The organism is Ruegeria sp. ANG10 (genome assembly GCF_040705255.1).
Lineage (GTDB): Bacteria > Pseudomonadota > Alphaproteobacteria > Rhodobacterales > Rhodobacteraceae > Ruegeria.
On record NZ_JBFCVU010000008.1, the window covers coordinates 114,236 to 171,303 of the forward strand.

General features: G+C 58.2%; 54 protein-coding genes and 1 riboswitch (2 of these 55 running past the window's edge). Of the genes, 33 read left to right on the forward strand and 21 right to left on the reverse strand.

All coding sequences use genetic code 11. From position 1 onward, the window contains the following. The 3 genes in view from hemW to rph are tightly spaced (each overlapping or abutting the next) and all read right to left on the reverse strand, a layout consistent with a single transcriptional unit that may run on beyond the window. On the reverse strand, positions 1-383 hold the 5' portion of the coding sequence (gene hemW / locus AB1A64_RS16455) for a radical SAM family heme chaperone HemW (RefSeq protein WP_366552408.1). It extends 772 nt beyond the left edge of the window; the window shows 383 of its 1,155 coding nt (coding positions 1-383); its start codon is at positions 381-383; the stop codon falls past the left edge of the window. Next, positions 373-987, reverse strand: a complete 615-nt coding sequence (gene rdgB, locus AB1A64_RS16460; RefSeq protein WP_366552409.1) for an RdgB/HAM1 family non-canonical purine NTP pyrophosphatase — start codon at positions 985-987, stop codon at positions 373-375. Before rdgB ends, hemW begins: the two co-directional genes overlap by 11 nt. Then, a complete protein-coding gene (rph, locus tag AB1A64_RS16465) occupies positions 984-1,697 on the reverse strand; it encodes a ribonuclease PH (RefSeq protein WP_366552410.1) in 714 nt (237 codons plus the stop codon). The genes rdgB and rph overlap by 4 nt, the downstream gene beginning before the upstream one ends. Before the next feature lie 112 nt (positions 1,698-1,809). Between rph and hrcA the strand changes: the two genes are divergently transcribed. Then, positions 1,810-2,874 carry a heat-inducible transcriptional repressor HrcA gene (hrcA, locus tag AB1A64_RS16470; protein WP_366552411.1) on the forward strand — a complete coding sequence of 355 codons (1,065 nt, stop codon included), beginning with the start codon at positions 1,810-1,812 and terminating at the stop codon, positions 2,872-2,874. A gap of 10 nt (positions 2,875-2,884) precedes the next feature. Next, entirely contained in the window at positions 2,885-3,448 is a 564-nt protein-coding gene (locus tag AB1A64_RS16475) for a nucleotide exchange factor GrpE (protein ID WP_170349562.1), read from the forward strand. Between the two features lie 31 nt (positions 3,449-3,479). On the opposite strand, the gene mutS is transcribed toward AB1A64_RS16475, so the two are convergent. Further along, positions 3,480-6,095 (reverse strand): DNA mismatch repair protein MutS, encoded by a 2,616-nt coding sequence (gene mutS, locus AB1A64_RS16480; protein ID WP_366552483.1) that lies wholly within the window; start codon positions 6,093-6,095, stop codon positions 3,480-3,482. A 162-nt stretch (positions 6,096-6,257) separates the two neighbouring features. Here mutS and AB1A64_RS16485 point away from each other — a divergent pair, with 162 nt between their 5' ends. Next, positions 6,258-8,513, forward strand: a complete 2,256-nt coding sequence (locus AB1A64_RS16485) for an NADP-dependent malic enzyme (RefSeq protein WP_366552412.1) — start codon at positions 6,258-6,260, stop codon at positions 8,511-8,513. 3 nt (positions 8,514-8,516) lie between these two features. Next, a complete protein-coding gene (locus tag AB1A64_RS16490; RefSeq protein ID WP_366552413.1) occupies positions 8,517-9,386 on the forward strand; it encodes a ribokinase in 870 nt (289 codons plus the stop codon). On the opposite strand, the gene msrA is transcribed toward AB1A64_RS16490, so the two are convergent. The 4 genes from msrA to AB1A64_RS16510 form a co-directional block, all read right to left on the reverse strand. Further along, positions 9,383-10,054 (reverse strand): peptide-methionine (S)-S-oxide reductase MsrA, encoded by a 672-nt coding sequence (msrA, locus tag AB1A64_RS16495; RefSeq protein ID WP_366552414.1) that lies wholly within the window; start codon positions 10,052-10,054, stop codon positions 9,383-9,385. The two genes, AB1A64_RS16490 and msrA, sit on opposite strands and share 4 nt — an antisense overlap. A gap of 97 nt (positions 10,055-10,151) precedes the next feature. Then, the gene (locus AB1A64_RS16500) at positions 10,152-10,433 is read right to left on the reverse strand and encodes an SCP2 sterol-binding domain-containing protein (RefSeq protein ID WP_366552415.1); all 282 of its coding nucleotides are present in this window, start codon (positions 10,431-10,433) and stop codon (positions 10,152-10,154) included. 79 nt (positions 10,434-10,512) lie between these two features. Then, positions 10,513-10,953 (reverse strand): DUF1810 domain-containing protein, encoded by a 441-nt coding sequence (locus tag AB1A64_RS16505; RefSeq protein ID WP_366552416.1) that lies wholly within the window; start codon positions 10,951-10,953, stop codon positions 10,513-10,515. Further along, positions 10,950-12,176 carry an argininosuccinate synthase gene (locus tag AB1A64_RS16510; RefSeq protein WP_170349568.1) on the reverse strand — a complete coding sequence of 409 codons (1,227 nt, stop codon included), beginning with the start codon at positions 12,174-12,176 and terminating at the stop codon, positions 10,950-10,952. Before AB1A64_RS16510 ends, AB1A64_RS16505 begins: the two co-directional genes overlap by 4 nt. 141 nt (positions 12,177-12,317) lie before the next feature. On the opposite strand from AB1A64_RS16510, the gene AB1A64_RS16515 reads away from it, so the two are divergent. Then, the gene (locus tag AB1A64_RS16515; protein WP_366552417.1) at positions 12,318-13,085 is read left to right on the forward strand and encodes a hypothetical protein; all 768 of its coding nucleotides are present in this window, start codon (positions 12,318-12,320) and stop codon (positions 13,083-13,085) included. Between the two features lie 58 nt (positions 13,086-13,143). After that, positions 13,144-14,370, forward strand: a complete 1,227-nt coding sequence (gene ilvA / locus AB1A64_RS16520; protein ID WP_366552418.1) for a threonine ammonia-lyase IlvA — start codon at positions 13,144-13,146, stop codon at positions 14,368-14,370. On the opposite strand, the gene AB1A64_RS16525 is transcribed toward ilvA, so the two are convergent. Then, positions 14,367-14,696 carry an Hpt domain-containing protein gene (locus AB1A64_RS16525; protein ID WP_366552419.1) on the reverse strand — a complete coding sequence of 110 codons (330 nt, stop codon included), beginning with the start codon at positions 14,694-14,696 and terminating at the stop codon, positions 14,367-14,369. The genes ilvA and AB1A64_RS16525 overlap by 4 nt on opposite strands. A gap of 156 nt (positions 14,697-14,852) precedes the next feature. Here AB1A64_RS16525 and AB1A64_RS16530 point away from each other — a divergent pair, with 156 nt between their 5' ends. After that, positions 14,853-16,124, forward strand: coding sequence for a SpoIIE family protein phosphatase (locus AB1A64_RS16530; RefSeq protein WP_366552420.1), 1,272 nt, complete (start codon positions 14,853-14,855; stop codon positions 16,122-16,124). On the opposite strand, the gene AB1A64_RS16535 is transcribed toward AB1A64_RS16530, so the two are convergent. After that, complete coding sequence (locus tag AB1A64_RS16535; protein ID WP_366552421.1) at positions 16,121-16,567, reverse strand: NUDIX hydrolase; 447 nt, start codon at positions 16,565-16,567, stop codon at positions 16,121-16,123. The two genes, AB1A64_RS16530 and AB1A64_RS16535, sit on opposite strands and share 4 nt — an antisense overlap. Positions 16,568-16,643: 76 nt before the next feature. Between AB1A64_RS16535 and AB1A64_RS16540 the strand changes: the two genes are divergently transcribed. From AB1A64_RS16540 to AB1A64_RS16575, 8 genes are all read left to right on the forward strand, one after another. After that, on the forward strand, positions 16,644-17,621 hold the full coding sequence (locus AB1A64_RS16540) for an Hsp33 family molecular chaperone HslO (RefSeq protein WP_366552422.1): 978 nt from the start codon (positions 16,644-16,646) through the stop codon (positions 17,619-17,621). Further along, positions 17,605-18,210: a CoA pyrophosphatase gene (locus AB1A64_RS16545; RefSeq protein WP_366552423.1), complete on the forward strand. Its 606-nt coding sequence runs from the start codon at positions 17,605-17,607 to the stop codon at positions 18,208-18,210. Before AB1A64_RS16540 ends, AB1A64_RS16545 begins: the two co-directional genes overlap by 17 nt. Further along, on the forward strand, positions 18,207-19,361 hold the full coding sequence (locus AB1A64_RS16550) for a CCA tRNA nucleotidyltransferase (RefSeq protein ID WP_366552424.1): 1,155 nt from the start codon (positions 18,207-18,209) through the stop codon (positions 19,359-19,361). The genes AB1A64_RS16545 and AB1A64_RS16550 overlap by 4 nt, the downstream gene beginning before the upstream one ends. 191 nt (positions 19,362-19,552) lie before the next feature. Next, a complete protein-coding gene (locus AB1A64_RS16555) occupies positions 19,553-21,391 on the forward strand; it encodes an ABC transporter ATP-binding protein (RefSeq protein WP_366552425.1) in 1,839 nt (612 codons plus the stop codon). Further along, positions 21,388-23,220 carry an ABC transporter ATP-binding protein gene (locus AB1A64_RS16560; protein ID WP_366552426.1) on the forward strand — a complete coding sequence of 611 codons (1,833 nt, stop codon included), beginning with the start codon at positions 21,388-21,390 and terminating at the stop codon, positions 23,218-23,220. Before AB1A64_RS16555 ends, AB1A64_RS16560 begins: the two co-directional genes overlap by 4 nt. Positions 23,221-23,276: 56 nt before the next feature. After that, positions 23,277-24,506 (forward strand): class I SAM-dependent RNA methyltransferase, encoded by a 1,230-nt coding sequence (locus AB1A64_RS16565; RefSeq protein WP_366552427.1) that lies wholly within the window; start codon positions 23,277-23,279, stop codon positions 24,504-24,506. 20 nt (positions 24,507-24,526) lie between these two features. Then, positions 24,527-25,312 carry an ion transporter gene (locus tag AB1A64_RS16570; RefSeq protein ID WP_058283402.1) on the forward strand — a complete coding sequence of 262 codons (786 nt, stop codon included), beginning with the start codon at positions 24,527-24,529 and terminating at the stop codon, positions 25,310-25,312. Between the two features lie 56 nt (positions 25,313-25,368). Further along, the gene (locus tag AB1A64_RS16575) at positions 25,369-25,887 is read left to right on the forward strand and encodes a L,D-transpeptidase family protein (RefSeq protein WP_366552428.1); all 519 of its coding nucleotides are present in this window, start codon (positions 25,369-25,371) and stop codon (positions 25,885-25,887) included. Here AB1A64_RS16575 and AB1A64_RS16580 read toward each other — a convergent pair. The 7 genes from AB1A64_RS16580 to cysQ form a co-directional block, all read right to left on the reverse strand. Beyond that, positions 25,871-27,316: a nodulation protein NodH gene (locus AB1A64_RS16580; RefSeq protein ID WP_366552429.1), complete on the reverse strand. Its 1,446-nt coding sequence runs from the start codon at positions 27,314-27,316 to the stop codon at positions 25,871-25,873. The two genes, AB1A64_RS16575 and AB1A64_RS16580, sit on opposite strands and share 17 nt — an antisense overlap. 6 nt (positions 27,317-27,322) lie before the next feature. Next, positions 27,323-29,023, reverse strand: coding sequence for a beta-1,6-N-acetylglucosaminyltransferase (locus AB1A64_RS16585; protein WP_366552430.1), 1,701 nt, complete (start codon positions 29,021-29,023; stop codon positions 27,323-27,325). After that, positions 29,020-30,006, reverse strand: coding sequence for a glycosyltransferase family 2 protein (locus tag AB1A64_RS16590; RefSeq protein WP_366552431.1), 987 nt, complete (start codon positions 30,004-30,006; stop codon positions 29,020-29,022). The genes AB1A64_RS16585 and AB1A64_RS16590 overlap by 4 nt, the downstream gene beginning before the upstream one ends. 166 nt (positions 30,007-30,172) lie before the next feature. Beyond that, positions 30,173-31,210, reverse strand: a complete 1,038-nt coding sequence (locus AB1A64_RS16595; protein WP_366552432.1) for a glycosyltransferase family 2 protein — start codon at positions 31,208-31,210, stop codon at positions 30,173-30,175. A gap of 6 nt (positions 31,211-31,216) precedes the next feature. Next, complete coding sequence (gene galE / locus AB1A64_RS16600) at positions 31,217-32,200, reverse strand: UDP-glucose 4-epimerase GalE (RefSeq protein WP_366552433.1); 984 nt, start codon at positions 32,198-32,200, stop codon at positions 31,217-31,219. A gap of 70 nt (positions 32,201-32,270) precedes the next feature. After that, positions 32,271-33,071, reverse strand: a complete 801-nt coding sequence (locus AB1A64_RS16605; RefSeq protein ID WP_366552434.1) for a manno-octulosonate cytidylyltransferase — start codon at positions 33,069-33,071, stop codon at positions 32,271-32,273. Beyond that, positions 33,071-33,868, reverse strand: a complete 798-nt coding sequence (gene cysQ, locus AB1A64_RS16610) for a 3'(2'),5'-bisphosphate nucleotidase CysQ (RefSeq protein ID WP_366552435.1) — start codon at positions 33,866-33,868, stop codon at positions 33,071-33,073. The genes AB1A64_RS16605 and cysQ overlap by 1 nt, the downstream gene beginning before the upstream one ends. Before the next feature lie 122 nt (positions 33,869-33,990). Here cysQ and AB1A64_RS16615 point away from each other — a divergent pair, with 122 nt between their 5' ends. Beyond that, entirely contained in the window at positions 33,991-34,812 is an 822-nt protein-coding gene (locus tag AB1A64_RS16615; RefSeq protein ID WP_366552436.1) for an ABC transporter permease, read from the forward strand. On the opposite strand, the gene AB1A64_RS16620 is transcribed toward AB1A64_RS16615, so the two are convergent. Continuing rightward, positions 34,809-35,411, reverse strand: a complete 603-nt coding sequence (locus tag AB1A64_RS16620; protein WP_366552437.1) for an alpha-ketoglutarate-dependent dioxygenase AlkB — start codon at positions 35,409-35,411, stop codon at positions 34,809-34,811. The two genes, AB1A64_RS16615 and AB1A64_RS16620, sit on opposite strands and share 4 nt — an antisense overlap. Positions 35,412-35,623: 212 nt before the next feature. Here AB1A64_RS16620 and dnaK point away from each other — a divergent pair, with 212 nt between their 5' ends. The 9 genes from dnaK (at position 35,624) to radC (ending at position 44,179) form a co-directional block, all read left to right on the forward strand. Further along, positions 35,624-37,531 (forward strand): molecular chaperone DnaK, encoded by a 1,908-nt coding sequence (gene dnaK / locus AB1A64_RS16625; protein ID WP_366552438.1) that lies wholly within the window; start codon positions 35,624-35,626, stop codon positions 37,529-37,531. A gap of 74 nt (positions 37,532-37,605) precedes the next feature. Further along, a complete protein-coding gene (gene dnaJ, locus AB1A64_RS16630; RefSeq protein WP_366552439.1) occupies positions 37,606-38,760 on the forward strand; it encodes a molecular chaperone DnaJ in 1,155 nt (384 codons plus the stop codon). Positions 38,761-38,888: 128 nt separating this feature from the next. After that, a riboswitch (TPP riboswitch) is annotated at positions 38,889-38,995 on the forward strand. A gap of 43 nt (positions 38,996-39,038) precedes the next feature. Beyond that, on the forward strand, positions 39,039-39,842 hold the full coding sequence (thiD, locus tag AB1A64_RS16635) for a bifunctional hydroxymethylpyrimidine kinase/phosphomethylpyrimidine kinase (RefSeq protein ID WP_366552440.1): 804 nt from the start codon (positions 39,039-39,041) through the stop codon (positions 39,840-39,842). Continuing rightward, positions 39,839-40,816 carry an FAD-dependent oxidoreductase gene (locus AB1A64_RS16640; protein WP_366552441.1) on the forward strand — a complete coding sequence of 326 codons (978 nt, stop codon included), beginning with the start codon at positions 39,839-39,841 and terminating at the stop codon, positions 40,814-40,816. The genes thiD and AB1A64_RS16640 overlap by 4 nt, the downstream gene beginning before the upstream one ends. Beyond that, positions 40,800-40,994, forward strand: coding sequence for a sulfur carrier protein ThiS (thiS, locus tag AB1A64_RS16645; RefSeq protein ID WP_366552442.1), 195 nt, complete (start codon positions 40,800-40,802; stop codon positions 40,992-40,994). Before AB1A64_RS16640 ends, thiS begins: the two co-directional genes overlap by 17 nt. A 2-nt stretch (positions 40,995-40,996) precedes the next feature. Beyond that, positions 40,997-41,761, forward strand: a complete 765-nt coding sequence (locus tag AB1A64_RS16650) for a thiazole synthase (protein WP_366552443.1) — start codon at positions 40,997-40,999, stop codon at positions 41,759-41,761. Beyond that, on the forward strand, positions 41,758-42,354 hold the full coding sequence (locus tag AB1A64_RS16655; protein ID WP_366552444.1) for a thiamine phosphate synthase: 597 nt from the start codon (positions 41,758-41,760) through the stop codon (positions 42,352-42,354). The genes AB1A64_RS16650 and AB1A64_RS16655 overlap by 4 nt, the downstream gene beginning before the upstream one ends. Next, entirely contained in the window at positions 42,351-43,313 is a 963-nt protein-coding gene (locus AB1A64_RS16660; protein WP_366552445.1) for a HesA/MoeB/ThiF family protein, read from the forward strand. The genes AB1A64_RS16655 and AB1A64_RS16660 overlap by 4 nt, the downstream gene beginning before the upstream one ends. 110 nt (positions 43,314-43,423) lie before the next feature. Beyond that, a complete protein-coding gene (radC, locus tag AB1A64_RS16665; RefSeq protein ID WP_366552446.1) occupies positions 43,424-44,179 on the forward strand; it encodes a DNA repair protein RadC in 756 nt (251 codons plus the stop codon). Between the two features lie 4 nt (positions 44,180-44,183). Here radC and AB1A64_RS16670 read toward each other — a convergent pair whose 3' ends face one another. From AB1A64_RS16670 to secA, 3 genes are all read right to left on the reverse strand, one after another. Further along, positions 44,184-45,740 (reverse strand): phosphate ABC transporter substrate-binding/OmpA family protein, encoded by a 1,557-nt coding sequence (locus AB1A64_RS16670; RefSeq protein ID WP_366552447.1) that lies wholly within the window; start codon positions 45,738-45,740, stop codon positions 44,184-44,186. A 25-nt stretch (positions 45,741-45,765) separates the two neighbouring features. After that, positions 45,766-46,689, reverse strand: coding sequence for a hypothetical protein (locus tag AB1A64_RS16675; protein WP_366552448.1), 924 nt, complete (start codon positions 46,687-46,689; stop codon positions 45,766-45,768). Between the two features lie 100 nt (positions 46,690-46,789). After that, positions 46,790-49,507, reverse strand: a complete 2,718-nt coding sequence (secA, locus tag AB1A64_RS16680; RefSeq protein WP_366552449.1) for a preprotein translocase subunit SecA — start codon at positions 49,505-49,507, stop codon at positions 46,790-46,792. 176 nt (positions 49,508-49,683) lie between these two features. Between secA and AB1A64_RS16685 the strand changes: the two genes are divergently transcribed. From AB1A64_RS16685 to AB1A64_RS16720, 8 genes are all read left to right on the forward strand, one after another. Continuing rightward, on the forward strand, positions 49,684-50,532 hold the full coding sequence (locus AB1A64_RS16685) for a peptidylprolyl isomerase (RefSeq protein ID WP_366552450.1): 849 nt from the start codon (positions 49,684-49,686) through the stop codon (positions 50,530-50,532). A 5-nt stretch (positions 50,533-50,537) separates the two neighbouring features. Then, entirely contained in the window at positions 50,538-51,764 is a 1,227-nt protein-coding gene (argJ, locus tag AB1A64_RS16690) for a bifunctional glutamate N-acetyltransferase/amino-acid acetyltransferase ArgJ (RefSeq protein WP_366552451.1), read from the forward strand. A gap of 55 nt (positions 51,765-51,819) precedes the next feature. Then, positions 51,820-52,218, forward strand: a complete 399-nt coding sequence (mutT, locus tag AB1A64_RS16695) for an 8-oxo-dGTP diphosphatase MutT (protein ID WP_366552452.1) — start codon at positions 51,820-51,822, stop codon at positions 52,216-52,218. 194 nt (positions 52,219-52,412) lie between these two features. Further along, positions 52,413-52,610: a hypothetical protein gene (locus AB1A64_RS16700; protein ID WP_366552453.1), complete on the forward strand. Its 198-nt coding sequence runs from the start codon at positions 52,413-52,415 to the stop codon at positions 52,608-52,610. Positions 52,611-52,999: 389 nt separating this feature from the next. Next, positions 53,000-54,943, forward strand: a complete 1,944-nt coding sequence (locus AB1A64_RS16705) for an AMP-binding protein (RefSeq protein WP_366552484.1) — start codon at positions 53,000-53,002, stop codon at positions 54,941-54,943. Between the two features lie 75 nt (positions 54,944-55,018). Further along, on the forward strand, positions 55,019-55,837 hold the full coding sequence (locus AB1A64_RS16710; RefSeq protein WP_366552454.1) for an ABC transporter ATP-binding protein: 819 nt from the start codon (positions 55,019-55,021) through the stop codon (positions 55,835-55,837). 29 nt (positions 55,838-55,866) lie between these two features. Next, complete coding sequence (locus tag AB1A64_RS16715) at positions 55,867-56,853, forward strand: branched-chain amino acid ABC transporter permease (protein WP_366552455.1); 987 nt, start codon at positions 55,867-55,869, stop codon at positions 56,851-56,853. 3 nt (positions 56,854-56,856) lie between these two features. After that, positions 56,857-57,068: the 5' portion of a hypothetical protein gene (locus AB1A64_RS16720; protein WP_366552456.1), read on the forward strand. Its footprint extends 46 nt past the window's final position; only the first 212 of its 258 coding nucleotides appear in the window; it begins with the start codon at positions 56,857-56,859; the stop codon falls past the right edge of the window.

Consider the following 57,068-nt stretch of genomic DNA (forward strand, 5'->3'; position numbering starts at 1 on the left):
TGAACCCCCATCGAAATCCGATTTACCCCAGCGTCCCGATATGCGGCGAAACGACCGGCTTCGACCGAGCCTGGATTGGCCTCAAGCGTGATTTCCATGTCATTGGCGGGATGCCAGAGGGCACGGGCCTGATCGATAACAGCGGCGACAGTGTCTGGGTCCATTAACGACGGCGTGCCACCACCGAAAAAGATCGTGTTTAAAACTCGCTCAGGCGTTTCGGCAGCCGCGCGGCGCAGCTCATCCAAATAGGCACTAAGCCATTGTTTTTGATCTATATTACGTGAAACATGGCTATTGAAGTCACAATAGGGGCACTTGGCCTCGCAAAAAGGCCAGTGGACATACAGGCCGAAGCCCCCGTTGCGCCAATCATCCGCCAAAGCAGCCCTTCACGAACATTTCCACCGCGCGGCCGCGATGGCTGATCTTGTTCTTTTCCCAGCGATCCATTTCGGCAAAGGTAATGTCATACCCGTCCGGGACAAACATCGGATCATAGCCAAACCCGTCCTTGCCGCGGATGGGCCAGACCAGGTGACCAGGGGCGATGCCTTCGAACACCTCGTCATGCCCATCGGGCCAGGCCAGTACCAAAGTGCATCGGAACTGCGCTGTGCGGGGATGGGCGGCGTTCTTCACCTCTAGCTCATCGTGGGCGCGGGTCATGGCCATCAAGAAATCGCGACCATCACCCGTTTCGGCCCAATCGGCGGTGTAAACACCCGGCGCTCCATCCAGCGCATCAATTGTAATCCCGGAATCGTCCGACAGGGCAGGCAGGCCTGTGGCTTTGGCGGCGGCATGGGCCTTGATCCGGGCATTTCCGACGAACGTGTCCTCGGTCTCTTCCGGTTCGGGCAGGTCCATCTCCGCCGCGCCAACAACGGTCACACCGAAGGGTTCAAGGAGATGTTTCATCTCCTCAAGCTTGCCTTTGTTATGCGTGGCCACCAGCAGCCTGTCGCTGTCGAACTTGCGGGTCATGCGGTTGCGGCTTTCTGGGCTGCGGCCAGCTCGGCCACACCTCTTTCGGCCAGATCCATCAGCTGATCCATCTGCGCGCGGCTAAAGACGGAACCCTCGGCGCTCATCTGTACTTCGATCAGCTTGCCCGAGCCGGTCATGATGAAATTGCCATCCACGCCTGCTTCGCTGTCCTCTGGATAGTCCAGATCCAGCACCGGCTGGCCGGCATAAATACCGCAAGATACCGCTGCAACAGGGTCTACCAGCGGGTCCGAGATCACGTCCCCGGCCTTCATCAACTTGTTCACCGCCAGCCGCAGTGCAACCCAACCACCGGTGATTGACGCACAACGGGTTCCGCCATCGGCTTGGATCACATCACAATCCACAGTGATCTGACGTTCGCCCAGGGCAACCCGGTCAACGCCAGCCCGCAGGGCGCGACCGATCAGGCGCTGGATTTCAACTGTTCGCCCACCTTGCTTGCCCGACGCCGCCTCGCGCCGCATCCGGGTGTTGGTGGCGCGGGGCAGCATACCGTATTCAGCCGTAACCCAGCCCAGACCCGAGCCTTTGATGAAGGGGGGTACGCGATCCTCGATCGTGGCGGTGCACAGTACATGGGTGTCACCCATTTTGATCAGGCAGGAACCTTCGGCATGTTTGGTGAACTCCGTTTCGATTGAAACGGCGCGCATTTCGCTTAAATCTCGTCCTGAGGGTCGCATGAAAAATCCTTTGTTTGCTGGGTTGGGGATAACGCCCTCATGGCTTACGATGCAACCCCGATTGACCTTTCATATGCCTGCGATTTAATGACGGCCCAGCAGGGGACCGCTGATGAGCGAAGCGAGCAAAATTCTGAACGAGATGAACGACCGGTCACGCGAGGTGTTCCGGCTGATCGTCGAAAGCTATCTGGACAGCGGTGAGCCCGTTGGCAGCCGTACCCTGACCCGCACATTGTCGGAAAAAGTCAGCGCTGCCACCGTGCGCAACGTCATGCAGGATCTGGAGTTTCTGGGCTTGCTCGACAGCCCGCATGTCAGTGCGGGACGAATTCCCACGCAGCAAGGCTTGCGTATGTTTGTCGATGGCTTGCTTGAGGTTGGCGATCTGGGCGCCGCTGACCGGCAGAAGCTGGACGAAACATTAGGCTCTAACGCAGGCGATGTGGGCGGAATGCTGGACCGGGTGGGTTCGGCTTTGTCACACGTGACACATGGTGCCTCACTGGTTTTGACCCCCAAGCAAGAATCCGAGATCAAGCATATCGAATTTGTCTCTCTGGCCCATGACCGCGCGTTGGTTGTGCTGGTCTTCGCTGACGGGCACGTTGAAAACCGTCTGTTTACACCGCCACCGGGGCAGACACCCAGTTCGATGCGTGAAGCGGCGAATTTCCTGAACGCGTTGATCGAAGGCCGCACGCTTGGCGAAGTGCGCCGTCAGATGCAGGCGCAGATCGATGCACGCAAGCAAGAGATCGACGTGCTGGCGCGCGAAATGGTCGAAAGCGGTATGGCCGCCTGGGGCGGGGATGGGGGCGACTCGGCCCGTCTGATTGTGCGCGGGCGGGCGAATCTACTGGGTGAACCGGGTGAAGTTGAGGAGCTGGACCGAATCCGCTCCCTGTTTGATGATCTGGAACGCAAACGGGACATTGCGGAATTCCTTGAATTGACCGAAGAAGGCGAGGGTGTGCGCATTTTTATCGGCTCTGAGAACAAACTTTTCTCACTTTCGGGTTCCTCTTTGGTGGTGTCTCCATATATGAACGCTGATCGAAAGATAATTGGTGCGGTCGGGGTCATCGGGCCCACGCGTCTGAATTATGGACGGATCGTGCCGATCGTGGATTATACGGCGCAACTGGTCGGCAAGCTGATATCCGACCGGAGCTAGAGGGTAAGAGATGGCAGAACCCAAGGACGAAGATTTTCTGGACAATATCGCAATGGCTGAAGCTGAAGAGCTGGCTGAAGAAATCGCTGAGTTCAGCGATGAAGCGCTAGAGCTAGATGAGTTGCGCGCAGAGCGCGACGACTACAAGGACAAATTTATGCGTGCGCTGGCGGACGCGGAAAACGCCCGTAAGCGTGGCGACAAAGCGCGGCGCGATGCCGAACAATATGGCGGCTCGAAACTGGCGCGTGATATGCTGCCGGTCTACGACAACATGAAGCGTGCACTCGAAGCTGCGACCGATGAGCAAAAAGAAGTGGCCGCCGGTCTGCTGGAAGGGATCGAGCTGACCATGCGGGCGCTGAAGGATGTGTTCCAAAAGCACGGTATCGAAGTGATTACGCCCGAGGTTGGTGATCGTTTTGATCCGAACGTGCATGAAGCGATGTTCGAAGCGCCGGTTCCTGGAACCCGCGCCGGTGACATCATTCAGGTATCGGCCGAAGGGTTCATGCTGCATGATCGCCTTCTGCGTCCAGCGCAGGTGGGTGTGTCTTCGACTCCTGCAAGCTAAGCGTTTATAAAACCAAGAAATATTGAGGCGGTCAGGATTTGGCCGCCTCTTTCAGTTTATAGATCAGGTCCAGCGCCTCGCGTGGGGTCAGCTCATCAGGCAGCACGTCCTCCAGCATATCCGCGACCGGTGATGCCTCGGGGGCAGGTGGTGGGGGTGGTGGAGCGGCGGAAAACAACGGCAGATCGTCAATCAGCGCCTTTTGCTTGCCGCCTTCCCGTTCGGTTTTTTCCAACTGGTCCAGTACGACGCGGGCTCGATCCACCACCGATGCGGGCAGACCGGCAAGCTGGGCGACCTGCACCCCATAGGATCGGTCGGCGGCCCCCTTGTGGACTTCGTGCAGGAAAATAACCTCACCTTCCCACTCCTTGACTGCCACGGTGGCGTTGTCGACGCCCTCCAGCTTGCCGGCCAGAGCGGTGAGTTCGTGGTAGTGGGTGGCGAACAGCGCGCGGCATTGGTTGGCGGCGTGCAGATGTTCCAGCGTGGCCCAGGCGATGGACAGGCCATCATAAGTAGCCGTGCCACGGCCGATTTCATCGAGGATCACCAGCGCGCGGTCGTCGGCCTGATTCAGGATGGCGGCAGTTTCGACCATTTCCACCATAAAGGTCGAACGGCCCCGGGCCAGATCGTCGGATGCGCCGACGCGGCTGAACAATTGGCTGACCACACCGATATGCGCCTGTTCAGCGGGAACATAACTGCCCATCTGGGCCAGCAGGGCAATCAAGGCATTCTGACGCAGGAAGGTCGATTTACCCGCCATGTTGGGACCAGTCAGCAGCCAGATCGCCGCACCTTGATTAGCGCCGAGATCGCAATCATTGGCAATGAAGGTATCGCCGTTTTGTTGACGCAGCGCGTGCTCTACCACCGGATGGCGTCCACCCTGCACGTGGAAGGCGCGCGACGTGTCGACCTGGGGACGGCACCAATTTTCGCCGCGCGCCAGATCGGCCAAGGCCGAGGTCAAATCCAGCTCGGCGAGCCCTCGGGCGGCTTGGTTGAGACGCGCGGCGAGGGCCAGAATCTCGTCAGAAAGCCTTTGATAGAGCCGCTTCTCTATTTCCAATGCCAAATTACCGGCGTTCAGGATGCGGGTTTCGATCTCGGACAGTTCGACGGTCGTAAAGCGCACCTGATTGGCAGTGGTCTGGCGGTGGATATAGGTCTCAGAAAACGGCGGGTTCAGCATCTTCTCGGCGTGGGTGGCCGTGGTTTCGATGAAGTAGCCCAGCACGTTGTTGTGCTTGATCTTCAGCGAGGCAATGCCGGTGTGTTCTGCGTATTTCTGTTGAAACCCAGCAATAACGGATCGGCCTTCGTCGCGCAGGGTGCGGGCCTCATCCAATTCCGTGTCAAAGCCCGGAGCGATGAAACCGCCGTCGCGCGCCAGAAGGGACGGCTCTGCCACAAGCGCCTCATCCAGCAAAGTCAAAAGATCGTCAAACCCGATCAAGTTCTGCACGGCAGTGGCCAGCAGAACCGGCAAATCCTGCGTCTCGCAGATACCGGCAATAGCAGCCGCCTGGGCCAAACCATTGCGGATCGCGGCCAGATCACGCGGGCCACCCCGTTCCAGCGACAGGCGCGACAGGGCGCGGTCCAGATCAGGGGTTTTGCGCAGGGCATCGCGCAGGTCTGAAGCGGTCAAGCTGTCCTCAGCTGCAAAACTCACAGCATCCAACCGGGCATGGATCACGTCCAGATTGCGCGAGGGGCTGGACAGGCGCTGTTCCAGCAACCGCGCCCCACCCGGCGTGACTGTGCGGTCGACCACCGACAACAGTGAACCGGCCCGACCGCCGGACAAGGACCGGGTCAGTTCCAGATTGCGGCGTGTGGCGGCGTCGATCTGGACAACGCGATCCTCTGATTCCTTCAAAGGGGTCTGCAGCAGGGGCAGTTTGCCCTTCTGCGTGATCTCAAGATAGTCGATCAACGCGCCCATGGCCGATACCTCGGCCCGACCAAAATTTCCAAACGCATCCAAAGCGCCCACGTGAAACAATCCGCAGACACGTTTTTCGGCGGCCGTACTGTCAAAACTGGCGCGGCCGATGGGGGTTAGCGAAATTCCCAAATCACGGACTGGTTCCTGCAAAGCCTGTTCCGATCCGTCGGCAACGATCAGCTCGGACGGGGCAAGTCGTGCCAGTTCGGGGCTCAGCCGCACGGATGTCAAAGGCATTACGTGAAACGCCCCGGTCGAGATATCGGCCCAGGCCAATGCGGCCTCATCCCGCACCTCGGCATAGGCGGCCAGAAAGTTGTGGCGGCGGGCTTCCAAAAGGGCATCTTCGGTCAGTGTGCCGGGTGTCACCAGACGCACGACATCGCGCTTTACTACTGATTTAGAGCCTCTTTTCTTCGCCTCAGCCGGGCTTTCCATCTGTTCGCAGACGGCCACGCGAAAGCCTTTGCGGATCAGGGTCAGCAAATAACCTTCGGCGGAATGAACGGGCACACCGCACATCGGGATATCGGTGCCGTTATGCTTGCCGCGTTTGGTCAGGGCGATGTCCAGCGCCTCGGCGGCGTTGACGGCATCCTCGAAGAACATCTCGTAAAAATCGCCCATGCGGTAGAACAGCAGGGCATCGGCATGGGCCTCTTTGATATCGAGATATTGCGCCATCATCGGCGTGACTGTGGACAAGGCTGACCCCTTTTGGCGTGTTCCGGACGCGACCTTACAAATCCCGCATCTTCTGTAAAAGCCGAAAACTCATTCTCGTTGAGGCGCGCGTTTTCCTGCGCTATGAGGCGACAGCCCAACAGATGTAAAGAAACGACATATCAGATGCCCAAAGCGAAAATTACCGACGAAGAAGCCCTGGCCTTTCACCTGGACCCCACCCCCGGCAAGTGGGAGGTGCAGGCAACCGTTCCCATGACAACCCAGCGTGATCTGTCGCTGGCCTATAGTCCCGGTGTCGCTGTTCCATGTGAAGCAATCGCAGAAAACCCCGAAACGGCCTATGACTACACCAACAAGGGCAATCTGGTCGCCGTAATCTCGAACGGGACGGCGGTTCTGGGGCTTGGCAATCTGGGGGCGTTGGGCTCAAAACCGGTGATGGAGGGGAAATCGGTCCTATTCAAACGGTTTGCCGATGTGAACTCGATCGATATCGAGTTGGACACTGAAGATCCGGATGAATTCTGCCGTGCGGTCAAGCTGATGGGGCCGACCTTTGGCGGCATCAACCTGGAAGACATCAAGGCGCCCGAGTGTTTCATCATCGAACAGCGCCTGAAGGAAGAGATGGACATTCCCGTCTTTCACGATGATCAGCACGGCACCGCGGTGATCTGCGCGGCGGGTCTGCTGAACGCGCTGCATATCTCGGGCAAGAAGATCGAGGATGTGAGGATCGTTCTGAACGGTGCAGGTGCTGCTGGGATCGCCTGTATCGAACTGCTCAAGGCGATGGGCGCGCGGCACGAAAACTGCATCGTCTGTGACACCAAGGGCGTAATCTATCAGGGCCGTACCGAAGGGATGAACCAGTGGAAATCGGCACACGCCATCACCACTGATCTGCGCACGCTGGAAGACGCCATGAACGGCGCGGATGTGTTCCTGGGCGTGTCGGTCAAGGGCGCGGTCACGCAGGATATGGTCGCCAGCATGGCTGACAACCCGGTGATTTTCGCCATGGCCAACCCCGATCCTGAGATCACGCCGGAAGAAGCGCATGAGGTGCGTGTGGATGCCATCGTCGCCACCGGACGCAGCGATTATCCGAACCAGGTCAACAACGTTCTGGGTTTCCCTTATCTGTTCCGCGGTGCGCTGGACATTCATGCCCGCGCCATCAATGACGAGATGAAGATCGCCTGCGCCCATGCGCTGGCCCGTCTGGCACGCGAGGATGTGCCGGATGAGGTTGCGATGGCTTATGGCAAATCGCTGACCTTTGGGCGCGATTACATCATCCCGACGCCGTTTGACCCCCGATTGATTCACCGCATTCCGCCTGCTGTTGCCAAGGCGGGCATGGATACTGGTGCTGCGCGGCGTCCGATTATCGATATGGAGGCTTATGAGCTGAGCCTCAAATCCCGCATGGACCCGACCGCCAGCATTCTGCGCGGTCTGAACGCCCGTGCGCGTCAGGCTCAAAGCCGCATGATCTTTGCCGAGGGCGACGATCCCCGCGTGTTGCGCGCTGCTGTGACCTATCAGCGGTCTGGCTTTGGCAAGGCTTTGGTTGTCGGTCGCCCCGATGACGTGAAACAAAAGCTGGAAGAGGCTGGTCTGGGCGATGCCGTACGCGAATTGGAGGTGGTGAATGCCGCCAACACCACGCATCTCGAGACCTATACCGATTTTCTGTATAACCGACTGCAACGCAAAGGTTTTGATCGCAAGGATATTTACCGCCTGGCGGCGCGCGACCGGCATGTGTTCTCATCCCTGATGTTGGCGCATGGGCATGGTGATGGCCTGGTAACTGGGGCCACGCGCAAATCGGCGCATGTGCTGGACCGGATCAACCACGTGTTTGATGCAGACAAGGCACATGGCGCGGTGGGTGTGACCGCCCTGTTGCACAAGGGCCGGATCGTTCTGATTGGCGACACGCTGGTGCATGAATGGCCGGATGAGAATGACCTGGCCAATATCGCTGAACGCTCGGCCGCCGTGGCCCGTCATATGGGGCTTGAGCCGCGCGTTGCCTTCGTCAGTTTCTCGACCTTTGGGTATCCGGTGTCGGAACGGGCCGAAAAGATGCACCGCGCGCCTGTTGTACTGGATCAGCGCAAGGTGGATTTCGAATACGAAGGCGAGATGACCGTAGACGTTGCTCTGAACGAGGATCAACAGGCAGGCTATCCGTTCCAGCGCCTGACCGGCCCGGCGAATATCCTGATCGTTCCCGCGCGGCATTCGGCGTCGATCTCGACCAAGCTGATGCAGGAAATGGGGGGTGCCACGGTGATTGGCCCGATCCTGTCTGGTGTCGACAAGCCGATCCAGATCTGTTCGACCGGGTCGACGGCGAATGATATACTGAACATGGCCATCCTGGCCTCGTGCGATATTGCGTAAGCCATGACGATCTGGAACCTCGGCTCGATCAACGCAGACATGATCTATGACGTGCCGCACCTGCCCGGGCCGGGAGAGACGCTTTCGGCCAACCGGTTAGACCGGTATCTGGGTGGCAAAGGGGCGAATATGTCCGTGGCCGCTGCCCGGGCCGGGGCGCAAGTGGCCCATATCGGGGCCGTGGGCCCCGACGGACGCTGGGCACTGGATCGTATGACTGAATATGGCGTGGATACGCGCCATATTGCCGAGGTCGAGGTTCCGACCGGACACGCCATTATCGCTGTGGATGCGCAGGGTGAAAACAACATCATCCTGTTCCCCGGCTCGAACCACGCGATCACGCAGGATCAGTTGGGGCAGGCGCTGTCCACGGCCCTGCAGGGTGATGTGTTGGTGATGCAGAACGAAACCAACCTGCAGGTCGAAGCTGCAAAGATGGGGCGCGATCTGGGGCTGACCGTCTGCTATGCAGCCGCACCGTTTCAAGCCGATGCGGTTCAGGCCGTGTTGCCGTATCTGGATTTTCTGATCTTAAATGAGATTGAGGCTGAACAACTACAGCAGGCAACCGAGCAATCCGTTACCGACCTTGAGGTCGAGCATGTGATTGTCACTTTGGGGTCGAAAGGCGCGCGGTATTACCATCGCGGTGCGGCTTCGGACTTTCCGGCGCACAAGGTAAAGGCCGTGGATACTACTGGTGCGGGCGATACCTTTACCGGCTATGTTCTGGCTGGAATGGATCGCGGGATGCTGATGGCACAGGTGATTTCACAAGCAAACCGTGCCGCGGCCCTGATGGTCACGCGGCACGGTACAGCTGATGTTATTCCGGATCTCAAAGAGGTGCGCGAGGCGCGGTTGGATTAAGACCCCGCGAACGGCGCATCGCTGCCCCAAAGCTGCTTGACTCGATCATCACGGCCGCAGGCTTTGCGATAGGCTTTGTACGCGCTGTGCTGGCGTTTTGGGCCAAAGCGGGTCAGGACCAGCTTGTTCCCTTTATAGTAATCCTGGTGATAGGCCTCGGCCGGGTAGAATGCCACTTGCTGCAGGATCGGGGTCACGATCTGTTGCCCCAGCGCGTTCTGAGCATTTGTCTTGGCTTGCTGAGCCAGGGCTTTTTCCCCAGCGTTAGAGACGAAAATGGCCGTGCGATAACTGTCACCTCGATCACAGAACTGACCGCCCGCATCTGTTGGGTCGACCGAGCGGAAGAACATGCTTAGCAGGGTCTCACGGGAAACGCGGGCCGGATCAAAGGTAATTTGAACCGCCTCGTAGTGGCCGGTGCTGCCTTTGGTGACCTGATCATAGGTTGGGTTGGCGGTACTGCCGCCGGTAAAGCCAGATACGGCCCCGGTTACGCCCGGAACGGATTCGAAGTCGGATTCGACGCACCAGAAACAGCCTCCCGCAACCGTCAGGGTTTCAGAGCCGGCAGCGGGCGCAGGGGCGGCGCGCAGCAGGGCGATAAGTGCGATCAGCGAAAACAGAAGCGTAGGTTTGAAATAATCGAGATAGGCGATGCGGGTCATGGCAGGTCTCCTTTTGGGATAAGGCTGCCCTGACTTATGCGTTGGCGCAATCCGCTGACATGGTTTGTCACGGGGTGGTGAGACGAGTTTATCGCCGCTAACCCAGCAGCTGCCCCAGCTTCATCGCCACGCCCATATTGCCCGAAATCTTGAGCTTGCCCAACGCCACACCGGTCATCGGATTCAACTTGCCTGTCAGTAATTTTGTCAAATTGTCCTGCGAAATGCGGATGGTGCAATCGGTGTCGCGGTCCTGTGTGGTGGCCTGATTGTTGGCTAGAACAATCACACCCGCCTCACCGCAATCGAATTTCAGCGAGCCGTCAAAGCTTTTGCCGTTCAGACCTTTTTGAATACCGTCTGCGATGTCCTGAAGCATCCTCATCCCCTTCTCAGTTTACGCATGCGTAAAGAGAAGGGGCGCTCTTATGCAAGGGTGACCCAACTGGACCTTGTCGTCACGACATTTGCAGGATTTGCCGGGTCCGCTCACAGGGTTGCCCGTCATAAAAGGCATCAAGCACAGCCTGAAACTCTGACGGGGCTCCGGGAACAGATGAAAACAACGTCATGGAGGATCGCAGTTTCTTTGCGTCAATCCCACCCAGAATGTCACTGGCATCACGGCCTTTGTGCAGCAACATCAACCCTGCAACCTTAGTCAGGCGCTGGCGAAGGTCCGGATGATCCAGATAAGCTTTGGCCTCATCCAAATCCTCGATCCCGTACAGCTGCGCCATGTGGGACCGGCCAAGTTCGGCCAATTGCGGAAATACAAACCACATCCAGTGGCTGGTTTTCTGCCCTTGTTCCAATTCGCGCAGGACGTCGGACCAGACCGCGTCCTGCGCTTCGATGAACAGATCGAGTTCGTCGTTGATGTCGTCGTCGTCGATCACTTGGACAGGCGCTTGTCTCGCGCCGCCAGTAATTTCAGGCGCAGCGCGTTCAACTGGATAAAGCCTGCCGCGTCTTTTTGGTCATAGGCGCCGGCGTCATCTTCGAAGGTTACATGCTCTTCGGAATACAGCGAATGATCCGACCAGCGGCCCACGGTTGAGGCCAAGCCTTTGTACAGTTTCACGCGGACGGTGCCCGTGACATGTTCCTGAGATTTGTCGATGGCGGCTTGCAGCATTTCCCGCTCGGGGCTGTACCAGAAGCCGTTATAGATCAGTTCGGCATATTGCGGCATCAGCTGATCCTTCAGGTGCATCGCGCCGCGGTCCATGGTGATGGACTCGATCCCGCGGTGCGCTTCCAGCAGGATGGTGCCGCCGGGCGTTTCATAGATGCCGCGCGACTTCATGCCCACGAACCGGCCTTCGACCAGGTCCAGACGGCCAATGCCGTGCTTGCCGCCATATTCGTTCAATTTGGTCAGGATGGTCGCGGGGCTCATCGCCTCGCCATTGATGCTGACCGCATCGCCTTTTTCAAAGCCGATTTCAATGAACTCGGGCTCATTCGGTGCGTCCTCGGGGTGGACGGTGCGCTGATAGACATAATCGGGCGCTTGATCCGCCGGGTCTTCCAGAACCTTGCCTTCGGACGAAGTGTGCAGCAGGTTGGCATCAACCGAGAACGGAGCCTCACCGCGTTTGTCCTTGGCAATCGGGATCTGGTTCGCCTCGGCAAATTCCAGTAGCTTTGTCCGGCTGGTCAGGTCCCACTCACGCCAGGGAGCGATGACCTTGATGTCGGGGTTCAGCGCATAAGCGGCCAGTTCGAACCGCACCTGATCATTGCCCTTGCCGGTTGCACCGTGGGCGACGGCATCGGCACCGGTGGCTTCGGCAATCTCGACCAGACGTTTCGAGATCAACGGACGCGCGATGGAAGTGCCCAGCAGATACAGGCCTTCGTATTGCGCATTGGCGCGGAACATGGGGAAGACGAAGTCGCGGACAAACTCTTCGCGGATGTCCTCGATATAGATGTTTTCGGGCTTGATCCCCAGCAGCTCGGCCTTTTGGCGGGCGGGCTCAAGCTCTTCACCCTGACCCAGATCAGCGGTGAAGGTCACGACCTCACAGCCATACTCGGTCTGCAACCATTTCAGGATGATCGAGGTATCAAGGCCACCGGAATAGGCCAGAACAACTTTCTTGGGCGCGGACATCTGACTTCCCCTTATGCGTAAGACGCTTGGCCCCTAACGGGTTTTGAACGTGGGGGCAAGTTATCTGCGTTGACGCAGGGCGGGAATTAGGGTGAAACGGATGGAACAAGAACAAGGATTGGTTGAGAGGGCAGTTTCAGGATGTTGGGTTGGCAGATTTTTGTGCATTCGGTGCGGATGGTTTTCGGCAATCTTAAGCAGGTTGTACAAATCACCTTTGGTCCCGCTTTGATTGCAACAGCTTTGATCGTTTTGTTGTTCATGGCATCAGGTATTCCGCTTGAAGCTTTTGAGGCAGACGCAAACGGTCTACCACCAGGGGTCACTGCAGGTGGGGTCCTCCTATTCATTTTTGGCCTGTTTGCGGTGATGCTTGTCACCATGTTCTGGATAGCGGTGTCTTGGCACCGGTTTATCCTTCTTGAAGAGTATCCCAGAGGTATTTTTCCTGCGTTCCGCTTCGACCGCATCCTCGCGTACCTCGGACGAGCTATTCTGCTTGGATTGTTGATGGGCATTGCCTGGATCCCAGCGGGTTTGATTCTTGGTGGACTGGTTCAAAGCTCTCCCGTTTTGGCAATTATCTTGATCGTAGCCTATGTGATCTTTTTGGTCGTGTGCTTCTATCGACTTTCGATCATCCTGCCTGCGGCTGCCATTGGCCAGCCAATTACTCTAGGTGAAGCTTGGAACAGCACGGCCGGATCGGTTGGAGCCGTTCTGGTGCTGATTGTTGTGGCATTCCTGTTCCAGTTACTTATTCAGCTCGTCTTCACTGCGTTGGCTATTATTCCAGTCTTGGGGTTATTGCTGTCAGTATTCTTTGGAGTGCTGGTCCTGCCTATGATCAGTGTCAGCCTTTTCACCACCATGTACGGGGTCTTCATCGAAAAACGCGCACTCACCTGAACCACGTACACATATGTATTCCTTGCCCTTTCAACAGTGATGCGGCAGTGAAACTGTCATGACTGATTTCATGACCCGCGCCCGCACCGCCGAACAGGCGATGCGCACTGTCTTTCCCGCAACGCCTCTGCAGCGGAATGCCCATCTGTCCGACCGATTTGGTGCTGAGATTTGGCTCAAGCGGGAAGACCTTAGCCCGGTGCGGTCGTATAAAATCCGTGGCGCGTTCAACGCCATGCGCAAGCAGCAGGGACAAGAGCTGTTTGTCTGCGCCAGCGCGGGCAATCATGCGCAGGGCGTGGCCTATATGTGCAAGCATCTGGGGGTGAAGGGCGTGATCTTCATGCCGGTGACAACGCCGCAGCAGAAAATTCAGAAGACCCGCATCTTTGGTGGCGACAATATCGAGGTTCACCTGACCGGTGACTATTTCGACGACACGCTGGCCGCTGCGCAGGCGTGGTGCGCCCAGCAGGGCGGGCATTTTCTGTCGCCCTTTGATGATGAGGATGTGATAGAAGGGCAGGCGTCTCTGGCTGTCGAGGTTGAGGCCCAGCTGGGTGGCGTCCCTGATCACGTGATCCTGCCGGTTGGCGGGGGCGGCATGTCCTCGGGCGTGGCGACATGGTTCGGGGATCGGACCCATTGCCTGTTTGTCGAGCCCAAAGGCGGGGCCTGTTTGCATGCGGCCATGGCGGCGGGGCATCCGGTGGCGTTGGATCATATCGACAACTTTGTCGATGGGGCAGCGGTCGGGAAGATCGGGGCGAAACCGTTTGAACTGCTCAAGGATCGCCATCTGTCCGACGTGCTGGTCCTGTCCGAAGACCGTATCTGTACCACCATGATCGAAATGCTAAATGTCGAAGGCATCGTGCTTGAGCCCGCAGGCGCCCTGGCGATCGAAGCGGTGACCGATGTGCAGAGCTTTATCCGCGGCAAAACCGTTGTCTGCGTCACCTCGGGCGGCAATTTCGATTTCGAACGTCTGCCCGAGGTCAAAGAACGGGCGCAGCGCTATTCCGGCGTTAAGAAATACTTCATCCTGCGCCTGCCACAGCGCCCCGGTGCGCTGAAAGAGTTTTTGGGCATCCTCGGCCCCGAAGATGATATCGCCCGGTTCGAATATATGAAGAAATCGGCGCGTAACTTCGGCTCGGTCCTGATTGGCATCGAAACTCGCAAGCCCGAGAATTTCGCACGCCTGTTCGCGCATCTGGACGAGGCTGGCTTTACCTATACCGACATCACCGAAGACGAGACCCTGGCGCAGTTCGTGATCTAGGACAGGTTTTCGGATTTATCGGTCAGGAACTCAGCCTTAGACGTGTCATACACCGTCAGGATGGCGGGCAGATCGACGTCACCGGCCTTGCCTGCGGCGGCGTTGCGTTCTGCGTCCTGACACAGCTTGGAAAACCGGTCGAACCCCAGACTCAGCGCGCTGCCTTTAAGGAAATGCATGTTCTGTTCCAGCTCAAGCCGGGCGGTGTCCTGATGCAGCCGGTCGATGGTTTCCTGAACCTCATCCAGAAAGATCTGCACCACCTCTTCGAATTCGCTGGCACCCACCTCATCCCGCAGCTGTCTGACCCTGGACCAGTCGATCATGTTCGGCCTCTCCGCATATATCGCGACCTGACTTGGATAGCCCACGGCAAGTAAAGAGCGGGTTAAGCAATAAGACAAAGACGCCTTCACCGGATGTTAAACCGCCCCGCGCTACGGTCGCTGCGTTCCGTAAAGGTCACAGTGCAGAGGGTTCAGGTGGCAGAGGGCAGTCAGGCAGAGGCCGGGTCCGATCAGGATTTTGGCGCGATCCAAAAGGTGCTGGTCGTCGATGACAGCCGGCTGCAACGTCGTATTCTGGTGGCCTCGCTGAAAAAGTGGGGCTTTGAGGTGCTTGAGGCCGACAATGGCGACTCCGCGATTGAGATGTGCGCCACCGACCCGCCGGATCTGGTTCTCAGCGATTGGGTGATGCCGGGGATGAGTGGGCTGGAATTCTGCCGTGCCTTCCGGGCGCTGGAAAGTGATCAATACAGTTACTTCATCCTGCTGACCTCAAAAAGCGAAAAGCAAGAGGTGGCGCGCGGGCTGGACGCTGGTGCGGACGATTTCCTGATCAAACCGCTTGAGGCGGATGAGCTGCGCGCGCGGATCTCGGCCGGGGCGCGGATCCTGGATATGCAGCGCGAGTTGTCCGAGAAAAACCGCATGATCGAATCCGCGTTAGAGGACCTGCGCGTGGCGCATGATGCCATCGACAAGGACCTGATTCAGGCCCGGAAAATTCAGGAATCCCTGGTCCCCGAACTGACGCGGGATTTCGGAAAATCGCGGGTCAGTATGTTGCTGAAACCCTGCGGGCATATTGGTGGCGATTTGGTGGGGATGTTCTCGCCCGGGGTCAATCGGTTGGGGTTTTACAGCATTGACGTGTCGGGCCACGGCATCACCTCGGCGATGATGACAGCGCGATTGGGCGGGTACTTGTCCAGCAATCACTTCGATCAGAATGTGGCGATGGAAAAACGCTTTGACAAATTCTATGCGCTGCTGCCACCCGAACAGGTGGCTGAGATGCTCAATTGCCGCCTGATGGCCGATGCGGGCGTCGAAGAATACTTTACCATGGTCTATGCCATTGTCGATCTGCGCAACGGGCATCTTAAGATGGTGCAGGCCGGGCATCCGCATCCACTTGTATTGCGCCAAGACGGCAGTGCCGAATTTCTGGGCGAGGGTGGCCTGCCCATCGGTTTGCTGCCCGATGTGTCCTTTCAGCGGATCGAAACCTACCTGCAACCTGGCGATAAATTGATGCTGTATTCTGATGGCTTTACCGAGTGTCGTCTGGCCGGTGGCGGCTTGCTTGAGGAAGAAGGCCTGCAGCAGATGGCCCGCGATTGTGCGCCCGACCGCAGCGGTACCGAGTTTCTGGACGATATGTTCTGGCGCCTGACGCAGGCCATGGCACCGGGCAGCGGCATGGATGATGACGTGTCCGCCGTGTTCTTTGAATATAACGGGGCTTAGAAACTGTTCAGAAGTCGGGTGGCAAAGTGACGGTCCCCCTCGTTGCCAAGCATCTGCACCGCAACGGCAGTTTCCATCCAAAGGGCCTCATGAAACTCTTCGCGGGGCGGCCCCATCCGGCGCACCGGACGGGCGCTGTAGATCATGCAGATTTTCTCGGCCCAGAGGTCATATTCGGGCATAAAGGTGAACCGGCGAAAAGCACCGATCCGCCGCGGGGCGGCGATCAGCCAGCCGGTTTCCTCGAACACTTCGCGATGCAGCGCGGTAATCGGGGATTCGCCCGGATCAATGCCACCGCCCGGCAGCTGCAATTCGGGGTTCAGCCCATCGTCATACCACGTGACCAGCAGGTCTTTTCCTTGCGGCAGCAACGCATAGACACCCGGTCTGCGTGTATATGTACGCCCTTTTTCCGGGGTTTCACCGAACCGTCTGATCATGTATGGCCCCTTCAAACCCAATCTGTTCAACCTATATGGTGCCGGTATGCCAACCCGTGGCGTGTAAGGAAACCCCATGTCTCTTGGAACGAAAATCGCGTGGGACGATACTGTCCTGCCCTTTCAACTTGATGTATCAGATATGCGCGGCCGTGTGGCCCGTCTGGATGGCGTGCTGGACGGCATCCTGAAGCAGCATGACTATCCCGAAAAGGTCGAGGCGCTGGTGGCCGAGATGGCCCTGCTGACCGCGTTGATCGGCCAGACCGTTTCGCTGCGTTGGAAACTGTCGTTGCAGGTGCAGTCCAAGGGCCCGGTGCGCATGATCGCGACCGATTACTTTGCGCCCACGGTCGAGGGTGAGCCGGCCCGCATCCGCGCCTATGCCAGCTATGATCGCGACCGCCTGACCGAGGGCGGGCCGTTTGATCAGGTGGGCGAGGGTTATTTCGCCATCATGATCGACCAGGGTGAAGGCACGCAACCGTATCAGGGGATCACTCCGCTGGCGGGGGGCTCGATCTCTGCCTGCGCCGAGGCGTATTTCGCACAATCCGAGCAGCTGCCGACGCGGTTCTCGCTCAGCTTTGGTAAATCGACCGAGCCGGGCGTCGGTGAACATTGGCGCGCGGGCGGGGTGATGCTGCAGCACATGCCCAAGGCCTCGCCCTTTGTGGCGGACGGACAAGGTGGGGGGCAGATCCTGACCGCCGAAGATCTGGTCGACGGGGAAGAGGGTGAAAACTGGGGCCGCGTCAACATCCTGTTGGATACGGTCGAGGATCTCGAACTGATCGGGCCTTCGGTGGCGCCGACCGACCTGTTGATCCGGCTGTTTCATGAGGAACAGCCGCGGGTCTATGATGCCCAGTCCGTGCAATTCGGCTGCACCTGTTCGGAAGATCGTGTGCGGCAAAGCCTGTCGATCTATTCGGCCAAGGACATCGAAAAGATGACCACGCCCGAAGGCAAGGTGACCGCCGATTGCCAGTTCTGTGGCGCACATTACATACTGGAACCGGGTTCGGTCGGCTTTGATGCGGACGACTCCTGATCCTACGGACCAGCTGCGGGCGGCCCTGCGTCGCCCCGGCCATGGTTCAAGCGATTTCGACCTGAACCCCGAAACCATCCTGCCTGAAGGGCGCAAATTGCGCCCGGCGGGGGTGCTGGTTCCGATCACGGTGTTTGACGAAACGCCGCGGCTGATTTTGACGAAACGATCCTCGGCCCTGAAACACCACCCCGGGCAGATCGCCTTTCCCGGCGGCAAGCAGGATCAAGGTGATGTAGATGTCACCGCCACTGCCCTGCGTGAGGCGCAGGAAGAGATCGGTCTGCCGCCGGACCTCCCCGAGATTCTGGGTCACCTGTCGGCCCATGAAACCGTCACGTCCTTTACCGTAACACCGGTTGTTGCGATCCTGCGCGAACCGTTTCAACTGACCCCCGAACCGGGCGAAGTGGACGAGGTGTTTTCGGTTCCGCTTGCACATGTCCTCAACCCTGCGAATTATATCGTTGAATCGCGCCGCTGGCGTGGTCACAAACGGTATTATTTCACGGTGCCGTTCGGCCCCTATTACATCTGGGGCGCGACGGCCCGAATGTTGCGGGGATTGGCCGCGCGGGTGAGTGAATGACGCAAATTTCTGAGGCCTGGGTTACGGATCCGGCAACGCAAAAGGTCTGTGCGGCGTTGACGGGCGCTGGCGCGCAGGCGTTGTTCGTCGGGGGCTGTGTGCGCAACGCACTGCTGGGCGCGCCGGTCTCGGATATCGACATTGCCACCGATGCGCGCCCCGAACGGGTGATGGAGCTGGCGCAGGCGGCAGGTCTCAAGGCTATTCCCACCGGCATCGACCATGGCACCATTACCGTGGTCAGCGGCGGTGCCCCGCATGAGATCACCACTTTTCGCCGCGACGTGGAAACCGATGGTCGCCGGGCGGTTGTGGCCTTTTCCGACAAGGTGGAAGAGGACGCCGCGCGCCGTGATTTCACCATGAACGCGATCTATGCGCGGCCGGATGGCAGTATTCTCGACCCGCTGAACGGGTTGCCTGACCTGCAATACCGCCGCGTACGTTTTATCGGCACAGCCGAGAACCGCATTCGCGAGGATTACCTGCGATCCCTGCGGTATTTCCGGTTTCACGCCTGGTATGGAGATGCCGAGGCCGGGTTTGATCCGGACGCTCTGGCGGCGATTGCGTCTAATCTGGATGGTTTGGAAAGCCTGTCTCGTGAACGGGTCGGGGCCGAACTTCTGAAACTTATGGGCGCACCCGATCCTGCGCCTTCGGTTGCGGCGATGCGTCAATCTGGTGTTCTGGCCCGGCTGCTGCCAGGGGCAGAGGACCGTGCGTTGGCACCGTTGATAGACCTGGAAGAACAGGCTGGGGCCGCCCCTGAGTCAATTCGGCGTCTGGCCGCAATCGCGACACCGGAAATCGCCAAGACCCTGCGCCTGAGCAAGGCGCAATTACAACGCCTGACCCGCATGCGGGATGAAGCATCGGGCACCGCTAGCGTGGCCGAGTTGGGGTTTCGTTACGGCGAAGAGGGCGGCTTGCACGAAACCTTGCTGCGCTGTGCCTTCCTTGAACAGCCGTGGAGCGAAACCTTGCGCACCGATCTGCACAAAGGGGCAGAGGCTGATTTCCCGATCAGGGCTACTGATTTGATTCCCGATTTCACCGGTCCCGCGCTGGGCAAAAAACTGGCCGAGCTTGAGGCGCGCTGGATTGCATCAGGTTTTGCCCTGACCCGCGATGAATTGCTGAGCATCTGAAACGAAGTCTCAAAAGGGGATGACAAATCAACTTCTTTGTGGTTTCGTGCGCCTGTCACATGAATGGAGGGATGCGAATGTATTACGGGATCTGGTTCGGCTAAAGCCGGAACACTTTAACCCGTAGGGGTGGTGTTCTGGCGCCATCTTTCTTCGCATGACTTATTTTCTGCTCAATCGGAGCACTCTCCATGTTTCGCTATTTCGAAAACCTCGTTGACCCTTTTGAAGACTATACCGAGACCGATACACCGCCCACGCGGCTGTGGCCGTTTATGCTGGATTACTCCCGGCCTTTCATGCGGGTGTTTTTCTGGACCGCGCTGATTTCAGTCATCGTCGCCGCGGTCGAGGTCGGGCTGATCTATTACATGGGTCGCGTGGTGGACCTGTTGTCCGGCCAGCCGGCCGAGGTCTGGCAGACCCACGGCACCGAACTGATTCTGATGGCTGTGTTTGTGCTGCTGTTGCGGCCGATGCTGCATGTGGTCGATGTCCTGCTGCTGAACAACACGATCCTGCCGAACTTTGGCACCATCATACGTTGGCGGGCGCATAAGCACGTGCTGCGCCAATCAGTTGGGTGGTTCGAGAATGATTTCGCGGGCCGCATTGCCAACCGGATCATGCAGACGCCCCCCGCCGCGGGTGAGGCCGTGTTTCAGGTTTTTGACGCAATTTCCTTCTCGCTGGCTTATCTGATCGGGGCGGCGATCCTATTGATGGCGGCCGATCCGCGCCTGTTGTTGCCGCTGCTGATCTGGTTCGCGCTTTATGCGTTGTTGGTGCGCTGGACAGTTGCTCGGGTCGGACCGGCGTCCAAGGCGGCGTCGGATGCGCGCTCGGCGGTGACGGGTCGGGTGGTGGACAGTTATACCAACATCCACTCGGTCAAGATGTTCGCGCATGATGATCAAGAGTTGGACTATGCCCGCGAAGCCATCGCAGAAACCCGTCGCACCTTTCAGGTTGAGATGCGTATCTTCACCATCATGGATGCGGTTCTGGTGACGTTGAACGGCCTACTGATCGTTGGCGTTGTCGGTTGGGCCATTGCCTTGTGGATGCAGGGCAGTGCCACAGTCGGTGTGGTGGCAGCGGCGACAGCGCTGACCCTGCGGCTGAACGCCATGACCGGCTGGATCATGTGGGCGCTGACCAGCTTCTTCCGCCAGCTTGGTGTGGTGGCTGAGGGGATGGAGACAATTGCCCAGCCCATCGACCTGCTGGACACGCCGGACGCGAAACCGTTGCAACTAAGCAAAGGTCAGATCGACATCCGCGACCTGTCGCATCACTACGGTCGTAAAACCGGTGGGCTGGATCATATCAACCTGACCATCCATCCGGGTGAAAAGATTGGTCTGATCGGGCGGTCCGGTGCCGGAAAATCGACCCTAGTGAAGTTGCTTTTGCGGTTTTATGATGTGGAGCAGGGTGCAATTCTGATCGATGACCAGAACATTGCCAACGTCACGCAAGACAGCTTGCGCAGCCATATCGGCATGGTTCAGCAAGACAGCGCGCTGTTGCATCGGTCAGTGCGCGACAATATCCTCTATGGTCGCCCCGAGGCATCCGAGGAACAGATGATCGCCGCCGCCAAACAGGCCGAGGCGCATGAATTCATCCTCGACCTGCAAGATCCGCAGGGACGCACCGGCTATGATGCACATGTGGGGGAACGGGGTGTAAAGCTGAGCGGTGGTCAACGACAGCGGGTGACGCTGGCGCGGGTAATCCTGAAAGACGCACCGATCCTGCTGTTGGATGAGGCGACATCTGCCCTAGATTCCGAGGTCGAAGCGTCGATTCAGGAGACCCTCTACGGTATGATGCAAGGTAAAACCGTGATCGCCATTGCCCATCGGCTGAGCACCATTGCGCAGATGGATCGTATTCTGGTCATGGATGGTGGTCGGATTGTAGAGGAGGGCGGTCATTCCGAATTGCTGGCACATGGGGGACTTTATGCTCAGTTCTGGGCGCGGCAATCTGGGGGCTTCCTGAACCCGGAGGCTGCGGAATGAAGGCTGCCGATCTTATAGATCCGTTCAAAAACTCTGAGACGCCTCCGCCACAAACGTTGGGGGCGTTCATTCGCTGGTGCTTGTCCGGCGCGTGGCCGATGATTTTTGTCGCGGCCAGCTTTTCAGCTATGGCCGGCGCGATGGAGGCTGGGACGGCCTGGATGCTGGGTCTGGTTATCGACATAGCGACCGAAAGCGGACCTCAGGGTTTTTTCAACGCAGATAATCTGTGGGTGATTCTGGGCGTGGTGGCATTTTTCATGTTGCTGCGTCCGGCCCTGTTCGGGCTGTCTTCGGTGACGAACAACTATATCGTCATGCCCAATGTGCCGCCGCTGGTGCTGGCCAAGCTGAATCGCTGGACCCTCGGCCAATCGGTCACTTATTTCGACGATGATTTCGCGGGTCGGATCGCGCAGAAACAGATGCAGACGTCTAACGCATTGGCCTCGGTCGTGTCGGAAACGATCAGTGCGATTGTGTTTGCCTTGGCCTCACTTGCGGGCTCTTTGCTTTTGTTAGGATCTATTCACCCACTGGTGATGCTGCCTTTTGCCGGGTGGCTGGTGGTGTATTTTCTGCTGATCCGCTGGTATCTGCCACGCATTCGCGCCCGGTCTGCGGCGCGAGCTGGCGCGCGCGCGATGGTGTCCGGGCAAGTGGTTGATACCATCACCAATATCAAGACCGTAAAGCTGTTCGCCCATTCCGCGTTTGAGGATCAGGCCGCGCGAAACTCGATGGTCGATCTGCGGGAAAAGATGTTGGCCTTTGGTGCCTTATCCGCCAGCTTCCGCTTTATCCTGATGGTGCTGGCCGGCGTGCTGCCAGTGCTGTTGCTGGGCGCGACGCTGCTTTTGTGGCGGAACGGGGTTGCGACGGCGGGGGATATCGTGGCGGCTGGCGCGGTTTCGATCAGAATTGCGCAGATGACCGGCTGGGTCAGTTTCACGCTGATGGGACTCTACGCGAATGTGGGTGAGGTCGAGAATGGCATGAAGACACTTGCCAAGCGCGACCGGGTCGAGGATGCCGCGCAAGCCACTGACCTGACAGTGACCGAGGGGCGGATAGATTTCGACCATGTCAGCTTTGCCTATGGACGGGATGTGGGCGGTGTGTCCGATGTAAGCATGACCGTGCATCCGGGTGAAAAGCTGGGAATTGTTGGGGCATCTGGCGCTGGGAAATCCACTTTGGTCTCGTTGTTGCTCAGGCTCTATGACGGGGAAAAAGGCGTCATTCGCATTGACGGGCAAGATGTCAGCCAGGTAACGCAGGACAGTTTGCGTGGCCAGATCGGCATGGTCACGCAGGAAACTGCAATGTTCAATCGCTCGGCGCGTGAGAATATCCTTTATGGCCGCCCAAACGCGTCAGAAGACGACATGATTGAAGCGGCAAAGAAAGCCGAAGCGCATGAGTTTATTCTTAGCTTGCAGGATGCCCATGGCCGCACCGGGTATGAAGCGCATCTGGGTGAACGGGGCGTGAAACTCAGTGGTGGACAGCGGCAGCGGATCGCTTTGGCGCGCGCTATCCTCAAGGACGCGCCGATACTTGTATTGGATGAGGCGACCTCGGCGTTGGATTCCGAGGTCGAGGCTTCGATCCAAACCGCGTTGCACCGGGTGATGCAGGGCAAGACGGTCCTGGCGATTGCACATCGCCTGTCCACGCTCAGCGAGATGGACCGGATCATCGTGTTGGATCAGGGGCAGATCGTCGAAACCGGCACCCATAATGCGTTGTTGGAGCAGGGCGGGCTGTACGCGCGGTTCTGGCATCGCCAATCGGGCGGGTTCATTCAGGCCGAAGCCGCCGAATAACGCACAAAGCGCGCTAGGGGGTTTTGTTGCGCGCAAAGCCCCGGTATCAGGCCCCCATGACGCAACAGTTCACCATAAACCGCCTAGGTCATCAGGGCGACGGTATCGCCGACGGCCCGGTTTACGCGCCGCGCACCCTGCCGGGTGAGGTGGTCAGTGGGACCTTGGTGGGTCAATTGCTGACCGATATTCGGGTTGAAACTCCTTCGGATCAGCGGGTGAAAGCGCCCTGTCGGCATTACAAGGCGTGCGGTGGGTGTCAGTTGCAGCATGCCGCAGATGGTTTTGTGGCCGACTGGAAGGTCGAAGTGGTGCGCACTGCACTGGTGGCGCAGGGGCTTGAGACGCAGATGCGCCCGGTCCACACCTCATCTGAACGCTCGCGCCGCCGTGCCACGATCGCCGTGCGTCGGACCAAAAAGGGCACGCTTGCCGGGTTCCATGGCCGCGCGTCTGACACCATCACCGAAATCCCCGATTGTCATCTGCTGGACCCGACTCTGATCGCCGCCATACCGGTGGCCGAGGCGCTGGCGGTTTTGGGCGGGAGCCGCAAGGGCGTTCTGGCCGTGACGCTGACCTTGTCCGAAGGTGGGCTGGATGTTGCCGTCAAAGGTGGTAAACCGCTGGACGGCCCGCTCGAGCTGACCTTGGCGCAGGCGACCGAGAAACATGGGTTGGCGCGACTTAGCTGGGACGGCGAGGTGATCGCCATGCGCCAGGCTCCGATACAACGCTTTGGGGGTGCTGGGGTTGTGCCACCGCCCGGAGCCTTCCTGCAGGCGACAAAAGACGGTGAACAGGCTCTATTAAAGGCGGTTTTGCAAGCGACACAGGGGGCAAAGCGGGTTGTTGACCTGTTTGCAGGCAGTGGAACTTTCTCTTTACCCCTCGCCCAAAATGCCGAGGTTCACGCGGTCGAAGGTGAAGCCGCGATGACGGATGCGCTGGATCAGGGTTGGCGTCGCGCGCAAGGGTTGAAACGGGTCACGACCGAGTCCCGCGACCTGTTCCGCCGCCCGCTGATGCCCGATGAGCTGAAATTATTTGACGCCGTTGTGCTTGACCCGCCCCGCGCCGGGGCCGAGGCACAGATTGTCGAACTGGCTCAGGCGCAGCGCCCGGTGATTGCCTATGTCTCGTGCAACCCCGTTACCTTTGCGCGGGACGCAAAAATGCTTGTTAACGCTGGCTACACCCTTGAATGGGTACAGGTGGTCGACCAATTTCGATGGTCGTCACACACGGAACTTGCCGCGCGGTTTGTATGGGGGCCCGCATCATGAGCAGACAGGAGAGTGTCAATATGGGCTTCAATCAGCGTTTGCTGGCCATCATCGACCATCCCACTTTTGGCCGGTTCATCACTGCGGTCATCATCTTTAACGCTGTGTTGCTGGGGATGGAAACATCGCCCACCCTGATGGAGGCCGCCGGACCCCTGATCGTGACGCTGGACACCATCTGTCTGGCAATTTTCGTGGCCGAGATCGCCATGAAACTGGTGGCGACCGGGCGGCGGTTCTTTCTGAGCGGCTGGAACGTCTTTGACTTTATCGTTGTCGGTATCGCACTGATCCCCAGTGCCGGGGGGCTGTCGGTGCTGCGAGCGTTGCGAATTCTGCGGGTTCTGCGGGTCATTTCGGTCGCGCCGCGCCTGCGGCGTGTGGTCGAAGGCTTTATCTCGGCCCTGCCGGGCATGGCCAGCGTGTTCCTGTTGATGGCGATCCTGTTCTACATCGGCGCCGTGATCTCGACCAAGCTGTTCTCGGCCACTTTCCCGGACTGGTTCGGCGATCTGGGCCTGTCGGCTTATACGCTGTTCCAGATCATGACGTTGGAAAGCTGGTCCATGGGCATCGTCCGCCCGGTGATGGAGGTCTATCCCTATGCCTGGCTGTTCTTCGTTCCATTCATCATGGTCACCACTTTTGCGGTGGTGAACCTGTTGGTCGGTCTGATCGTGAACTCGATGCAGGATGCGCACCATGCCGAGGATGAAGTGCGAACCGATGCCTATCGCGACGAAGTATTGGAACGGCTGGAAAGCATCGAGCGCCGCCTGACTGAACAGCAGCACATCAAAAAGTGATTTCAGTTTTTTGGATTTCTGGCATAATGCTGAAAAAAAAGAGCAGGCAGTGAAACATGGATCGTCGAGCATTTGGATTGGGCGCTATGGCAACGCTGGGCCTTTCGGCCTGTGCCTCAGCCAACCCACGATTTCTAACATACGATGGCCCCGAGGTGACCTCATTGGTCATCAACAAGGGTTCGCGGAAGCTGTATCTTCTGCACAACGAAACCATTCTTAAGGAATACAAGGTCGATCTGGGCTTTGCGCCAGATGGCACAAAGACCAAGCGCGGCGATGGTCGCACGCCCGAAGGCAGCTATCTGATTGATCGCCGCAACCCCAACAGTCGCTATCACCTGTCACTGGGGATTTCCTATCCGAATTCCAGTGATATCGCGCAGGCCAAGGCGGCCGGTGTCGATCCGGGCGGCGATATTTTCATTCACGGTCAGCCGAAAAAGCGGTCGGAACTGAAACGCGCCAAGAAGACAGCGGATTGGACCGCCGGTTGTATCGCCGTCAAGAATGAAGAGATCGAAGAGATCTATGCGATGGTCAACAAGGGTACACTGATTACGCTGCGCCCGTAACTGGTTCCCAATCCCCGAACCCGAACTGCATATAATCGCGCTGGTAAGCCTCAGCCGCCAGCGTTTCTAATCTGTCGTCATAAATTTCGGCCAGCGCGAACGGGATATCCGGCGCGCAATGTCCAGGTGTTGGTGGGCTGTCATGCCCCATCCGTCTGCCCAGATCGGGCAGGGTTGTCGCGATCTCATCCTCGCGCAGGATGAGGTCAGGCAGGGCAAAAGATGCCATTCCGTCTAATGCCTGAGACTGGCTGCACCACGTCCCATCCACACGAACGGGCGTCTGTCCGGCAAGATTTTGGCGTAGGAAGGTTAGGAAAGCCGAAAACGCCTCATAATGCTGATCAACCGGGTAATTGCCGTCACGCAGCTGACCCGGGATCGGAATTTTGAACCGGTTGCGCAGCAGATTTCGGATTTTCAGATAAGCGCCAGGCCCGGTGCTGAGGATATTGGAACAAAAGGCCGAATGCGCCCGTGCTAGAGGGTGCTGCAGCACCGTGAATTTTCGGTGTCCGGGGTGGGCGTGCAACCATCGGCGCATCTGTTTGCGGTTCAGATTGGTGACCAGCTTGTCGGTGCTGACCGAGTCAAGACCGGCCATCCATTGGGTCACCGATGCCTCAAGCCCGCCGCGTATTGGCATAAACATCAGGGGCGTATGCGGCGCGGCGACATAATTGCCGACGGTCGATCCGCGCCGGGGCTCGAAATTCGGCGTGCGATGCAGGTTGAAACTGTCGATCCGGGCCAAGGCATGCTCGGTCTCTTCGGGGTTTGTCACTTTGGACAAGGTCGGGCCAGGGTTCTGCGGCTTGATCGTATCGTCAATCGAAGACAGCCGTGCTGATATACCCAACCACGCGGCCAGACCGTTCAGCACGTCCAGATTGGTCAGGTCGTCATATGCGATGTAAAACCCGGTTTGACCCGTTCGCTGCAGGGTATTGAGCAGCAGGAGTTGAAAGTCCTGCTGTCTATCCAAGTATGAATCAAACTCTTCCGCATTGAATTCTACCTGCGCTTCGCGGCGACGTTTGATGTTCTTCAGTTGCCATTGCTTGGTTTCCCGCGCAATTTTCAATGAAACGTAACTGTCCAGAGGATTGCGCGTCAAAATGATCTTGGCGCAGCGCGGGTCAGCCAAAACAGGCTCTAACACGCGGGCATCGTGCCCCTGAAAGAAGCGGAACCCATTTAACTCGCCGGGCGCATCTTTGATTGCCTGCACCAGCTTCATCGGATCACCGTTACGGTCTTCCAAAGTTACATCCAACAGGCTTTCAGATTTCAGTCGACCAATGAAGTGCGGGTTGAATGCTTCACCAAAGCTGGTGACGCCCTCAAGCGCATTGAGGTTGAACTCAAGCAGGTTGGACCCGGTGCGCATTGCGGCGAGGATGATGAAATAGTCGAACTTGGATGTCATGACAGACTATTGCACCAGATAAGGTTTCTTGAATGGCCGAACCCGCGCGCCGAAAATATCATCCGCAGGAAAATCCCCCACCAAATAAGGATGCATTCCTTGATTTTTGAGGTTCTGGAGGAATTGTCCAAAGCCAGTCAAATCCACCATTTTTGGAGCTTCGGTCAAATGGTTCGCGCGGTGGGTGCCGATTTCCTCGATCACGGTCTGCATGGGCTCCATCGGAGATTCGACAAATTCGGCCAAGGACCAGGTACGCACCTGCGCCTTGGTCCAGACCGAGCCCAGAACCTCAAGCTGTTTGGTTTCAATCTGCTGCAGGCGTGCCGCCTCACAACGGATGTCGGCGAAATTCATGTTCGACCGGAACAGCGGGATCGCCCAGGCCCCGGTGATGACCGAGATTTGCGCGTTCTTATCCCGCGCCAGAAACCAGTTGATCTTCTGCGTATCTCCGGGACCGAATTGAAAGCACTGCCGCTCACCCCGTGTGTTCCAGATCAGGTTCGAGACAAAGGCCGTCGGATTATAGTCGCGCAGAACCGCACAATCGCTGAGCGCGCCGTTGGTGATCGTGTCACCCCCGGCAAATTCGGCCCTCGCGGGGCCAAACAGGTGCCCATGCACCCGTGCGCCTGTGGTCTCGGTCAGCCAGGGTTCAAAATCCTCGAACAGCTCGGCAAAACCCTGAAATACCGAATAAGGGAATGAGGTCAGGCCGTTCTCACTGCCGTGACGGGGAAAGCGGCTTTGCATGTACAGCCCGTCGCGCCCACGGGTTCGACGCTCGACCGCTTTGGAAAATACTCGGTCGATCTTGCCCGGATTGGGTTCGGCTGGTCGCATGGCGCTGCTCTGGTCGGTCAGAAAAGCCTGATACAGCCGATCGGCACGCGGCCAGATCTTTCGGGCCACAAAACAGTCCGAGCGGCGCAGTAACTGCAGATGATCGTCATAAAAGATATGTGGTCGCCCCTGATAGTCGAATTTCGACAAGGTCAGCGACCGGCTTTCAATATGGGTGGAATACAGTCGCGCCAGCGTCTGGAAATAGCTTTCATCTGGTATCCAGACACGACGGAAATAGCGGTCATAGGTGTGCCGCTTGGGGTCCTGTAGAATGGCCGACAGGGTCTGTCGGGTCAGGCACCACCATTGGCTGCCCATATGCGGCATCAACCCTTCGGGGATTTTGCGGCGCATCCCAAGGGCGCGTTGCAGTTTTACATAAGCGTCGAACAGTTTGCGGTTCCGGCGCCAGGAAAACGGAAAGCGCAGTGTAAAGCGTTCCTGATCCAACCCACCGATGGTCCAACTGACATCAGCAGTTGTGGCGCTTTCGATGAAATCGACCCGCGGCCGGTCGGCAAGATAGCCGATCAGCTCATCCACAGGCCGAAGGGGCAGGCAGGCCCCCGAAGACAGATAGACGTGATGTACGTCCGGAAATGCCTCAAGCATCAGTTCGGCCGCGGATTGTGAGGCCGCGACAATTCCCCAGCCACCCCATTCGCAGGCATGGCGTTCCGAGAACCGGATCAGCGCCTCATCCGCGCATGCGGCAACAAATTTGGAATACACTCGGTCTGGCACTTTGCGGTCCACATGGATCACCACCGGGCAGCCCGATGTCGTCCAGTGCCGGGCCACCTGCTCGGCCCGGTGCAGTGCTGTATGTACCAGCATGACAACGCCCAGACGGCTCATGCCCAGTTTCCTTTCGACATGAGGCCAAGGATCTCAAGCTGACGCCAGTTGATGTATTTCTCGGACCGGTCGCACCAAAACACCGGCTGCTCGTCCAGCCCCTGGGCATAGGCGCGATATTCGCCCGAGCGGCGATAATGCTGGCCGCGCTGCATCTCTTCGCGGGCTTTGTCGCCCAGCGTGCTGATCAGCTTGGCGTGCAGCAACGCGCCGCTGGTCTTTTCACCGCCCCAATCGTCGTAAACCTGGTTCAATCCACGCGGCAGCAGCGAATGGGTCGAACTGACATAGACATAGCGACGGTCCCATTTGACCAAAGGGATCTTGTTCAGCGCAGGCGCTTGTAATGGGGTGTCGCGAAAGAACACACGCGCCCGTGGTCCCCCTTGAATCCACAGGTTCTTATACTCGGGGTTCATGGTGATCATATAGTTGCCGGCATCAAACCAGCGGGCGATCTCAAACGGGTCCTGCCCTTCGTGATAGGGCTGAGCATCCACTGGTCCTTGCGGATACATGTCGATCAGCATGGTGCCGAAACTGCGTACCGCGCAGCCGTCCAGCCAATCGGTCAGGGCGCGGATCGGACGGGTGTCGCAGAACGGATAGATAAAAAATTCATCCGGGTCGACTGTCAGAACCCAGTGCCCGTGCGCGTATTTCCGCAACAGGTAGTTTGACCAGTCCAATCCAAACGAAGCCTGTTTATAGCTGGCACTTGCCCGCCAGACCGAAACGTCAGGTTGGCTTGCCAAGTATTCGCCCGAGCTATCATCGCTGTCGTTGTCGACGAACAGAAAATGATCGACACCCAACCTGCGGTAGTATTCCAGAAAGTAAGGCAGGCGGATTTTCTCGTTCCTCAGAACGCTCATCAACAAGATATCGTCGCGTCGGATATCGTTGGTCTTGTCGGATATTGGCTTTAATTGCTGGCGTTTGCGCAGGCAGCGCACCAGACGACGCTTGCGCCGCAATCTCATTCGATATGAATCCAACAGGCTCACGCGTTTGCACTGCCTTTTTCGTTACGCGAGCATGCCCGGGGGCTGGACGATCCAGAGTGGTGCCGGGCAAGTGCCGTTTTATGCCATTGATGTATCTTTCAAGGCAACGAATTTAAAAACCGTTAGTCACATATGCTGCTTTTCAGCAAACTTTCCCCATCAGACCCAATTGTTGTAACTGGGCCCAGCCCTCGAATCGTACGGACTGAGGTGTCCACATGTCGGGGCGGTTTCCAATTGCATCATAATATGACCCAAATAGGTCGGGATCATGAAAATGCTGCCGTCGGGTTTTTTCAGTCGATGATTTGCCCACCACCTCGGGAAGGAATTTGGTGTGCAGCAACACGCCCGAAGGCGTCTTGCCGCCGGGGCCGTCATAGACCGCGTTCAGATGCCGGGGCAGGGCCGAGTGGCACGAGTTCACATAAGCATAGCGCCGTGACCAGTGCACCAGCGGGATCTTGTTCAATGTGGGTGAATGCCGTGGCCTGTCGGCAAAAAACATCCGTTCCCGCGCACCGCCTTGCACCCATAGGTTGCCCATCGGGCTTTGGCGCTGACACCGGTAGGGGCCGGGATCGAACCAGCTAAGGGTTTCGGTCGGGTCCGTTTCGGGGTCATAGGGCTGCGTGCCCAGTGGCCCCTTGGGGTAGAGATCCAGCAGCAGTGCGCCAAAGGCGATGTGGCCTTGTTGGTCCAAGGCGCCGGTCAGGTCTTGCAGGGATTTGCTGTCGTGGTTGGAGTAGATCAGCAGCTCATCCGCGTCCACCATCAAGGTCCAGTGTCCGTGGCCATAGCGCATTTGCAGCCATGTCAGCCAATCCAAACCGTATCGCGCGTCGCGATAGCTGTTAGAGGTCTGCCACAGCGACACATCGGGCTGATCGCGCAGAAATTCGACCGAGCCGTCATCGCTGCCGTTATCCACGACCAGAAAGTGATCCACCCCAAGCCCGCGATAGTGGCGGAAGAACCACGGAAGGCGATTGATTTCATTGCGCAGCGTGGTGAAGGCCAGTACCGCGCCGGGTCTGATATGCGCGGTCTGATCCTTGAGGCTGGCTAGCTGATGGCGGCTGCGAAAGGATCGCCAAAGCAACCGCCTTCGTTTCAGACGCAACCGGTACTTCTGAACCCATCCAATGGGGGGAAGATTATCGGTCGCGTGATCTGTCACCTATACTCACTTTTCGTAATTGCCGTTCTGATGCCAGCGCCAGGCGTCGCCGATCATCGTCTCTAATGTTGACCTTTTTGGGGTCCAACCAAGCTCTTGCCCCGCGCGAACCGAGCCCGAAACCAGCTTGGTGCAATCGCCAGCGCGGCGCGGACCGATGGAATAGGGCACCTCGCGGTTGGTGACAGCTTTGGAATGGCCAATCACCTCCATCACCGAAAAGCCGGATCCGGTGCCAAGGTTGAACACGCGGCTGCCCTTGCCCTGTTCCAGCCAGTTCAACCCCAGAACATGGGCATCGACCAGATCACAAACATGCACATAGTCGCGGATACAGGTGCCGTCGGGCGTATCGTAATCGGTGCCGAATACGGTCAGCCCGTCGCGCTTGCCGTCAATGGCGTCCAGCATCAGCGGTACCAGATGAGTTTCGGGGCGGTGGAATTCACCCACTTCGCCCTCGGGGTCGGCACCGGCCACGTTGAAATAGCGGAAGATCACGTGATTCAGGCCATATGCGGCCTCAAAATCACGCAGGATATCTTCGATGGCCCGTTTTGAGGCACCATAGGCGTTCAGCGGCAGTTGCGGTGTGTCTTCATCCAGTACCACATTGTCATGCTCGCCATAAGTGGCGCAGGTCGATGAGAACACAAAGTTCAGACAACCGGCAGCCACGGCAGCCTCGATCAGGTTCAGTGACCCGGTGACATTGTTGGTCCAATATCTGCCGGGCTGCGACATCGCCTCACCCACCTGACTGAGGGCGGCGAAATGCATCACAGCGGCGGGCTGGTATTTGGCGAAAACCTCATCCAACCGAGCACGATCCAGCAGATCGCCCTGTTCGAACGGTCCGAATTTCACTGCGTCCTGCCAGCCAGTGATCAGGTTGTCATAAGTCACAGGCGTATATCCCGCCTGCGCCAGCGCCTTGCAGGCATGCGATCCGATATATCCAGCTCCGCCGGTTACAAGAATATTGGTCATCTGTTTTCCAGACAAAGAAGTTTGCGCCCTGCTATGCCATCCGGCGTGTCCAGGTCAGGGGGAAAAGAGATCAATCCAACCCCATCGCGGCCATCATTTCCTCAAGCTTGGGGACGTCCTGCGGGTTGTTCAGTTCCCAGAACTGGCGGCCTTTGGCCTCAACCTCGACGCACAGAACTTTGCGGCCATTTTCCATAAACCGCAGCTGTTCAAGCCCTTCCAGCTGTTCCAGCGGGCCCACCGGCCAGGTGGGATAGGCGGCCAAAGCATCGGGGCGATAGGCGTAGACGCCGACATGGTGGAAGACCGGGGTCTCTTGCTCGCCTGCGTAGGTCTCAGCGGTGAACGGGACGACCTCTTTCGAGAAATACATGGCGCTGTGATCAGCAGCAAAAACGGCGGTGGTGCCGCCAACGCGCCCGTGCTTGCGGTCGTTTAGCAGGCTGTTTAGCGCGTCGCCATCGCAGCGCAGCACGGGTGTGGCCACGCCCGCCTCAGGCGCGGCGCGCAGGCCAGCGACTAGGTCTTCAACAAACCAATGCGGTGTCAGCGGCGCGTCGCCTTGCAGGTTCACCACGATGTCATAGCCCGCGCCAAGGTTGGCATGGGTCTCAGCGCAGCGTTCGGTGCCGTTGCCGCAGCTTTCCGAGGTCATCACCACCTCGGCCCCGAACCCTTCGGCCACTTCGCGGATGCGGTCGTCATCGGTGGCAACAACCACCTTGTCGACGCCCGACACCGAACAGGCCGCACGCCAGGACCGTTCGATCAACGTCATCGCGGTGCCATTGGCCCCGGTCAGCGGAACCAGCGGTTTGCCCGGATAACGGGTCGAGGCATAGCGGGCGGGAATGGCGATCAGAACGGACATCAGGCCTCCTTCAGGTCAACACCCGGAGCGTAGGCGATAAAGAACGGGTTTGCATAGCCGTCCTTGCCATAGGTCAGCGGTGAATGATCATCAAAGCGCACCACATTGCCGCCCGCACCGGCCAGCACCGCGTGACCAGCGGCGGTGTCCCATTCCATCGTTCGGCCAACGCGGGGGTAAAGATCCGCTTCACCAGTGGCGACCAGGCAGAATTTCAGCGACGAGCCCGCGCTTTTGCTGTCCTTCACCTGATATTTGTTGATGTAATCCTCGGTGGCCTGATCGCGGTGCGATTTCGATGCGACGATCATAAGCGCCGAATTGTCCGGATTAGACACTGTAATGGGGATCACTTCCCCAGCCTGCGCCTTGTCCAACGCGCCGGTCTCTTCAACCGATTGACCGTTGGCTTGCGTATAGAACATGCGCCCTTTGGCCGGGGCATAAACCACGCCACGGGTTGGAACGCCGTTTTCGACCAACGCAATATTCACCGTGAAGTCGCCGCGACGGTTGATGAACTCCTTGGTGCCGTCCAGCGGGTCGACAATCAGGAACGTGTCCCCTTTTTCTGAATGCGATGCCGCCTGTTCCTCGGTCACCAGCAGAATATCCGGGAAGGCAGCGCGCAGACCGGCCGAAATCAGGGCGTCGGCAGCTTCGTCTGCTTCTGTCACCGGGCTGGAATCGGATTTGACCTTTACGTCGAAATCATCGGAATTGTAGATTTCCATGATCTTGTCGCCGGCTTCCAGAGCCAGCCGTCGAATGACGGGAATGAGGGCGTCGTAGGTCACAAAAATGCTCCGTTCCTGTGATTTGTTGATCGAATAGCCTGACGGCCTTATGATGTGCCGGTTACGGAACGGCAAGAATTTCGTGGCAGATTGCAGGCGAAAAAACGGGAAAGACGCTTCGGGTGTATTATTTCAAGCGAAACCAGTCCTTACTGGGCGGCGCGTTCACAACGGCCGAGCTGATTTTCCACGCCGTTGTTCGCAGCATACGGTCCCAGCATCACAACGCGGTCGTGGCCATAATCATCAACATCTTGCAGGTTCTCGCCCTAGTTTTGGTGTTATATACGATCCTGTCTTTCCTGGGACCACGTATTGCAAGAATCCGCGGCGAATTTGTCCTGTTTCTGCTGTCGGGCGTGTTTCTGTTCATCACCCATATCAAATCCGTCAGCGCGGTAGCGGGGGTCGGGACCGGCAACAACCCGATGATGCTGCATTCGCCGATGAACATGGTTGTCGTCCTGTTGGCCACCGCTTTTGGGGCGCTTTACACGCAGATTGTGACAATCATCGTGATCCTCTTTATTTACAGTGTAGCAGTCGCGCCAATTGAAATTCAGGAACCGGGCGGCGCTTTTGGCATGTTGATCCTGAGCTGGTTTGTCGGCTGCGCGATTGGCGTCGTCTTCATGGCTCTGCGACCGTGGTTTCCCACTTTTGTGACAGTCCTGACCAATATCTACCGGCGCTTGAACATGATCTTTTCGGGTAAAATGTTCGTGGCGAATGCGCTGGGCGGTGCCACGTTGGCCATGTTCACCTGGAACCCCCTGTTTCACATCATCGATCAGTGCCGCGGTTTTCTTTTCCGCAATTATTTTCCTCGCAACACCAGCTGGGAATATGCGCTTTGGGTGGGGCTGATCTTGCTGCTGATCGGCTTGTTGGGGATATTCTTCTCTCGTCAGCACGTGTCCCAAAGCTGGGAGGCGCGCCGCTAACCAGCCACACGCAGCGTCAGGTTGATCCGGCCACCCTTAGGCAACAGTTTTGATGACCCGAACCGGATGCGGTCGACACCGTGATAAGTCAACCGGGCGGGCCCGCCCATGATCACCACATCGCCCGAATTCAACCAGATGGATTCGGTCTTGCCGCCCCGTGTCTGGTTGCCGATGCGGAAAAGGGCATCATCCCCCAATGAGATTGACAGGACCGGCCAGGAAAAATCCGCCTCGTCCTTGTCCTGATGCAGCCCCATCCGGGCCCCTTCGCCGTAGTAGTTGATTAGGCAGCAGTCGGGATCGCGGGCCGGACTGGCGAGGTCGCGCCAGATATCAAGGATCTGCTCCGGGATCGCGGGCCAAACCGCGCCTTTGGGGTGTCGCGCCTGATATCGGTAACCCGTCTTGTCGGTGACCCAGCCCAGTGATCCGGCTGACGTCATACGCACCGACATTTCCTTGCCCGATGGCGTGACTGGCCGGAACAAAGGGGCCGATTTCAGAATCGGCCGCAGGCTGTCGATCAGCCGCACCTGCGCGGGCCCGTCCAGCCAAGCTTTCCTGATATCAAAACCGCGTAAAAGCAGCCGCGCCATCCGAGAATCCCCGATCCTTGCCAAAACCTTGCCAAAAAGGCCACAGATTCCCGAAAACCTGCGTTTTACAACGCTTGCAGGCCTCTGATCCCGCCCTTATATACGCCGGGACGCGCGATGGTGTAGGGCTGTTGCGCACATCAGATCGGGGCCGGGTGCCATAACGGGTTCGGACCTCGGGACATCGCCTTGAAGAGAAAGGGATTGAACATATGGGAAAAGTAATCGGGATTGACCTTGGAACCACCAACTCGTGTGTGGCCATTATGGATGGCTCGCAGCCGAAGGTCATCGAAAACGCCGAAGGGGCGCGGACCACGCCCTCGATCGTCGCCTTCACCGAAGATGAGCGACTGGTCGGTCAGCCTGCAAAACGCCAGGCGGTCACCAACCCCGACAACACGATCTTTGGCGTCAAGCGTCTGATCGGTCGTCGTGTGGATGATGCAGAAGTCGAAAAAGACAAGAAAATGGTGCCGTACGCCATCGTCGATGGCGGCAATGGCGATGCGTGGGTCGAAGCCCGCGGTGAAAAGTACTCCCCAAGCCAGATCTCGGCCTTCACTCTGGGCAAGATGAAGGAAACTGCCGAGAGCTATCTGGGTGAGGAAGTCACGCAAGCCGTGATCACCGTTCCGGCATATTTCAACGACGCACAGCGTCAGGCCACCAAAGACGCCGGTAAAATCGCCGGTCTGGAAGTGCTGCGGATCATCAACGAACCGACAGCGGCTGCGTTGGCTTATGGTCTGGACAAGGAAGAAACCCAAACCATCGCGGTCTATGACCTTGGTGGCGGTACTTTCGACGTAACCATTCTGGAAATCGACGACGGCCTGTTCGAGGTCAAGTCGACCAACGGTGACACCTTCCTGGGTGGTGAAGACTTTGACATGCGCATCGTCAACTACCTGGCGGATGAGTTCAAAAAGGAACACGGTGTCGATCTGTCTGCCGACAAGATGGCGCTGCAGCGTCTGAAAGAAGCTGCTGAGAAAGCCAAGATCGAACTGTCCTCGACCTCGCAGACCGAAATCAACCAGCCGTTCATCTCGATGGGTTCGAACGGTCAGCCGCTGCACATGGTCATGAAACTGACCCGTGCCAAGCTGGAATCGCTGGTGTCGGACCTGATCAAAAAGTCGATGAAGCCCTGCCAGGCCGCACTGAAAGACGCTGGTCTGTCAGCTGGTGACATTGACGAGGTTGTTCTGGTCGGTGGTATGACCCGGATGCCGAAAGTGATCGAAGAGGTCACCAAGTTCTTTGGTAAAGAGCCCCATAAGGGCGTGAACCCGGACGAAGTGGTTGCCATGGGCGCCGCCATTCAGGCCGGTGTTCTGCAGGGCGACGTTAAAGACGTGGTTCTGCTGGACGTGACGCCGCTTTCGCTGGGGATTGAGACGCTGGGTGGGGTGTTCACCCGTCTGATCGACCGCAACACCACGATCCCGACCAAAAAGTCTCAGGTCTTCTCGACCGCCGAAGACAACCAGAACGCCGTAACCATCCGTGTGTTCCAGGGTGAGCGTGAAATGGCCGCGGACAACAAGATCCTGGGTCAATTTAATCTCGAAGATATCCCGCCCGCACCGCGCGGCATGCCTCAGATCGAGGTGACTTTTGACATCGACGCCAACGGCATTGTCTCGGTTTCAGCCAAGGACAAAGGCACCGGCAAAGAGCAAAAGATCACCATCCAGGCCTCGGGTGGTCTGTCGGATGAAGACATCGACAAGATGGTCAAGGACGCCGAAGAGAACGCGGAAGCCGACAAGGAACGCCGCGAGCTGGTCGACGCCAAGAACCAGGCGGAAAGCTTGATCCACTCGACCGAAAAGTCGATGGAAGAGCATGCAGACAAGGTCGACCCGACCACCATCGAAGCTATCGAGCTGGCGATTGCCGCGCTGAAGGACGAGCTGGAGACTGAGAATGCCGACAAGATCAAATCGGGCATCCAGAACGTCACCGAAGCGGCCATGAAGCTGGGCGAAGCCATCTACAAGGCGCAAGCCGAAGAAGGTGAGGATGAGCCTGCGGCGGCAGATGCTGCGCCGGGTGAGGATGACATCGTCGACGCCGAGTTCGAAGATCTGGACGACGACAAGCGTAACTAACGGGTAACCGGGCCAATGCGGGCCGGTCCGGTTGCCGGGCCGGCCTATTTACGTTGAGGCAGAAGGAAACACTGATGTCAAAACGCGACTACTATGATGTGCTCGGCGTAGCTAAGGGCGCATCGGCGGATGAAATCAAAAAGGGTTTTCGCAAGAAAGCCAAAGAGTTGCATCCCGATCGCAACAAAGACAACCCGGATGCCGAGTCGCAGTTCAAAGAAGCCAACGAGGCTTATGATGTGCTGCGCGACGCTGACAAAAAGGCCGCTTACGACCGCTTTGGTCACGCCGCCTTTGAAAACGGTATGGGCGGCGGCGGTGGTCGTCCCGGCGCCGGCTTTGGTCAGGGTGATTTCTCCAGCGCGTTCTCAGACGTGTTCGACGATCTGTTCGGTGATTTCATGGGCGGCCAGCGTGGCGGCCCCGGTGGCGGGCGTCGTGCGGCGCGCGGATCGGACTTGCGCTATAACCTGCGTGTGACGCTGGAAGAGGCGTTTGCGGGTCTTCAGAAGACCATCAGCGTTCCCGCCGCCGTGGCCTGTTCGGCCTGTGACGGATCAGGTGCAGAAGGCGGAGTGGAGCCAACCACCTGTCCAACCTGTTCGGGCATGGGCAAGGTGCGCGCGCAGCAGGGTTTCTTTACCGTTGAACGCTCGTGCCCGACCTGTTCGGGGCTGGGTCAGATCATCAAGAACCCCTGTAAAGCCTGTGGCGGTGCAGGCCGCGTGGAAAAAGAACGCGCGCTGTCCGTCAATATCCCCGCCGGTGTGGAAACCGGAACTCGTATCCGTCTGGCGGGTGAGGGTGAGGCCGGTATGCGCGGTGGCCCTCCGGGGGATTTGTACATTTTCGTCGAAGTGTCGGATCATAAACTGTTCGAACGTGACAGTGTGAACCTCTACTGCCGCGTTCCTGTAAGCATGGCCAAGGCCGCGCTGGGCGGTTCGATCGAAGTGCCAACCATCGATGGTGGCCGTGGCCGTGTGCAAATACCAGCAGGCAGCCAATCGGGCCGCCAAATGCGCCTGCGCGGTAAGGGCATGCCTGCCCTGCGTGGTGGCGGTGTGGGTGATATGTTCATCGAGCTGGCGGTGGAAACGCCGGTTAATCTGACCAGCCGCCAGAAAGAACTGTTGCGCGAATTCGACGATCTGGGTGAAGATAACCACCCGGAATCAAAAAGCTTCTTCTCATCCGTCAAATCCTTTTGGGATGGGATGAAGGGCTAAGATCACGCCTCCAAGTTGCTAAAAGGCCGATCCCCTTGGATCGGCTTTTTTCGTTGCATAGGTCCAGTTTGTCCATGAACTTCGCAAAAATTGGCCCTTGAATCCCGCCGCATCCCCTGAGATTGTCGCGCCAACCGTTGGGGTGCCCTGATCAAGGGGCTGAGAGGCGTGAATGCGCTAACCCATCGAACCTGATCCGGGCAATACCGGCGTAGGGAACGGTCTACACACACAGACGTTTTCCATGCTGCGTTGCCCCTTGATGATGGAGCAACGATATGGCGCATATTGCCCTGACAATTGCGGGCTCGGACAGTGGGGGCGGGGCCGGGATTCAGGCGGATCTCAAGGCAATGTCTGCGCTGGGCGTCTATGGTGCCAGCGTGATCACGGCGGTCACGGCGCAGAACACGCGGGCTGTGACCGCAGTGCATGGCATACCGCTCAACGTAGTGGCCGCTCAGATCGAGGCGGTGCTGACCGACCTGGATGTGAGCGCGATCAAGATCGGCATGCTTGCGACCCCTGAAATTATTCAAACCGTTGCCGGGGCCATCGCTGGGTTTGATGGCCCCGTCGTTTTGGACCCGGTGATGATCTCCAAATCTGGCGATGCCTTGCTGGCACAGGATGCCGTTCAGACCCTGCGTGATGTTCTTTTACCCCAAGTGACCATGCTGACCCCGAACCTGCCCGAGGCCGCGTGTTTGCTGGGAACCACGGATGCCGAATCCCCCAATCAGATGATCGCGCAGGGGATGGCGTTGTGCGGGCTGGGCGCGCGGTCGGTATTGATGAAGGGCGGGCATGGGCGCGGCAAGGTTTGCCACGACGTGTTGATTGATCCCTCGGGCGTTGTGGCGGAATTCACCGCCCCTCGTTGCGATACGCGCAACACGCATGGCACGGGATGCACCCTGTCGTCTTCGATAGCAGCCGGGCTGGCGCGAGGGCTGAATCTGACCGATGCGGTTGCGCAGGCACACGAGTATCTGCAAGGGGCCATTGCTAAAGCTGACGGTCTGATGGTCGGGCAGGGACATGGGCCGGTTCATCATTTCCACCGGGTCTGGTCCGCGTGACCGTCTGGTCGGTCATAGGGGCTGGTGTGGCCGGATTGGCCGTGGCATGCGAGCTTGTGTCGCGCGGGGCACGGGTTCAGGTGTTCGACCCCGGTGGCCCTCCGGGGCCACATGGATGCTCGTGGTGGGCAGGTGGTATGCTAGCCCCGTGGTGTGAGTTTGAAAACGCCGAAGAACCGGTGTTGCGGCTGGGTCAGGCTGCGTTCGAGTGGTGGTCTACGCGTACTCAAGTGGAACAACGGGGCACACTGGTTGTTGCCAATCCGCGTGATCTGCCGGATCTGCGTCGGTTTGCCCGCCGGACCGGGGGGTATACCGAGATTAGTCAGGCCGAAATTGTCAATTTAGAGCCTGATTTAACCAGTTTCACCAAAGGTGTACACTTTGCGGATGAGGGGCATTTGGACCCGCGTCAGGCACTACGTGATCTACACCGACAATTGCTGGATCAGGGGGTCACGTTTCACCGTAAGCTGGCTCCAACCCGATTAGAGAACGCAATCGACTGCCGTGGTTTGCACGCCCGCGAGGTGCTGCATGACCTGCGCGGCGTCAAGGGTGAAATGCTGGTAATCCGGTGCCCGGACGTAACCCTGACCCGTCCAGTACGTCTGCTGCATCCCAGGATACCGCTTTATATCGTGCCGCGTGGTGATGGCGTTTACATGCTGGGCGCTACGATGATCGAAAGCGAGGATAGCAGCCGTATTACCGCGCGGTCCATGTTGGAACTGCTGAGTGCTGCGTATGCGTTGAACCCCGCTTTTGGCGAGGCCGAGGTGCTTGAAATCGGTGTCGATCTGCGCCCCGCTTTCCCGGATAACCTGCCCCGCATCCGGCGGCTGGGGCACACAATTTATGCCAACGGGCTGTACCGCCACGGTTATTTGCTAGCCCCCGCGCTTGCGCAGGGCGTGGCCGATCTGGCGCTGGACAACAAACATTCGGAGATGGTCGATGAAGATCGTGCTTAATGGCGAACAGCGCGAGGTGCGCGCCGAAATCCTGTCGGACCTTTTGGTCGAATGCGGGTATTCGGGGCGGGTGGCGACGGCTGTGAACGAGGATTTCGTGCCTTCGGGCCTACGCCTTGCCCATCGGTTGGCCGACGGCGACCGGATTGAGGTCGTCGCGCCGATGCAGGGGGGCTGAGGATGAAAAGCTTCTATGGCACCCAACTGCCCAATCCGCTGATGCTGGGCACGGCGCAATATCCCAGCCCTGCCATTCTGGAACAGGCGTTTCGTGACAGCAGCGCGGGCGTGGCCACAGTGTCTCTGCGCCGTGAATCCGGGGCCGGACAGACGTTCTGGCAGATGATCCGCGACCTGGGAGTTCTTATCCTGCCCAATACTGCAGGTTGCCACACGGTGAAAGAGGCCGTGACGACGGCCTATATGGCGCGTGAGGTGTTTGACACCAAATGGATCAAGCTGGAACTGATCGGCCACACCGACAGCCTGCAACCTGATGTCTTTCAGCTGGTCGAGGCCGCGCGCATACTGACCGAGGACGGTTTTCACGTTTTCCCCTACACAACCGACGATCTGATCGTGGGTGAGCGGTTGCTGGCCGCCGGGTGTGAGGTGCTGATGCCTTGGGGTGCGCCCATCGGGTCGGGGCGCGGGTTGAACAACGAATATGCCTTGCGCGCGATGCGGGCCGAATTCCCTGATGTTCCACTGGTGGTGGATGCCGGGATCGGCCGGCCCAGTCACGCCGCGCAGGCGATGGAGTTGGGTTATGACGCTGTTCTGCTGAATACCGCTGTTGCACGGGCCGGAGACCCCGCCGCCATGGCCCGCGCGATGATGCTGGCGATTGAGGCCGGGCAGTTGGCGTACCAAGCCGACCCGATCGAGGCGCGCGATATGGCCGAGCCTTCCACTCCGGTAATCGGAAAGGCCTTTTTATCATGATGTTAGATCGATTTTATCCGATCTTCGACCACTCTGATTGGTTGCGCCGGATGCTGCCCCTGGGTGTAAAGCTCGTGCAACTGCGGATCAAAGATCAGCTTGATGTGGTCATACGGGATCAGATCGCCCAATCGAGGGAACTATGCCGTGCCCACGACACCGTGCTGGTGGTCAACGACCATTGGCAGGCGGCTATCGACGCTGGTTGTGAGTGGATTCATCTCGGGCAAGAGGATCTGGACGAGGCCGATCTGAAAGGCATCCGCAAGGCAGGGCTTAAACTGGGCGTGTCCACCCACGATGGTGATGAGCTCGAGCGGGTTCTGACCATGGACCCGGAGTATGTGGCCTTGGGCCCGGTCTATCCGACGATCCTGAAAAAAATGAAATGGGAACAGCAGGGCCTGCCACGCGTCACAGAATGGAAGGCGCGGGTGGGGGATATTCCTCTGGTCGCGATTGGCGGCATTAGCGTTGAACGGGCACCGGGCGTCTTGCAGGCGGGGGCTGATATCGTCTCGGTCGTCACGGACATCACGCTGAATGCCGATCCAGAAATCCGTGTTCGCGAATGGATCGAGGTCACGAGATGAGCCGTTATGCCCGCCAGATGATCCTGCCCGAGATTGGGCCAGCCGGCCAGGCCCACCTGTCAACAGCGCGGGTTCTGGTGGTCGGCGCAGGAGGTTTGGCCGCCCCGGTCTTACCCTTGTTGGCCGGGGCCGGGGTTGGGCATTTGACCATCCTGGACAGAGATGAAATCGCGCTTTCGAACCTGCACCGACAGACAATGTTCGCTGAATCCGACTGTGGGCGCGCCAAGGCCAAAGTCGCCGCAAAGCGTTGCCGCGCTTTGAATGGTGACATCACTGTGATGGCCGAAAATCAGGCTCTAACAAGCCAGAATGCGCTGGATTTTGTCCGCAACTCTGACATTGTTCTGGACTGCGCGGACAGTTATGCGGCCAGCTATATCCTGTCGGATACCTGTTTGTTGCAGGGCAAACCGCTGATCAGCGCATCCGTATTGGGGCTGACCGGCTATGTTGGTGGGTTTTGTGCCGATGCACCATCCTTGCGTGCGGTGTTCCCGGATGCACCGGATAGCGGCGCGAGCTGTGCAACGGCCGGCGTGCTCGGCCCTGTCGTTGGGGTGATAGGTGCCATGCAGGCGCAAATGGCGCTGGGCGTGATCCTTGGCCTGGACCCCTCGCCCTTAGGACAGTTGGTACAGTTTGACGCCCGCACGCTGCGCAGCACCACATTCCGATTTGACGGCGCACCGGAACCAGCGCACCACTTTCCATTTCTCGCCGCCGACCAATTGACCGAAGATGATCTGATCATCGAATTGCGCACCTCGGACGAGGCCCCCAAGCCTCTTCACAGCAGGGCACGTCGGGACACAGTTGAATCCCTGAAAAAAGAGCCTAACAAAGGAAAAAGACTTGCACTTTGTTGCTCCAGCGGATTGCGTGCATGGCGGGCGGCTGAGCAAATTCAATCGGATTGGTCCGGTGAGATTGTCCTGGTTGCGGCCTCAACCACATGAGTGAAATGATGCCCCGGGCAGGTAGAAATTCGTTACTATCGACCAAAGGGGTCTAAAGTCGTTGGGGCGCGTTAACCTTTCGGAAACCGAATCTGCGCAAATCTGGGCGCATGACTCAGGACGCCTTTGCCGAAGCCCCGATGCTGTTTGAAAGTGACGAAGCCCCGGTGGCGCCGCTGACCTCGGGTCGGTTGCCGTCCTACATCAAAGACCACCGGAAACGCCTGCGGGAACGGTTCATGTCCGGCGGATCGGCGGCGATGCCGGATTATGAGCTGTTGGAACTGGTCCTGTTCCGTTCAATCCCGCGGCAGGATGTAAAGCCGCTGGCACGGGCGCTGATGGAAACGTTTGGGGATTTCAACAGGGTTATGACCGCGCCCGAGGAACGGCTGCGCCAGATCAAGGGTGTTGGTGACACGGTGATCACCGATCTGAAGATACTTGAAGCCTGCGCCCATCGCATGGCCCGCGCGCGGGTGATACAGCGGCACGTGATTTCAGGTTGGGATGCACTGCTGGACTATTGCCACACCACGATGGCGCATCGCGAGACCGAGCAATTCCGGGTGTTCTATCTGGATCGCAAGAACGTCCTAATCGCGGATGAGGAACAGGCCAAAGGCACTGTCGATCACGTACCGGTCTATCCGCGCGAGGTTGCGAAAAGGGCGTTGGAATTGAATGCGTCGGCCTTGATCCTGGTGCACAATCACCCTTCGGGCGATCCGACCCCGTCGCAATCAGATATCGATATGACCAATCGTATTCAGGACGCATGTCTGGCCTTGGGGCTGACACTGCATGATCATCTGATCATCGGCAAATCGAATGAGCTGAGCTTTCGGTCACAGGGATATCTGTAGCGGATCACTGAACCCAGATCTCGACCCGGCGGTTGATCTTGCGACCCCATTCGGTGTCGTCGCAGGCCATGGGCATCGCCTCACCAAACGCATTGACCTGCAATTCAACACTGTCGGGAATGGCTGTTTCCACCGCCGCCAGCACCGCATTGCGCACGGTTTTGGCGCGCAACAAGGCAATCCTCTTATTTGCGGTCGCGGCCCCATCGCCATCACTGAAGCCGACAAATACCAGCTTGCGCGCATTCAGCGTCCCGGCCTCAAGCTGTTGGGCCAAATGCTGGATGTTCGACCGTGATTGCGCATCGGGGCGGGACGAGCCTGCCTCGAACCTGACCGATAGTGATAGCCGGGACATGGGTCTTAGGGTATCGACCATGCGCTGCAATTCCTCCAATCCGACCTCGGGGCCACCCGAGGCCACCGCATTGGCCAGACGATCGCCCTGCAGTCCGATCCGCATCATCTCGGGTTCCTGATCGACAAAACCCGCCTTGCGAATCGCCTTTTGAGCCGCGTCGCTTTGGGTATAGGCCAGAAACTGTCGTGCGATACGGGGCAGGCGGCGTTTGGGCAGGTATAGGAACATGGGTGAGGTCAGCGGGTAGTCCTCGGTTTTGATTGTCTGCCGGGTGGCCGTCAACACGTGACCGCATCCACCGGTCAAGGGCAGTGCGCGGGCAGCGTCAGCCTCGGCCTGGCTAGCGATGCCGATGGCAAATGGGTCCTTCATGACCCTTTGAACCAGATCGCTGCTGCGCTCATGCCGGATCACGGCATCAGACAGAACGACTCTGGCGGGTGAAAGCAGTTGATCCTCGACCCCCTGTGCCAGACCTGATCCGGCGTCGGGCAGGTGCAGCGCAATAGGTGCGTCGGGTCCACCCAAGGCGGACCAATTGTCAATCGCGCCAGAAAACACCAAAGCAAGATCCGCGGGAGAGATTTGGGGCACGGGATTGTCCGGCGCCACAATGGGCACCAACGCATCCAACGCAACAACCCGCGACCGGCGTGCGTGGGTCAGGTCGCCCAAACCAGCGGCCTCGGCGGCCTCTTGCTCTGACGGGCGCATTTCGCGCAATGCCATGACAATGTCGGTCTGATCCGCGATCAGATCGGCAAAGCCCTGACCGGTATTGCCAATATCGAAATAGAACCGGCCCAGCGGCGCGTCGCGCCCATCCTGATGAAGCTCGTATATCAAACTGTCCGGAGCGGGCTGGCGGGACGTGGCTGACAACCCTTCCTGTTCGGCAAAGCCCATCAACAATGCAGGCAACACCTTTTCGGCCATGACGGAAGAGCCTGAAAACCGCAGTTCGCCCACGAAATCGGTAAGATTGGGGCAGGCAGGGCCATCGCAGGTCACGCCTGAGCCATCCACCGTCAGCTCACCAAATTGGGTGTCGACGCGGTAGAACTCTCCGTCAAAGCCAAGCAGGGTGCCTGTCACCTCGACCTTGCCGTCATGAGAGGTGAGCGTGATATCCTGTGCCTGAACGGCTGAGGAAAGTGTTGCCGAGAACAGTGCAGCCGCCGCCACACGAAAAAATGTCATAGGAAGTTCGAGCCTGCCTGCGGTTTTAGTTTGCCGCGATTGTCAGGTTTTGGAACAGATTATTCAACACCAGAAACTCACCTGTTTTGGAACAGTCTGGAAAGTTCAGCGTTAATTCGCGTGGTCTCAGTTTCCGGTCTTCACGCAACTCCAGCGACTGGACGTTCAGGTCCGTTCCGCAATTTTCTGCCGTCACCTCAGCCTCGACCGTCAATTCGATCGAGCCCGATTGATCTGATTGCGCGGCGGGAAATGAATAGATCTCGAGGTTGCGCGCATCGCTGAAAGTCGGTTGCGTTAGCTGAACGACACTGCCTGCGCCTTGCGAGTCAGACTGTGCCGAAACATGACCGGCATCCCCATAGCTGGCCCCAAATTCCAGCGCGTGGATCTGTAACTCGGTCGTGCCCTGCCATTGTAAGACAACGCGGGCATACTGGCCAATGTCGGGGACGTGAGTGGTGGCTACGGTCCCTTTCTGATCGTCAAGAGAGATCAGGAAGATCGCGTATTCCGACAAGGCCGGTATAGTCAGGTCCAGCGTGCCATTGGCGTCTGTCTGCTGGGTTACGGTCAGTCCACTGTGATGCACCTCGATCCGTTCATTGCCGTAGCAGGGGGCCTTGATGATCAGGCGCGCGGCAGCACCGGGCACGGCGCGTGCGCGGGCGCTCAGGCTACAATCAGCGTGATCAGAGGGGGTTGACCGACTGGGAGCCTCGACTCGTTGTGCAGAAGGGATGGCGCGGTCTGTTTCCTGGGCGGGGGTCGAGGAGGTCAAGACGATGTCCTCCAGCCCAGGAATACCGGCGCCTTGATCAGCGGCCGCAAGTTCAGTGCCCTGCACGTCAGCTGACCACGCAGGAAATCCGTTTTGCATCAGGTAACCAATTGCCAGCGCGCAAACGACTGTGCCGCCGGTGGTCACGTAGTTCTTTATTACAAACAAGACACCCTCCCCAGTTGAAGGAGCGAGTCGCATATTGATTCCAAATCACGGCCAATATGTGGCCGTGAGGGGGACTCAATGTGTCTCAATTATGCTGACGTTAGGTCAGGCGCCCGTGGCAATGTTTGAACTTTTTGCCCGATCCGCAGGGGCAACGGTCATTGCGTGATGGGTTGCCCCAGGTGCTTGGATCATCCTCGACAAAGCCGGGACGCGGATCGCCCGAGGCTTCGGCCTCGGCTACCGCTTCGGCCCGTTCGGTCGCTTGTTCGACCTGCTGCTGCGTTTGTGCCTGTTGTGCTTGCATCTGCGCCAGCATTTCCCGCTGCTCTTCTTCAGACAGCGGGCGCACGCGTGACAATTGCTGAGTCACGGTCTCACGCAGGCTATCGAGCATCGACTCGAACAGCTGGAAGCTTTCGTTCTTGTATTCGTTCAGCGGATCGCGCTGGGCATAGCCGCGGAACCCAACGACCGAGCGCAGATGTTCCAGCGTCAGCAGATGCTCGCGCCATTTGCCGTCGATTGTGTTCAACAGCACCTGTTTTTCGATGTTGCGCATGTTTTCGGGACCAAAGGCCGCCGCTTTTTGCGCCATCATCTCGTCTGCGGCGTTGATCAGACGTTCGCGTACCTGCTCGTCATCCACGCCTTCTTCGGCGGCCCAGTCCTGTACAGGCGCGTCTATGGTCAGCTTATCCTTGACCGCCTCGTGCAGACCGTCTGTGTCCCACTGATCGGCATAGGATTTTGGCGGCATATGTTCGTCGATCAGATCGTCGATCACCTGTTCACGCATATCCGAGACGATCTCGGACAGGTCGTCCGAAGACATGATTTCGCGGCGTTGGCTGAACACTACCTTCCGCTGATCGTTCATCACGTCGTCGAATTTCAGGACGTTCTTGCGCATGTCAAAGTTGCGGCCTTCGACCTTGGACTGTGCCCGCTCCAGTGACTTGTTCACCCAAGGGTGGATGATGGCTTCACCTTCTTTCATGCCCAGGGTGGTCAGAACCTTATCGAGCCGTTCCGACCCAAAGATGCGCATCAGGTCGTCTTCAAGGCTCAGGTAAAACACGGTGCGGCCCGGATCGCCCTGACGGCCCGAACGGCCACGCAGCTGGTTATCGATGCGGCGGCTTTCGTGACGCTCGGACGCCATCACATAAAGACCACCGGCTGCCAGGACCTTTTCCTTTTCCTCGGCATGGCGGGATTCTTCAGCGGCACGCAGCTGGGCAGGGTCGGCTTCGGGGTTTTCGGCCAGTGCCTGCAGAACCTTCATTTCCACGTTGCCGCCCAGTTGAATGTCGGTGCCGCGACCGGCCATGTTGGTGGCGATGGTCACCGCGCCCAGACGGCCGGCATCGGCGACGATCTGCGCCTCTTGCTCGTGTTGGCGGGCGTTCAGAACATTATGTGCAATGCCTTCCTTTTGCAGCAACTGACTGAGCAATTCGGACTTTTCGATTGACGTAGTGCCCAACAGGACTGGCTGGCCTTTTTCCTGCGCTTCCTTGGTCTCTTCAATCATCGCGCCGTATTTCTCACCGGCGGTGCGATAGACCTGATCGTCCTCGTCAACACGCGCAATCGGCTTGTTGGTCGGAACCTCGACCACGCCCAGACCATAGATTTCCTGGAATTCCTCAGCCTCGGTCAACGCGGTGCCGGTCATGCCACCCAGCTTGTCGTACAAGCGGAAATAGTTCTGGAAAGTCACGCTGGCCAATGTCACGTTTTCCGGCTGAATCTGCACGCCTTCTTTGGCTTCGATGGCCTGATGCAACCCTTCAGAGAGGCGACGGCCCGGCATCATCCGACCGGTGAATTCGTCGATCAGCACGACGTCTCCGTCACGGACGATGTAATCCTTGTCGCGGGTAAACAGCTTGTGCGCGCGCAGCCCCTGGTTCACGTGGTGTACGACCGTTGTGCTTTCTGGATCGTACAGCGAATGCCCTTCGGGGATCAGCCCCGCGGCAATCAGTTGCTGTTCCAAAAACTCGTTGCCCTCATCGGTGAAGGTCACGTTGCGGGACTTTTCGTCCAGCGCATAGTGATCGTCCTGCAGCGAGGGGATCAATCCATCAATGGCGGTGTACAGATCCGAACGGTCCTGCGACGGCCCCGAGATGATCAGCGGCGTACGTGCCTCGTCAATCAGGATCGAGTCAACCTCGTCCACAATCGCGAAATTGTGGTATTTCTGGTAAATCTGGTCCAGCTCGGCCTTCATATTGTCGCGCAGATAGTCGAAACCCAGCTCATTATTGGTGGCATAGGTCACGTCACAGGCGTAAGCGGCTTTCTTCTCGGCGTCAGGTTGGCCCGACCAGATCACGCCGGTGGTCATGCCCACGGATGCAAACACCTTGCCCATCCATTCCGAGTCGCGCTTGGCCAGGTATTCGTTCACCGTAACCACGTGCACGCCCTTGCCGGTCAGCGCATTCAGGTAGGCGGGGAAGGTGGCGACCAGCGTCTTGCCTTCACCGGTCTTCATTTCCGAGATGTTGCCCTGATGCAGGAACGCGCCGCCCATCAGCTGCACGTCAAAGGCGCGCAGACCCAGCGCGCGTTTGGCGCCTTCGCGGACGTTGGCAAAGGCTTCGGGCAGCAGGTCATCCAGGCTTTCGCCGCCCAGCGCGCGTTTGCGCAGCTCGGCGGTTTTTTCGATCAGGCCGTCATCGGACAGTTTCTCGAACTCTGGCTCCAGCGCGTTGATTTTCTCGACCAGCGGGCGGGTCGCCTTAATCTTGCGGTCGTTCGGTGTTCCGAACACCTTTTTGGCGAGCGTTCCGAGTCCCAGCATGTTCACTCCAGCGGATCTGTTCTTATCGTGGTTGCGACAGGCTTGCCCACCTTGCGCGCAACCCATAGATACGGGGGGTGAAAGGCGGCCCTGTCCAAGGCTTCAAAGCGATGTAAGCGGCAGGTCCCAGAGTGTCAACGCCACGCCCTGTCGCGGCAAAGAAATAGGATGATTCCATGCCCAAAGGCCTCACTTTTCTGCCATCGTTGGCGCTTGCTGCTGTGATGGCCCTGCCATTGGCCGCCGAAACCAAACCTGATGCCGCCACCGTGGTTGCCCGTGTGAACGGTGATGAAATCACATTGGGTCACGTCATCGCCACTGCGGCTGTGCTGCCCGAACAGTACCAGCAGATCGAAGACGATGTTCTGTATGATCTGATCCTGGATCAGCTGATCCAGCAACAATTGTTGAGCCAGCAGCAGGACGCTTTGAGCAGACTGAACACTCTGGCCTTGGAAAACGAGACGCGATCCATGCGGGCGGTACAGACTGTGGATGCGTTGATCGACGAAAACCTGACCGACGACGTGATTCAAGACGCCTATGACGCCCAGTACGCGGATTTCGAAGGTTCGGACGAGTTCAACGCCAGCCATATTCTGGTGGAAACGGAAGACGAAGCCAAAGATATCAAGGCACAGTTGGATGACGGCGCCGATTTTGCCGAGATGGCCAAAGAACACTCCACCGGCCCATCGGGCCCGAATGGGGGTGAGCTGGGTTGGTTCGGACCTGGTCAGATGGTCCCGGAATTTGAGGCGGCCGTGATCGCGCTGGACAAGGGTCAGATTTCGGAGCCAGTGAAAACTCAGTTCGGCTGGCATCTGGTCACCCTGAACGATAAGCGCAAAACCGAAGCGCCAGAATTGGAACAGGTAAGGGCCGAGTTGACGCAGACCCTACAGCAGGGCGTCATTCAGGCCCGGATCGACGAGTTGACCCGCGAGGCCGACATCGACCGCCCCGCCCCCGAGGGTGCTGGCCCCGAAGCGCTGCGTCAGATCGAACTGCTTCAGGAGTAACCCCCGTGGCCACGATCACCAAGGTATCCCCGCTGGCCCCGGCGGCCTTTCCCGATTTGCCCGCGATTGACGGTGTGCGGTTCGCCACAGTCGAGGCCGGAGTGCGCTATCAGGGCCGTAATGATGTTATGCTGGCGGTGCTGGACCCCGGCACCTCGGTGGCCGGGGTGTTCACACGGTCCGCCACACGCGCGGCCCCGGTTCTGGACTGTCAGGACAAGATCGGCGGTGCCAGCGACGGGCCAGCGGCGATCCTGGTGAATTCGGGCAATGCCAATGCCTTTACCGGTCACTATGGTCAGACCTCGGTGACCGAGGTGACGCAGGCTGTCTCCAAGGCCACCGGTGTTCCGGTCGAACGGGTCTTTACCTCTTCCACCGGCGTGATCGGTGAACCGCTGCCCCATGACCGCATTGTGGCGCAGCTTGAGACCCTGAAGGCGGGCCTCAGCCGTCATGCGGTTGAGGATGCGGCACGCGCCATCATGACCACGGACACGTTCCCGAAAGGGGCTTCGGCGCAGGTCGAGATTGATGGCAAAACAGTCTCTATTGCGGGGATTGCCAAGGGTTCCGGCATGATCGCCCCGGATATGGCGACGATGCTGGTTTACATTTTCACTGACGCGCAGGTGGAACAGTCGGCGCTGCAGGCGCTGCTGGGTGCGCAGACGGACCGGACGTTCAACTGCATCACGGTGGACAGCGATACCTCAACCTCGGACAGCCTGCTGCTGTGCGCGACCGGTGCGTCAGGCGTGGATGCGACGGGCAATGCCGCCTTTGCCGAGGCACTGGATGGTGTGATGTTGGATTTGGCACAGCAGGTGGTGCGCGACGGAGAAGGGGCGACCAAATTCGTGGAAATCCGCGTGACCGGGGCCGCCTCGGACGCGGATGCCAAGGTGCATGGGTTGGCCATCGCCAACTCTCCTCTGGTGAAAACCGCCATTGCGGGCGAGGACCCGAATTGGGGCCGTGTGGTCATGGCCATCGGTAAATCGGGTGCCGCGGCGGATCGGGACCTGCTGAGCATTTCTTTCGGTGACATTCTGGTGGCTGAGAAAGGCTGGGTCAGCCCCGACTACAGCGAGGACGCTGCCGCCGAATATATGAAAGGTCAGGATCTGGTGGTCTCGGTCGATCTGGGGCTGGGTGGGGGCAAGTCCACCGTTTGGACCTGCGATCTGACCCACGGCTATATCGAGATCAACGCGGATTATCGCTCGTGAAACCGGAGCAATTCCAGCAAAAGTGGAGCCCGGTTTTGCGTCCGGGATTGCGACCATGAAAACCGTATTAGTGTCTGCCGTCGCCCTGATCGATATCGAGGGCCGGGTGCTGCTGGCGCAGCGCCCCAAGGGCAAATCCATGGCTGGTCTGTGGGAATTCCCCGGCGGTAAGATTGAACCCGGCGAAACCCCCGAGGCCGCACTGATCCGCGAATTGCATGAGGAACTGGGTATCGACACCTGGGCCTCGTGCCTTGCCCCGCTGACCTTCGCCAGCCACAGCTACGACGATTTTCACCTGTTGATGCCCTTGTTTGCCTGCCGCAAGTGGGAGGGGATACCGCAATCCAAAGAAGGTCAGTCCCTGAAATGGGTCCGCGCGAATGATTTGCGGAACTACCCGATGCCGGCTGCGGATGTGCCGCTGATCCCGATTTTGCGGGACTGGTTGTAAATCTGTCAAATTGGACGTCGGTACGAAAACAATTCCGTTTTCAGCCAAGAGAATGTGAATGCAATGTGAACAACGCGTTGCTTCTGTATTTATTATTATTGATGCAAACTCTGTTAGCTTAAGGCGAGTCGAAAACACCTAACGGTGCCTGTCTGCAGAATTAGTTAAAGAAAAGGTCAGGGCGGCTACGCAGATTGAATGGCGCAGATCGGATTGGTGATGTTATGAAAAGCGATACAAGTTCCGCCAACAATGAAATGCAAAACAAATGGGCGACATGGACGATGAAGCCTGAAAAGAAACAGGTAAGTTTCAAGTATTTCGCGTCTGCATTGGTCATTGCGGCGTCGGCCTTTGTTGTTGTTGGCCTTCATCAACACGCGATTTTCTGAGATTTTACCGGCGCCCAACGCGCCGTGTCTTATGTGGTATTCCAGAATACTTGACCATTAGAAGACGGCTGCAAGGCCGATGTTTGCAGCGGCAAATCGTTCCTCACTGTACGAGCATTTGATTTTAAGTCAGGGATGTTTGTCCGTTCGTTCGGTTTAGGTTTCCAATTTCTACTCCTGAGATCGGTTGGGTTTCACCTCGTCTTGGTTGTTACAATTCGTAAGAATTGAGAAAACATCAGGAAAAAGTTGACGCTGATCGTGCAAGCGTCCCTTAATCGGGGCGTTGGCGTCCGGGGTTGATCCTCGGGTCCGCTTTTTCCGGTCCGGGGAGGGACCGGATTGGGAGGAGAGGAAGATTGGCTCAGACGCAGTCGGGCGCCGAGGGGATGCAATCCCTTGCTGCGCTGCTAGACCGTAACGCGACACAGTTCGGGAACGCCCCGGCCTATCGGGAAAAAGAATTCGGCATCTGGCAATGCTGGACCTGGGCCGAGACGGCCACAGAGGTCAGGGCGCTGGCGCTGGGGTTTCTGGAGTTGGGCGTTGAAAAGGGCGACCATATCGCTGTGATCGGTCGCAACCGCCCGGCGCATTACTGGTCGATGGTGGCCGCGCAGATGGTCGGTGCGGTGCCGGTACCGCTGTATCAGGACGCGGTGGCCGAAGAGATGGCCTATGTACTGGAGCATTGCGGCGCGAAATACGTTGTCTGCGGCGATCAGGAGCAGGTCGACAAGGTCATCGAGATTCAGGAAAACCTGCATCAGGTCAAACACATCCTCTATACCGACAAGCGGGGGATGCGGAAATATGATCATTCCCAGATGAATGCGCTGGACGACATCATGGCCGAAGGCCGTGCCGGTCACGCCCGGTTCGATGCGGAACTGAACAAGCGCATCGCCGCGATCACCTATGACGATACCTGCGTGATGCTCTATACCTCGGGCACTACCGGCAAGCCCAAAGGCGTGGTGCTGTCGAACCGCAACGTCATCGAAAGCGCCAAGAATTCAGCCGAATTCGATCATCTGACTCAGAGCGAGGATATCCTGTCCTACCTGCCGATGGCCTGGGTAGGCGATTTCATCTTTTCCATCGGTCAGGCCTATTGGTGCGGGTTCTGTGTGAACTGCCCCGAAAGCGCCGATACGATGATGACTGATCTGCGCGAGATTGGGCCGACCTATTTCTTCGCTCCGCCGCGCGTGTTCGAAACCCAGCTGACCAATGTGATGATACGGATGGAGGACGCGGGCAAGCTGAAGCAGCGCATGTTCCATCACTTCATGGCGCATGCCAAGAAAGTTGGCGGGCTTCTGCTGGATGGTAAGCCGGTTGGGTTCAGCGACCGCGTGAAATACGCGCTGGGAAACCTGCTGGTTTACGGGCCGCTCAAGGATACGCTGGGTTATGGCCGCTTCCGCGTAGGTTATACTGCGGGTGAAGCAATTGGGCCCGAGATTTTCGATTTCTACCGTTCACTTGGCATCAATCTGAAACAGCTCTACGGCCAGACCGAAGCAACCGTATTTATCACGGTTCAGCCCGATGGAGAGGTGCGCGCCGATACCGTGGGTGTGCCCGCCCCGGACGTTGAGCTGAAGATCGACGACAAGGGAGAGATTCACTATCGGTCGCCCGGTGTGTTTGTTGAGTATTTCAAAAACCCGGATTCGACCGCCTCGACCAAAGATGCCGAGGGATGGGTTGCCACCGGCGATGCCGGTTTCATCGAAGAAAACTCAGGGCATTTGCGGATAATTGACCGCGCAAAAGATGTGGGTAAGATGGCCGACGGGTCGATGTTTGCGCCAAAATACGTCGAGAACAAGCTGAAATTCTATCCTGACATCCTTGAGGTTGTGCTGTTCGGCAATGGCCGGGATCACTGTGTCGCCTTTATCAATATCGATCTGACAGCAGTGGGCAATTGGGCGGAACGTAACAACGTGGCCTACGGATCCTATCAAGAACTGACGGCGAATCCACAGGTGTTAGAGACCATCAAGGCGCATGTGGAAGAGGTGAATAAATCCGTTGCCGCCGACGAGATGCTGTCGGGCTGTCAGGTGCATCGCTTTGTGGTTCTGCACAAGGAACTTGATGCAGATGACGGCGAGATGACCCGCACGCGGAAAGTGCGGCGCGGGTTTGTCGAGGAAAAGTTTAGCGACATCATCGCGGCGCTGTATGACGGGTCAGAGACGATCTCGACCACAACGGAAGTGACTTATGAGGACGGCCGCAAGGGATCGATCAGCGCAACGCTGGAGATCGTGGATGCGCCGGTGGTGCCGGTCGCACAGCATAAGGTGGCCGCGGAATGATGGGTCGTCGAGCGCCGCTCGACCTGCGGTCATCGCCCCGCCCGCCGTCCCGTTTTTTGTGTCAGGGAGGTTCTGATGCTTGATAGTTCCGAAGGATATATCACCGAAGACGGTCGAAAGATCGGCGGCGTGGTGATGGAGATGAAGAACATCACTCTGCGCTTTGGCGGTGTGGTGGCGATCAAGGATATCTCGTTTGATATTCGCGAGGGTGAGATCCGCGCCATCATTGGGCCTAACGGGGCGGGCAAGTCCTCGATGCTGAATGTGATCTCGGGGTTCTATGTCCCGCAGGAGGGCGAGGTTTGGTTTCATGGGGCCAAACGCCCACCGATGCGCCCATATGAAGTGGCCCGGCAGGGCATTGCGCGGACCTTCCAGAACATCGCCCTGTTTGAAGGTATGAGCGTGCTGGACAACGTCATGACCGGGCGTCTGAATTTCATGAAGACCAATATCCTTCAGCAGGCCTGGTGGAAGGGCAAGGCCGAAGCGGAAGAGGTCGAAAACCGCGAGGCGGTGGAAAAGATCATCGACTTTCTGGAAATCCAACACATCCGTAAAACGCCGGTATCGCGCCTGCCTTACGGTTTGAAAAAACGGGTTGAACTGGCCCGTGCCCTGGCGGCGGAACCCAGGTTGCTGCTGCTGGATGAGCCGATGGCGGGCATGAATGTCGAAGAAAAAGAGGACATGAGCCGCTTTATCCTAGACGTGAATGACGAATTCGGCACCACCATTGCCTTGATCGAACACGATATGGGCGTGGTGATGGACCTGAGCGACCGCGTGGTCGTGATGGATTACGGCAAAAAGATCGGCGACGGCACCCCGGATGAGGTGCGCAGCAACCAGGACGTCATCGACGCCTATCTGGGGGTCAGTCATGACTGAGCATCAGACAGACATGGGGAGAGGCGCAGATGCCTGAACAATTCGTATTCGCGATGGAGGTCATCCTCAACGGTCTGATGGCCGGGGTGCTCTATGCGCTGGTCGCGCTGGGCTTTGTGTTGATCTACAAGGCGTCGGGGATTTTCAATTACGCGCAAGGGGTTATGGCCCTTTTTGCGGCAATGACGCTGGTTGGGATTATGAACGGGCAGGTGCCCTTTGCGCATCTGATCAATGCAACTTTTGGCACGCATGTTCATTCCTTTGGGTGGAACGTGCCTGCATTTGTGGCGATCCTTTTGACCATGGGCGTGATGGTATTGCTGGCCTGGGCGGTACAGCGGTTCGTCATGCGTCATCTGGTGGGGCAAGAGCCGATCATCCTGTTCATGGCCACCATCGGGCTGGCCTATTTCCTTGAAGGCGTGGCCGACCTGATGTGGGGGTCCGAGATCAAGACGTTGGATGTGGGTCTGCCGCAGGGGATCAACCTGTGGATCGACGAGAGTACCTTTAACATCTTCGGTTACGGCTTCTTCCTCGACAATCTGGACATCGTAGCAACCGTGATTGCGGCTCTGCTGGTGGCGGCTTTGGTGGCGTTCAGCCAGTATACCAAACAGGGCCGGGCAATGCGCGCCGTGGCCGATGACCATCAGGCGGCGCTGTCGGTTGGCATCTCGCTGAACTTCATCTGGATCATGGTCTGGTCAGTGGCCGGGTTCGTGGCGCTGGTCGCGGGCATCATGTGGGGCACCAAGTCGGGCGTACAGTTCTCGCTGTCGCTGATCGCGCTCAAGGCGTTGCCGGTGCTGATGCTGGGCGGGTTTACCTCGATCCCAGGTGCCATTGTCGGTGGGCTGATCATCGGTGTGGGTGAGAAACTGTTCGAGTTCGCCGTCGGCCCGTTGGTTGGCGGCGCGACCGAGAACTGGTTTGCCTATGTTCTGGCGCTGATTTTCCTGGTGTTCCGACCGCAAGGTCTCTTTGGTGAGAAAATCATCGAGAGGGTGTAGGGCATGACTAAACTGATCGCCATCATCAACGTCATAGCATGGGCCGGGTTTTGGGCATTTGGCTATATCGCTGTCACCTCGGAAGATCTGACCGAAAGCCAGCTGGTTGTGGCCGCGATTCTGGCTTTTGCCGGGCTGATCACAGGCGTTCTGGCCTACATGAAACTGGTGCGCAGTTCCGAGGCGAGCGGATACGCCAAGGGCACAAACCAACT

Excerpts from the sequence above, each read along its gene's own strand:
- rdgB (WP_366552409.1), bottom strand. The coding sequence starts at position 987 with ATGACCCGCAAGTTCGACAGCGACAGGCTGCTGGTGGCCACGCATAAC.
- rph (WP_366552410.1), bottom strand. The coding sequence starts at position 1,697 with ATGCGACCCTCAGGACGAGATTTAAGCGAAATGCGCGCCGTTTCAATC.
- hrcA (WP_366552411.1), top strand. The coding sequence starts at position 1,810 with ATGAGCGAAGCGAGCAAAATTCTGAACGAGATGAACGACCGGTCACGC.
- AB1A64_RS16475 (WP_170349562.1), top strand. The coding sequence starts at position 2,885 with ATGGCAGAACCCAAGGACGAAGATTTTCTGGACAATATCGCAATGGCT.
- mutS (WP_366552483.1), bottom strand. The coding sequence starts at position 6,095 with ATGATGGCGCAATATCTCGATATCAAAGAGGCCCATGCCGATGCCCTG.
- AB1A64_RS16485 (WP_366552412.1), top strand. The coding sequence starts at position 6,258 with ATGCCCAAAGCGAAAATTACCGACGAAGAAGCCCTGGCCTTTCACCTG.
- AB1A64_RS16490 (WP_366552413.1), top strand. The coding sequence starts at position 8,517 with ATGACGATCTGGAACCTCGGCTCGATCAACGCAGACATGATCTATGAC.
- msrA (WP_366552414.1), bottom strand. The coding sequence starts at position 10,054 with ATGACCCGCATCGCCTATCTCGATTATTTCAAACCTACGCTTCTGTTT.
- AB1A64_RS16500 (WP_366552415.1), bottom strand. The coding sequence starts at position 10,433 with ATGCTTCAGGACATCGCAGACGGTATTCAAAAAGGTCTGAACGGCAAA.
- AB1A64_RS16510 (WP_170349568.1), bottom strand. The coding sequence starts at position 12,176 with ATGTCCGCGCCCAAGAAAGTTGTTCTGGCCTATTCCGGTGGCCTTGAT.
- AB1A64_RS16515 (WP_366552417.1), top strand. The coding sequence starts at position 12,318 with ATGTTGGGTTGGCAGATTTTTGTGCATTCGGTGCGGATGGTTTTCGGC.
- ilvA (WP_366552418.1), top strand. The coding sequence starts at position 13,144 with ATGACTGATTTCATGACCCGCGCCCGCACCGCCGAACAGGCGATGCGC.
- AB1A64_RS16525 (WP_366552419.1), bottom strand. The coding sequence starts at position 14,696 with ATGATCGACTGGTCCAGGGTCAGACAGCTGCGGGATGAGGTGGGTGCC.
- AB1A64_RS16535 (WP_366552421.1), bottom strand. The coding sequence starts at position 16,567 with ATGATCAGACGGTTCGGTGAAACCCCGGAAAAAGGGCGTACATATACA.
- AB1A64_RS16540 (WP_366552422.1), top strand. The coding sequence starts at position 16,644 with ATGTCTCTTGGAACGAAAATCGCGTGGGACGATACTGTCCTGCCCTTT.
- AB1A64_RS16545 (WP_366552423.1), top strand. The coding sequence starts at position 17,605 with ATGCGGACGACTCCTGATCCTACGGACCAGCTGCGGGCGGCCCTGCGT.
- AB1A64_RS16550 (WP_366552424.1), top strand. The coding sequence starts at position 18,207 with ATGACGCAAATTTCTGAGGCCTGGGTTACGGATCCGGCAACGCAAAAG.
- AB1A64_RS16555 (WP_366552425.1), top strand. The coding sequence starts at position 19,553 with ATGTTTCGCTATTTCGAAAACCTCGTTGACCCTTTTGAAGACTATACC.
- AB1A64_RS16560 (WP_366552426.1), top strand. The coding sequence starts at position 21,388 with ATGAAGGCTGCCGATCTTATAGATCCGTTCAAAAACTCTGAGACGCCT.
- AB1A64_RS16565 (WP_366552427.1), top strand. The coding sequence starts at position 23,277 with ATGACGCAACAGTTCACCATAAACCGCCTAGGTCATCAGGGCGACGGT.
- AB1A64_RS16570 (WP_058283402.1), top strand. The coding sequence starts at position 24,527 with ATGGGCTTCAATCAGCGTTTGCTGGCCATCATCGACCATCCCACTTTT.
- AB1A64_RS16575 (WP_366552428.1), top strand. The coding sequence starts at position 25,369 with ATGGATCGTCGAGCATTTGGATTGGGCGCTATGGCAACGCTGGGCCTT.
- AB1A64_RS16580 (WP_366552429.1), bottom strand. The coding sequence starts at position 27,316 with ATGACATCCAAGTTCGACTATTTCATCATCCTCGCCGCAATGCGCACC.
- AB1A64_RS16585 (WP_366552430.1), bottom strand. The coding sequence starts at position 29,023 with ATGAGCCGTCTGGGCGTTGTCATGCTGGTACATACAGCACTGCACCGG.
- AB1A64_RS16590 (WP_366552431.1), bottom strand. The coding sequence starts at position 30,006 with ATGAGATTGCGGCGCAAGCGTCGTCTGGTGCGCTGCCTGCGCAAACGC.
- galE (WP_366552433.1), bottom strand. The coding sequence starts at position 32,200 with ATGACCAATATTCTTGTAACCGGCGGAGCTGGATATATCGGATCGCAT.
- AB1A64_RS16605 (WP_366552434.1), bottom strand. The coding sequence starts at position 33,071 with ATGTCCGTTCTGATCGCCATTCCCGCCCGCTATGCCTCGACCCGTTAT.
- AB1A64_RS16620 (WP_366552437.1), bottom strand. The coding sequence starts at position 35,411 with ATGGCGCGGCTGCTTTTACGCGGTTTTGATATCAGGAAAGCTTGGCTG.
- dnaK (WP_366552438.1), top strand. The coding sequence starts at position 35,624 with ATGGGAAAAGTAATCGGGATTGACCTTGGAACCACCAACTCGTGTGTG.
- dnaJ (WP_366552439.1), top strand. The coding sequence starts at position 37,606 with ATGTCAAAACGCGACTACTATGATGTGCTCGGCGTAGCTAAGGGCGCA.
- thiD (WP_366552440.1), top strand. The coding sequence starts at position 39,039 with ATGGCGCATATTGCCCTGACAATTGCGGGCTCGGACAGTGGGGGCGGG.
- thiS (WP_366552442.1), top strand. The coding sequence starts at position 40,800 with ATGAAGATCGTGCTTAATGGCGAACAGCGCGAGGTGCGCGCCGAAATC.
- AB1A64_RS16650 (WP_366552443.1), top strand. The coding sequence starts at position 40,997 with ATGAAAAGCTTCTATGGCACCCAACTGCCCAATCCGCTGATGCTGGGC.
- AB1A64_RS16655 (WP_366552444.1), top strand. The coding sequence starts at position 41,758 with ATGATGTTAGATCGATTTTATCCGATCTTCGACCACTCTGATTGGTTG.
- AB1A64_RS16660 (WP_366552445.1), top strand. The coding sequence starts at position 42,351 with ATGAGCCGTTATGCCCGCCAGATGATCCTGCCCGAGATTGGGCCAGCC.
- radC (WP_366552446.1), top strand. The coding sequence starts at position 43,424 with ATGACTCAGGACGCCTTTGCCGAAGCCCCGATGCTGTTTGAAAGTGAC.
- AB1A64_RS16670 (WP_366552447.1), bottom strand. The coding sequence starts at position 45,740 with ATGACATTTTTTCGTGTGGCGGCGGCTGCACTGTTCTCGGCAACACTT.
- secA (WP_366552449.1), bottom strand. The coding sequence starts at position 49,507 with ATGCTGGGACTCGGAACGCTCGCCAAAAAGGTGTTCGGAACACCGAAC.
- AB1A64_RS16685 (WP_366552450.1), top strand. The coding sequence starts at position 49,684 with ATGCCCAAAGGCCTCACTTTTCTGCCATCGTTGGCGCTTGCTGCTGTG.
- mutT (WP_366552452.1), top strand. The coding sequence starts at position 51,820 with ATGAAAACCGTATTAGTGTCTGCCGTCGCCCTGATCGATATCGAGGGC.
- AB1A64_RS16705 (WP_366552484.1), top strand. The coding sequence starts at position 53,000 with ATGCAATCCCTTGCTGCGCTGCTAGACCGTAACGCGACACAGTTCGGG.
- AB1A64_RS16710 (WP_366552454.1), top strand. The coding sequence starts at position 55,019 with ATGCTTGATAGTTCCGAAGGATATATCACCGAAGACGGTCGAAAGATC.
- AB1A64_RS16715 (WP_366552455.1), top strand. The coding sequence starts at position 55,867 with ATGCCTGAACAATTCGTATTCGCGATGGAGGTCATCCTCAACGGTCTG.